The 55,700-nt window shown below is 71.3% G+C and carries 52 protein-coding genes and 1 pseudogene (2 of these 53 cut by a window edge); 23 read left to right on the plus strand and 30 right to left on the minus strand.

Going from position 1 to position 55,700, the window contains the following annotated elements; all coding sequences use genetic code 11:
• Positions 1-742, minus strand: the 5' portion of a protein-coding gene (locus ACYVLJ_RS43765; RefSeq protein ID WP_451975942.1) for a hydantoinase/oxoprolinase family protein. It extends 1,361 nt beyond the left edge of the window; only the first 742 of its 2,103 coding nucleotides appear in the window; the start codon lies at positions 740-742; its stop codon lies beyond the left edge, outside the window.
• A gap of 42 nt (positions 743-784) precedes the next feature.
• Positions 785-1,450: a GntR family transcriptional regulator gene (locus ACYVLJ_RS43770; protein WP_451975943.1), complete on the minus strand. Its 666-nt coding sequence runs from the start codon at positions 1,448-1,450 to the stop codon at positions 785-787.
• Positions 1,451-1,658: 208 nt separating this feature from the next.
• Between ACYVLJ_RS43770 and ACYVLJ_RS43775 the strand changes: the two genes are divergently transcribed.
• Genes ACYVLJ_RS43775 through ACYVLJ_RS43785 form a run of 3 tightly spaced genes read left to right on the plus strand, consistent with a single transcriptional unit; the run spans position 1,659 to position 4,239 of the window.
• Positions 1,659-3,122, plus strand: coding sequence for an aldehyde dehydrogenase family protein (locus ACYVLJ_RS43775; RefSeq protein WP_460443129.1), 1,464 nt, complete (start codon positions 1,659-1,661; stop codon positions 3,120-3,122).
• Positions 3,123-3,130: 8 nt separating this feature from the next.
• Complete coding sequence (locus ACYVLJ_RS43780) at positions 3,131-3,880, plus strand: SDR family NAD(P)-dependent oxidoreductase (RefSeq protein ID WP_451975947.1); 750 nt, start codon at positions 3,131-3,133, stop codon at positions 3,878-3,880.
• 11 nt (positions 3,881-3,891) lie between these two features.
• Positions 3,892-4,239 (plus strand): TraR/DksA family transcriptional regulator, encoded by a 348-nt coding sequence (locus ACYVLJ_RS43785; RefSeq protein ID WP_451975949.1) that lies wholly within the window; start codon positions 3,892-3,894, stop codon positions 4,237-4,239.
• 10 nt (positions 4,240-4,249) lie between these two features.
• On the opposite strand, the gene ACYVLJ_RS43790 is transcribed toward ACYVLJ_RS43785, so the two are convergent.
• Complete coding sequence (locus ACYVLJ_RS43790; protein ID WP_460443130.1) at positions 4,250-5,893, minus strand: phospholipase D-like domain-containing protein; 1,644 nt, start codon at positions 5,891-5,893, stop codon at positions 4,250-4,252.
• A 278-nt stretch (positions 5,894-6,171) separates the two neighbouring features.
• Between ACYVLJ_RS43790 and ACYVLJ_RS43795 the strand changes: the two genes are divergently transcribed.
• The gene (locus ACYVLJ_RS43795) at positions 6,172-6,723 is read left to right on the plus strand and encodes a zinc ribbon domain-containing protein (protein WP_460443131.1); all 552 of its coding nucleotides are present in this window, start codon (positions 6,172-6,174) and stop codon (positions 6,721-6,723) included.
• Here ACYVLJ_RS43795 and ACYVLJ_RS43800 read toward each other — a convergent pair.
• Together ACYVLJ_RS43800 and ACYVLJ_RS43805 are read right to left on the minus strand one after the other, a co-directional pair.
• Positions 6,720-7,052 (minus strand): hypothetical protein, encoded by a 333-nt coding sequence (locus ACYVLJ_RS43800; protein WP_460443132.1) that lies wholly within the window; start codon positions 7,050-7,052, stop codon positions 6,720-6,722. The genes ACYVLJ_RS43795 and ACYVLJ_RS43800 overlap by 4 nt on opposite strands.
• Positions 7,045-8,790 (minus strand): hypothetical protein, encoded by a 1,746-nt coding sequence (locus ACYVLJ_RS43805; protein WP_460443133.1) that lies wholly within the window; start codon positions 8,788-8,790, stop codon positions 7,045-7,047. The genes ACYVLJ_RS43800 and ACYVLJ_RS43805 overlap by 8 nt, the downstream gene beginning before the upstream one ends.
• Before the next feature lie 217 nt (positions 8,791-9,007).
• On the opposite strand from ACYVLJ_RS43805, the gene ACYVLJ_RS43810 reads away from it, so the two are divergent.
• The 3 genes from ACYVLJ_RS43810 to ACYVLJ_RS43820 are packed head-to-tail and all read left to right on the plus strand — an operon-like array spanning position 9,008 to position 12,056.
• Entirely contained in the window at positions 9,008-9,760 is a 753-nt protein-coding gene (locus ACYVLJ_RS43810) for an SDR family oxidoreductase (RefSeq protein ID WP_460443134.1), read from the plus strand.
• Complete coding sequence (locus ACYVLJ_RS43815) at positions 9,757-10,527, plus strand: SDR family NAD(P)-dependent oxidoreductase (RefSeq protein ID WP_460443135.1); 771 nt, start codon at positions 9,757-9,759, stop codon at positions 10,525-10,527. Before ACYVLJ_RS43810 ends, ACYVLJ_RS43815 begins: the two co-directional genes overlap by 4 nt.
• Positions 10,524-12,056, plus strand: a complete 1,533-nt coding sequence (locus tag ACYVLJ_RS43820) for an acyl-CoA carboxylase subunit beta (protein ID WP_460443136.1) — start codon at positions 10,524-10,526, stop codon at positions 12,054-12,056. The genes ACYVLJ_RS43815 and ACYVLJ_RS43820 overlap by 4 nt, the downstream gene beginning before the upstream one ends.
• On the opposite strand, the gene ACYVLJ_RS43825 is transcribed toward ACYVLJ_RS43820, so the two are convergent.
• Positions 12,053-12,565, minus strand: coding sequence for a dihydrofolate reductase family protein (locus tag ACYVLJ_RS43825; protein ID WP_460443137.1), 513 nt, complete (start codon positions 12,563-12,565; stop codon positions 12,053-12,055). The two genes, ACYVLJ_RS43820 and ACYVLJ_RS43825, sit on opposite strands and share 4 nt — an antisense overlap.
• A 189-nt stretch (positions 12,566-12,754) precedes the next feature.
• On the opposite strand from ACYVLJ_RS43825, the gene ACYVLJ_RS43830 reads away from it, so the two are divergent.
• The gene (locus ACYVLJ_RS43830) at positions 12,755-15,412 is read left to right on the plus strand and encodes a lectin (RefSeq protein ID WP_460443138.1); all 2,658 of its coding nucleotides are present in this window, start codon (positions 12,755-12,757) and stop codon (positions 15,410-15,412) included.
• A 64-nt stretch (positions 15,413-15,476) separates the two neighbouring features.
• Here ACYVLJ_RS43830 and ACYVLJ_RS43835 read toward each other — a convergent pair whose 3' ends face one another.
• The 4 genes from ACYVLJ_RS43835 to ACYVLJ_RS43850 form a co-directional block, all read right to left on the minus strand.
• Entirely contained in the window at positions 15,477-16,271 is a 795-nt protein-coding gene (locus ACYVLJ_RS43835; RefSeq protein ID WP_451975977.1) for an enoyl-CoA hydratase-related protein, read from the minus strand.
• 23 nt (positions 16,272-16,294) lie between these two features.
• A complete protein-coding gene (locus ACYVLJ_RS43840) occupies positions 16,295-17,092 on the minus strand; it encodes a family 1 encapsulin nanocompartment shell protein (protein WP_460443139.1) in 798 nt (265 codons plus the stop codon).
• Positions 17,089-18,111, minus strand: coding sequence for a Dyp-type peroxidase (locus ACYVLJ_RS43845; RefSeq protein ID WP_460443140.1), 1,023 nt, complete (start codon positions 18,109-18,111; stop codon positions 17,089-17,091). The genes ACYVLJ_RS43840 and ACYVLJ_RS43845 overlap by 4 nt, the downstream gene beginning before the upstream one ends.
• Before the next feature lie 175 nt (positions 18,112-18,286).
• Positions 18,287-19,048 (minus strand): hypothetical protein, encoded by a 762-nt coding sequence (locus ACYVLJ_RS43850; RefSeq protein ID WP_460443141.1) that lies wholly within the window; start codon positions 19,046-19,048, stop codon positions 18,287-18,289.
• Positions 19,049-19,335: 287 nt separating this feature from the next.
• Here ACYVLJ_RS43850 and ACYVLJ_RS43855 point away from each other — a divergent pair, with 287 nt between their 5' ends.
• From ACYVLJ_RS43855 to ACYVLJ_RS43870, 4 genes are read left to right on the plus strand one after another with little or no spacing between them, the layout of a single operon-like run.
• Positions 19,336-20,982 carry an acyl-CoA synthetase family protein gene (locus ACYVLJ_RS43855; protein WP_460443142.1) on the plus strand — a complete coding sequence of 549 codons (1,647 nt, stop codon included), beginning with the start codon at positions 19,336-19,338 and terminating at the stop codon, positions 20,980-20,982.
• 4 nt (positions 20,983-20,986) lie between these two features.
• Positions 20,987-21,955, plus strand: a complete 969-nt coding sequence (locus ACYVLJ_RS43860) for a phosphotriesterase family protein (protein WP_460443143.1) — start codon at positions 20,987-20,989, stop codon at positions 21,953-21,955.
• A 44-nt stretch (positions 21,956-21,999) separates the two neighbouring features.
• Positions 22,000-22,623, plus strand: coding sequence for a TetR/AcrR family transcriptional regulator (locus ACYVLJ_RS43865; protein ID WP_451975994.1), 624 nt, complete (start codon positions 22,000-22,002; stop codon positions 22,621-22,623).
• Between the two features lie 48 nt (positions 22,624-22,671).
• Positions 22,672-23,619, plus strand: coding sequence for a GNAT family N-acetyltransferase (locus ACYVLJ_RS43870; protein ID WP_460443144.1), 948 nt, complete (start codon positions 22,672-22,674; stop codon positions 23,617-23,619).
• Here ACYVLJ_RS43870 and ACYVLJ_RS43875 read toward each other — a convergent pair.
• The 8 genes from ACYVLJ_RS43875 to ACYVLJ_RS43910 form a co-directional block, all read right to left on the minus strand.
• Positions 23,616-24,494: an alpha/beta fold hydrolase gene (locus ACYVLJ_RS43875; RefSeq protein WP_451976000.1), complete on the minus strand. Its 879-nt coding sequence runs from the start codon at positions 24,492-24,494 to the stop codon at positions 23,616-23,618. The two genes, ACYVLJ_RS43870 and ACYVLJ_RS43875, sit on opposite strands and share 4 nt — an antisense overlap.
• A 195-nt stretch (positions 24,495-24,689) precedes the next feature.
• Complete coding sequence (locus ACYVLJ_RS43880) at positions 24,690-25,781, minus strand: acyl-CoA dehydrogenase family protein (RefSeq protein ID WP_460443145.1); 1,092 nt, start codon at positions 25,779-25,781, stop codon at positions 24,690-24,692.
• A complete protein-coding gene (locus ACYVLJ_RS43885) occupies positions 25,778-26,962 on the minus strand; it encodes an acyl-CoA dehydrogenase family protein (protein ID WP_460443146.1) in 1,185 nt (394 codons plus the stop codon). Before ACYVLJ_RS43885 ends, ACYVLJ_RS43880 begins: the two co-directional genes overlap by 4 nt.
• Complete coding sequence (locus ACYVLJ_RS43890; RefSeq protein WP_460443147.1) at positions 26,959-28,182, minus strand: acyl-CoA dehydrogenase family protein; 1,224 nt, start codon at positions 28,180-28,182, stop codon at positions 26,959-26,961. The genes ACYVLJ_RS43885 and ACYVLJ_RS43890 overlap by 4 nt, the downstream gene beginning before the upstream one ends.
• Positions 28,183-29,199 (minus strand): phosphotransferase family protein, encoded by a 1,017-nt coding sequence (locus ACYVLJ_RS43895; RefSeq protein WP_451976012.1) that lies wholly within the window; start codon positions 29,197-29,199, stop codon positions 28,183-28,185. It abuts the gene before it with no gap.
• Between the two features lie 109 nt (positions 29,200-29,308).
• Positions 29,309-29,761 (minus strand): MaoC family dehydratase, encoded by a 453-nt coding sequence (locus tag ACYVLJ_RS43900; protein WP_451976014.1) that lies wholly within the window; start codon positions 29,759-29,761, stop codon positions 29,309-29,311.
• Positions 29,762-29,766: 5 nt separating this feature from the next.
• Entirely contained in the window at positions 29,767-30,528 is a 762-nt protein-coding gene (gene fabG / locus ACYVLJ_RS43905; protein WP_460443148.1) for a Rossmann-fold NAD(P)-binding domain-containing protein, read from the minus strand.
• 255 nt (positions 30,529-30,783) lie between these two features.
• Positions 30,784-31,344: an HAD family hydrolase gene (locus ACYVLJ_RS43910; RefSeq protein WP_460443149.1), complete on the minus strand. Its 561-nt coding sequence runs from the start codon at positions 31,342-31,344 to the stop codon at positions 30,784-30,786.
• Positions 31,345-31,499: 155 nt separating this feature from the next.
• Here ACYVLJ_RS43910 and ACYVLJ_RS43915 point away from each other — a divergent pair, with 155 nt between their 5' ends.
• A complete protein-coding gene (locus ACYVLJ_RS43915) occupies positions 31,500-32,402 on the plus strand; it encodes a hypothetical protein (RefSeq protein ID WP_460443150.1) in 903 nt (300 codons plus the stop codon).
• A gap of 19 nt (positions 32,403-32,421) precedes the next feature.
• Here ACYVLJ_RS43915 and ACYVLJ_RS43920 read toward each other — a convergent pair whose 3' ends face one another.
• Positions 32,422-33,105, minus strand: a complete 684-nt coding sequence (locus ACYVLJ_RS43920; protein ID WP_451976026.1) for a glycoside hydrolase family 75 protein — start codon at positions 33,103-33,105, stop codon at positions 32,422-32,424.
• A gap of 389 nt (positions 33,106-33,494) precedes the next feature.
• Positions 33,495-34,328, minus strand: a complete 834-nt coding sequence (locus ACYVLJ_RS43925) for a MarR family winged helix-turn-helix transcriptional regulator (RefSeq protein WP_460443151.1) — start codon at positions 34,326-34,328, stop codon at positions 33,495-33,497.
• Positions 34,329-34,595: 267 nt separating this feature from the next.
• Here ACYVLJ_RS43925 and ACYVLJ_RS43930 point away from each other — a divergent pair, with 267 nt between their 5' ends.
• Positions 34,596-36,020, plus strand: coding sequence for an amidase (locus tag ACYVLJ_RS43930; protein WP_460443152.1), 1,425 nt, complete (start codon positions 34,596-34,598; stop codon positions 36,018-36,020).
• 261 nt (positions 36,021-36,281) lie between these two features.
• Positions 36,282-36,860 carry a DUF3558 domain-containing protein gene (locus ACYVLJ_RS43935; RefSeq protein ID WP_460443153.1) on the plus strand — a complete coding sequence of 193 codons (579 nt, stop codon included), beginning with the start codon at positions 36,282-36,284 and terminating at the stop codon, positions 36,858-36,860.
• Positions 36,861-36,887: 27 nt separating this feature from the next.
• On the opposite strand, the gene ACYVLJ_RS43940 is transcribed toward ACYVLJ_RS43935, so the two are convergent.
• The 3 genes from ACYVLJ_RS43940 to ACYVLJ_RS43950 are packed head-to-tail and all read right to left on the minus strand — an operon-like array spanning position 36,888 to position 38,814.
• The gene (locus tag ACYVLJ_RS43940) at positions 36,888-37,589 is read right to left on the minus strand and encodes a VOC family protein (RefSeq protein WP_460443154.1); all 702 of its coding nucleotides are present in this window, start codon (positions 37,587-37,589) and stop codon (positions 36,888-36,890) included.
• A complete protein-coding gene (locus ACYVLJ_RS43945; RefSeq protein ID WP_460443155.1) occupies positions 37,589-38,161 on the minus strand; it encodes a hypothetical protein in 573 nt (190 codons plus the stop codon). The genes ACYVLJ_RS43940 and ACYVLJ_RS43945 overlap by 1 nt, the downstream gene beginning before the upstream one ends.
• A 32-nt stretch (positions 38,162-38,193) precedes the next feature.
• Positions 38,194-38,814: a class I SAM-dependent methyltransferase gene (locus ACYVLJ_RS43950; protein ID WP_460443156.1), complete on the minus strand. Its 621-nt coding sequence runs from the start codon at positions 38,812-38,814 to the stop codon at positions 38,194-38,196.
• A gap of 94 nt (positions 38,815-38,908) precedes the next feature.
• On the opposite strand from ACYVLJ_RS43950, the gene ACYVLJ_RS43955 reads away from it, so the two are divergent.
• Both ACYVLJ_RS43955 and ACYVLJ_RS43960 read left to right on the plus strand, forming a co-directional pair.
• Positions 38,909-39,328, plus strand: a complete 420-nt coding sequence (locus ACYVLJ_RS43955) for a MarR family winged helix-turn-helix transcriptional regulator (protein ID WP_451976056.1) — start codon at positions 38,909-38,911, stop codon at positions 39,326-39,328.
• A 75-nt stretch (positions 39,329-39,403) separates the two neighbouring features.
• Complete coding sequence (locus ACYVLJ_RS43960; protein ID WP_460443157.1) at positions 39,404-43,072, plus strand: S8/S53 family peptidase; 3,669 nt, start codon at positions 39,404-39,406, stop codon at positions 43,070-43,072.
• Here the strand turns inward: ACYVLJ_RS43960 and ACYVLJ_RS43965 are convergent.
• Positions 43,065-44,093, minus strand: coding sequence for a LuxR C-terminal-related transcriptional regulator (locus tag ACYVLJ_RS43965; RefSeq protein ID WP_460443158.1), 1,029 nt, complete (start codon positions 44,091-44,093; stop codon positions 43,065-43,067). The two genes, ACYVLJ_RS43960 and ACYVLJ_RS43965, sit on opposite strands and share 8 nt — an antisense overlap.
• Positions 44,094-44,296: 203 nt before the next feature.
• On the opposite strand from ACYVLJ_RS43965, the gene ACYVLJ_RS43970 reads away from it, so the two are divergent.
• Together ACYVLJ_RS43970 and ACYVLJ_RS43975 are read left to right on the plus strand one after the other, a co-directional pair.
• Complete coding sequence (locus ACYVLJ_RS43970) at positions 44,297-46,744, plus strand: glycoside hydrolase family 3 protein (RefSeq protein WP_460443159.1); 2,448 nt, start codon at positions 44,297-44,299, stop codon at positions 46,742-46,744.
• A 118-nt stretch (positions 46,745-46,862) separates the two neighbouring features.
• The gene (locus tag ACYVLJ_RS43975) at positions 46,863-47,411 is read left to right on the plus strand and encodes a phosphoribosyltransferase family protein (protein WP_460443160.1); all 549 of its coding nucleotides are present in this window, start codon (positions 46,863-46,865) and stop codon (positions 47,409-47,411) included.
• An 8-nt stretch (positions 47,412-47,419) separates the two neighbouring features.
• Here ACYVLJ_RS43975 and ACYVLJ_RS43980 read toward each other — a convergent pair whose 3' ends face one another.
• Positions 47,420-48,727, minus strand: coding sequence for a GNAT family N-acetyltransferase (locus tag ACYVLJ_RS43980; protein ID WP_460443161.1), 1,308 nt, complete (start codon positions 48,725-48,727; stop codon positions 47,420-47,422).
• Positions 48,724-50,217: a hypothetical protein gene (locus ACYVLJ_RS43985; protein WP_460443162.1), complete on the minus strand. Its 1,494-nt coding sequence runs from the start codon at positions 50,215-50,217 to the stop codon at positions 48,724-48,726. The genes ACYVLJ_RS43980 and ACYVLJ_RS43985 overlap by 4 nt, the downstream gene beginning before the upstream one ends.
• 251 nt (positions 50,218-50,468) lie before the next feature.
• Between ACYVLJ_RS43985 and ACYVLJ_RS43990 the strand changes: the two genes are divergently transcribed.
• Positions 50,469-51,059, plus strand: coding sequence for a hypothetical protein (locus ACYVLJ_RS43990; RefSeq protein WP_460443163.1), 591 nt, complete (start codon positions 50,469-50,471; stop codon positions 51,057-51,059).
• On the opposite strand, the gene ACYVLJ_RS43995 is transcribed toward ACYVLJ_RS43990, so the two are convergent.
• Positions 51,043-51,399: a bleomycin resistance protein gene (locus ACYVLJ_RS43995; protein WP_086674295.1), complete on the minus strand. Its 357-nt coding sequence runs from the start codon at positions 51,397-51,399 to the stop codon at positions 51,043-51,045. The genes ACYVLJ_RS43990 and ACYVLJ_RS43995 overlap by 17 nt on opposite strands.
• A 76-nt stretch (positions 51,400-51,475) precedes the next feature.
• Between ACYVLJ_RS43995 and ACYVLJ_RS44000 the strand changes: the two are divergent.
• Positions 51,476-51,679: pseudogene (locus tag ACYVLJ_RS44000) on the plus strand (IS1634 family transposase); the annotation flags it as partial.
• 116 nt (positions 51,680-51,795) lie between these two features.
• Here ACYVLJ_RS44000 and ACYVLJ_RS44005 read toward each other — a convergent pair.
• Positions 51,796-52,470 carry a hypothetical protein gene (locus tag ACYVLJ_RS44005; protein ID WP_460443164.1) on the minus strand — a complete coding sequence of 225 codons (675 nt, stop codon included), beginning with the start codon at positions 52,468-52,470 and terminating at the stop codon, positions 51,796-51,798.
• A gap of 157 nt (positions 52,471-52,627) precedes the next feature.
• Complete coding sequence (locus ACYVLJ_RS44010) at positions 52,628-53,293, minus strand: Rossmann-fold NAD(P)-binding domain-containing protein (protein ID WP_460443165.1); 666 nt, start codon at positions 53,291-53,293, stop codon at positions 52,628-52,630.
• A gap of 101 nt (positions 53,294-53,394) precedes the next feature.
• On the opposite strand from ACYVLJ_RS44010, the gene ACYVLJ_RS44015 reads away from it, so the two are divergent.
• Positions 53,395-54,006, plus strand: a complete 612-nt coding sequence (locus ACYVLJ_RS44015) for a TetR/AcrR family transcriptional regulator (protein ID WP_460443166.1) — start codon at positions 53,395-53,397, stop codon at positions 54,004-54,006.
• 56 nt (positions 54,007-54,062) lie between these two features.
• Positions 54,063-55,601, plus strand: a complete 1,539-nt coding sequence (locus ACYVLJ_RS44020; protein WP_460443167.1) for an MFS transporter — start codon at positions 54,063-54,065, stop codon at positions 55,599-55,601.
• A gap of 19 nt (positions 55,602-55,620) precedes the next feature.
• Here ACYVLJ_RS44020 and ACYVLJ_RS44025 read toward each other — a convergent pair whose 3' ends face one another.
• Positions 55,621-55,700, minus strand: partial view of a helix-turn-helix domain-containing protein gene (locus tag ACYVLJ_RS44025; protein ID WP_460443168.1) — the 3' end only. Its footprint extends 772 nt past the window's final position; the window shows 80 of its 852 coding nt (coding positions 773-852); the start codon falls outside the window, past its right edge; the stop codon is at positions 55,621-55,623.

Here is a 55,700-nt window from a genome sequence, read left to right on the forward strand (position 1 = left end):
GCCCGGACTTCAGGCCCGCCTTGGTCAACGTGTTCTCGAACGAGTCCAGCGACGTCTTGAGGACCGGCCGCAGGCTGGCGTTGACCGCGGTGGTCAGGGTCCGTTCGTACTCCCCGATGCGCGGCAGGAACTCCGACGACAGCGTCACCGAAGCACCAGGGACGACCTCCTCGATCAGCTCCGCGACGCGCCGCTCGTGGGTGTCGTTGGCGAACGACCACAGCAGGGACACGGCGAACACCTCGGCCCCGGCGTCCCGAAGCTCCGCGACCGCGCGCCGGACGTCGTCCTCGTCGAGCGGGCACACCACCCGGCCCGCGTAGTCGACGCGCTCGGTGACCTCGGCGGTCAGCTGCCGCGGCACCGCCGCCGGCTGCTTGACCAGCGTCCGGAAGCGCTTGATGGCTTCTTCCTCGAGCCCGATGCCCTTGAAGCCGCGCATCACGGTCAGGGTGTCGCCGAAGCCGCGGGTCTGGATCAGCCCGACCCGCCGGTTCCGGCCTTCGAGCATCGCGTTGGTGGCGACGGTCGTGCCGTGCGCGAACACCTCGACGCCGGCGAGGAAGTCCGCCAGCGGGGTGCCGCGTTCTTCGGCGGCGAGGACCAGCGTGTCCAGCACGCCCTGGGCGGGGTTGTCCGGGACGGTCGAGGACTTGTACCGGCCGACCGAGCCCGCGGAGTCGATGACGACCGTGTCGGTGAAGGTGCCTCCGATGTCGGAAGCGACGTAGTAGGGGGACATGGCGGCGGATCACTCCTTTGTGTCGCGGCTTCGGGTGCCCGGTCAGGACACGCCTTCGCCCTTCGCCTGCTTCGCGTTCTCCTTCAGCTGGCGGATGGTGGCTTCGATGTGGGCGCGCGCCAGGCGTTCGGCGCCGGGCCCGTCGCCGGCTTCGATGGCGTCGGTGATCGCCGTGTGCTCGGTGATCGCCCGCAGCGCGCTGTCCGGGCGGATCAGCGCCACGGGCGCGAACACCTGCGCGGTCATCCGGAGGATCGGCAGCTGCCCGATGACGAAGTCGTTGCCGGACAGGTGGGTGATCTCCTCGTGGAAGTCCACATTGGACTGGCTGTAGTCGCGGGCGGCCCAGGGAGCGACGGCCGCTCGCTGGACGTCGATCGCCCGCCGCAGGGACCGCACGCGTTCGCCGGGGGAGCGCTCCGCGGCGAGCCGCGCGGCCAGGCCGTCGACGACCGCGCGCAGCTCGTACGCGGCCAGCAGCGTCTCGACGTCGCCGGTGACGACCCGCGCGCCCCGTCCGGCGACGACCTGGACCAGGCCCTCCTGTTCGAGGACCCGCAGGGCTTCGCGCAGCGGGGTCCGGCTGACGCCGAGCTCCGCGGACAGCTGCTCCTGCCGCAGCCACGCCCCGGGCGGGTAGCGCTGCGCGTAGATGCGCTCCCGGAGCATCGCGGTCACCTCGTCGACGAGGGGGATGCGTGCCGCCATCCGACATCCCTTCTCGGGTTTTCGCGGATTGGATACAGGGCACCTTGACGCACTTTGTGACCTGCGTCAAGTGGTCGCACTTGACCGATGTCGCTGGTAGAGGCATCCTGACCCTGGTCAGAGCTGGTCGGACCAGCAGACGCCGGAGCACCCTTGCGGCGCCGCTGGCCGTACCCAGGACACCGTCGTCGTGGAGGAGAAGTCGCTGATGGGATCGCATCCGGCGTTCGCCGTTCCCGCGTTCCGGGCCGGCCTGCCGATCGGGCCGGGCTGGGTCACCGGCACCGGGACGGAACCGGTCGTGTTCCCCTACGACGGCTCGGTCGTCGCCGAGGCGCCGGTGGGCACCGCCGAGCACGCGCGAGCCGCACTCGACGCCGGAGCGGCCGTCGTGAAGGCGGTCGGGAAGCTCTCGTCGGCCGTGCGGCGGGCCGTCCTGCTCGACGTCGAGGCGAGCCTGCGCGCGCACCGCGAGCAGTTCGTCGAGCTGCTGATCGCCGAGACCGGCAAGACCCGCACGGACTGCACGGTGGAGTTCGACCGCACCCTGTTCACCTGGTCGGCGTCGGCCGAGCAGGTCGCGCAGCTGCACGGGGAGACCGTGCCGCTGGACGTCCAGGAGTCCGGCGCCGGACTGATCGGGTTCTGGACGCGCAAGCCGATCGGGCTCGTCGTCGGCGTGGCCGGCTTCAACGGCCCGCTCCTGCTGGCCTCGCACAAGATCGCCCCGACCATCGCGGCCGGCTGCCCGGTGATCTGCAAGCCCGCGCCCGCCACGCCGCTCGCCACCCTGTGGCTCGCCGACCTCGTCCGCCAGGCCGCCGAGCGGCACGGCGCCCCGCCGGAGATCGTGCAGGTGGTGACCGGCGACGCCGAGGTCGGCCGGCTCCTGGTCACCGACCCGCGGGTGGCCGCGGTGTCCTTCACCGGCTCGGCCGCCGTCGGGCACCGGATCGCGCGGGACGCGGCGCCGCGGAAGGTGGTGCTGGAGCTGGGGTCCAACGCCGCCCTCGTGGTCGACACCGACGCCGACCTCGACAAGGCCGCCGACGCCGTCCTGCGCGGCGGCTTCTACTTCAACGGCCAGGCGTGCATCGCGGTGCAGCGGGTCATCGTGTGCGAGCCGGTGCGCGAGGAGTTCGTCGGGAGGCTGACGGCACGGATCGGCGAGCTCACGGTCGGCGATCCGCGTTCGGCCGGGACGCGCGTCGCGCCGCTGATCAACGAAGCGTCGACCCGCCGGGTCCTCGACTGGATCGGGAAGGCCGAAGCCGCCGGGGCGAAGCTCCTGCACGGTGGCCGCGTCGTCGACCGCACGATCGAGCCGACCCTGCTGCTCGACGTGCCGGAGACGGCCGAGGCGTGGTGCGAGGAGATCTTCGCCCCGGTCGTGGCCATCCGCTCGGTCCCGGACCTGCCGGCGGCCCTGGACATGGTGAACCGCTCGCGCTACGGCCTGCACGCCAGCGTCTACACGAAGTCGCTCGCCACCGCGTTCCGCGCGATCGAGGAGCTCGAGGTGGGCGGGGTCGTGATCAACGAGGTGCCGGGGTTCCGGTCGGACATCATGCCCTACGGCGGCGTGAAGGACTCCGGCATCGGCCGGGAGGGCCCGCGGTTCGCGATCGAGGAACTGACCGTCACCCGCATGGCCGTCATCCGGCCGGAATGAGCGATCCCATGACCTACGAGAAGCTGTTCCGGCTCGACGGCAAGCGCGCGCTGGTCATCGGCGCGGGCGGCATCGGCCGCGAATCGGCCCGGGCGCTCTCGGCCCACGGCGCGCAGGTGCTGTGCGCGGACAAGGACGCCGAGGCCGCGAAAGCCACCGCCGACGACGCCCTGGAGCTCGACATCACCGACGCCGACGCGGTCGCGCGCGCCGCGGAGAGCGCCGGCCCGGTCGACGTCCTGGTGCTGACGGCGGCGACGAACGTCCGCAAGCGGCTGCTGGACTACACTGGAGAGGAGTTCGACCGGGTCGTCGCGCTGAACCTGAAGGCGACTTTCACGGTCCTGCAGGCGTTCGGACGCCGGATGGTCGCGCGGGGGAGCGGGAGCATCGTGGTGTTCTCGTCGGTCCGGGCCCAGGTCGTGGAACCGGGCCAGTCGGTCTACGCCGCGACGAAGGCAGGGGTGATCCAGCTGGTGAAGACGGCGGCGGCCGAGTTCGGCCCGGCCGGGGTGCGGATCAACGCGATCGCGCCGGGCGTGGTGGAAACCCCGCTGACGAGCCAGATCAAGGCGAACCCGGACTGGTACGAGGCCTACGCGGCGAAGAGCGCCCTCGGCCGGTGGTCCCGGCCGTCGGAACTGGCCGGCGCGGTGGTCTACCTGGCTTCGGAGGCGGCCAGCTTCGTCACGGGGTCGACGATGATGGTCGACGGGGGCTGGACCGCCGTCGACGGCCGCTTCACCCCGCCGGCCTGAACGGAACGGACATGGACGAACGCAGCGCGACCGAGCTGATCGAGAACGCCCGGGCCGAAACCACGCGGCTGGCCACGGCGCTGGCCCGGCAACGGGCCGAGATCGTGGCGGCGTCGGAGTTCAGCAGCGCCGACGACGAGCACGACCCGGAAGGCGCCACCATCGCCTTCGAACGGGAGCAGGTCCAGGCCCTGCTGCGGCAGGCCCAGGACGAGCTGGCAGCCCTCGCGAAGGCCGCCGAGCGGGTGCGCGCCGGCGTCTACGAGGTCTGCGAACGCTGCGGCGGCCCGATCGCCGAAGACCGGCTCACCGCCCTCCCGGCGACGCGGATCTGCATCGCCTGCGCCAATCGAAGGTGAGTCCCGCGGCTCAGCGGAACAGCAGCCGCTGCCGGAAGCTGGGCGTGGCCGGGTCGTAGTAGCGGTGGACCCACGAGTCGTCCGGGACCAGGTAGACGGTCTTGTCGTCGTCCGCACTCCGCAGCTTCTGGTGGAGGTAGCGGAAGTAGAAGTGGTTGAACAGCCGCATGAACTCGCCGAGGTAGATGTCCGCGACGCGGGTGTCCCCCTGGATCATCAGCATGTTCTCGTCGTTTTCGTGCACCGAGGCGTCGCTGAAGTTGCCGGACCCGGTGATGACCAGCGGGGTGTCGCCCAGCGGGTCGACGAGCATGAACTTCGTGTGGGTGTAGCGGACGTTGACGTTGAGCCCGGTCAGCTGCTCCTTCGTCCAGCGGTCGAGGATGTCCGAGCTCAGCAGCGAACCGACGGCGACCTTGACGTCGTGGTCGCGGGTGAACGCGACGTCGCCGCTGTCGGGCGGCTGCTCGAGGACGAGGTAGCGCAGGACGTCCGACTCCGTCCCGATCGCCTCGGCGATCCGGTCGTGGACGCCGAACGCGGCGGTCATGAAGAACGACCGCTGCGCGCTCTTGGCCTGCGCGGCGTACCAGTCGATCAGGTCGAGCGTGGTGCGCGGGCTGAACACGGGGGAGATGCCGGCCGGCGGCGGGCTGCTCGGCGTCGGCGTGGCGTCGGTGTTGCCGGGGCGGATCCGCGCGTAGTCCGGGTCGGCGGCCAGGCGGGTCCAGAAGTCGAGGTACCGGGCGGCGATGGCCGGGTCGCGGACGAGGTGCCCGACGTTGGACTGGCCGAACAGCCCGCCCCAGGTGATGTTCGTCGACCCGGTCCACACGGCCTGCGGCTCGTCTTCGTGCAGCAGGACGAGGAACTTGTTGTGCGAGATGGCGCTGTTGGTCGTGCGGGGGATCATGTTCGGTCCGAGGCCGGCGGCCTCGATGGCCGGTTCGGACTCCTGCCAGACCTGGCGGCGGTTCGGGTCCGTGCTCGCCTTCCCGCGCCGGTCGTAGACGATCTTCACGTCGACGCCGCGGTCCGCGGCGGCCTTCAGCGCGGCGAGGACCAGCGGGTAGGAGAACTCGTAGACCGACCCGCGCAGCGCGAACCCGGGCCCGGTGGCGGAGCCGATGAACGTCAGCAGCGCCCGGTCGAGCCCGCGGGCCAGCCAGTCGTAGGCGGGGTCGCTGCGGTCGTCCTTGCGCGGGGGGCGGCCGAACCGCTGCGCGTAGGCCTGGCTGGCGGCCACGCCGCGGTTGAAGTGGACGGCGTGGGTGCCGGTGTCGACCGGTTCCGTCGTCACGGTGGTGGTCACCTCGTGGCGGACCTCGAGGTTCTTCGGTTCTCCGTAGAGGGCCACGACGCGGTAGGTGTACTCGTGGCCGGGCTCGGTGGTGTAGTCGCCCCACTGGAACGACTGCAGCGGGTGGTCGCGCAGGCTGACCGACCGGCCCGGCGGGATGCCGTGCGAGGTCTCTTCGAAGACCTTCATGCCGCGCAGCCAGTGGTGTTCGTTCTTCGCCGGGTCGGACCGTTCGATCGCGAACCCCAGGAGGCCCGGCGTGGCCTCCTGGGCGAGGTCGATGCCGAGCAGCACGGCGTAGGAACCGGCGATGGCGTGGACCTGCAGGTCGTCGGCCGAGTCGCGAGTGCGCATGGGAATCCTCCGGCGGGCCCGGGAGCCAGACACCCGATGGGTCGCGGCAACCACCGAAACCGTTACCGCCGCGCGGTTTTCCGCGGCGGGCGGTGTAACACCTCGTGGCCGCGCGGGGACTACGGGGCATGAAACCCTGCTCGACGTGCGGCCGGGAACTCGGTCCCCAGGCCAGGTTCTGCGGCTCGTGCGGCACTCCGGTCGCCGGGCCCGCCCCCGCACCGAGAGCGGAACGCCACGCCGCGGCGCGGCCGAGACCGCGGCCCACGGCGACCATCGTGGTGGCCGCCACGGCCGTGGTCGTGGTCGCCGGCGGCGCGACGATCTTCGCCCTGACCCGCGGGACGGACGCCGCGCAGCCGGCCACCGTCGTCCCGGCCACCGTCCCCGCGACCGTCGCCACGACCACGGCGCGGTCGTCGCCGAGCGCGCCGGCCGGAGCGGTCGCGGCACCGGCCACCGAGGCGGACCTCCGCCGGCAGACCGCCGAAGACCACGCGGTGGCCGAAAGCCTTGTCGGGCAGTGGGTTCCGCAGCTTTCCTCGAAGCGTCCCGGTCTCGTCGTCGGCACCGTGACCTACGACTACCCGGCGATCGTGGCCGACTTCCAGAGCCTGCGCGCCCGCTTCCCCGGCGCCGTCCTGGTCAATTCGAGCGACTACGCGAACTTTTCGAAGAAGGACTTCTGGGTCACCCTGGCGGCGACCGCCTTCCCGACGGCCGACGCGGCCAACACCTGGTGCGACGAACAGAACTTCGCCCGCGAGGACTGCCACGCGAGCCGCCTGACTCACACCGGCGGCCCCGTGGGCAACTCCAAGCCCCGCTAGCCGAACAGCCTGGCCACCAGGTCGGCGACCTTGACCGCGGGTTCGGTCAGCGTGCCGAGCAGGGTGGTGACCGTCTTCCAGCGGGAGCTGACGACCGCGCCGCGCGGGGTGTCGCTCCGCAGTTCCGCTTCGATTCTCCCGAGTGCTTCGAGCACTTCCGCGCGGTCGGGTTCGGGAGCCGACTCGGCGATCGCCTCCCGCGAGCGCGTGAGCGCCGCGATCAGGTCCGGCACCGACGCGGCCGCCGCGGAGTCGTTGTGGACGGTGGCGCCCGTGCCGAAGGCGCTGCCGGAGATGGTCGCGTCCCGGAGGTCGAACCGGTCACCCATGGGTCTGCTTTCCCTTCGCCGTACCGGAGTTCGTCACCTTGCTGTTCGTGCCGACCGCGGAGTCGACGAACGTGCTGCCGCGCATGTCGTAGCTGTTGACGACCGGGTCGGCCAGTTTCATGAACTCGACCACGGAGTAGCCGCGGTCCTGCAGGTACTGCCCGACCGCGCGGAACAGCGTCGCGTCCAGGATCTTCACGTACCGTTCGGCGTCGACGTCCTGGAAGTAGCTCTGCACCCGGTCCGCCTGGGCCAGCTCGCGCAGGCTGCGGTCGGCGCCGTACTTGGCCGGGACGACCTCGTCGTGGTCCTGGCGCAGCGGTTTGAACGGCCGGACCACGGAGGCCGCGCGGTGGCACATCGTCGCCGGCAGGAGCCACAGGTCCACCAGGGTGTGGCCCAGCAGCCGCGCCGTCGACGGGTGCCGGTCGATCGCGCGGAACTCCGGGTCGATCGGCAGCAGCGCGAGGAACTGCCACTCCAGGTACAGCATCCGCTGGTCGGTCCCGGCGTGCAGGTAGCACGACGTGGTCAGGTCGCGGTCCCAGGACTCGACGCGGTAGCACCGGTAGTAGCGCGCCCATTCCACCACGCTGTCGGCCAGGGCCCGCGCGCGCTCGAGCGGCAGCCGGCGGGCCGGTGGCCGGTCGAGGCCGGCGAGGACCTCGGGCACCGACCGGTGGTCGACGACGAGCCGGTCCGCGGGCACCAGGACCTGTTCGCGGTGGGTCAGGTGCTCCAAGCGGCGGCCGGGCCCCAGCGACGACGTTTCCTTGAGCTGCTCGATCGCCGCGCCGACGTGCTGCTGCAGCTCCGTGACGCTGATGCCCCGCGGCACGGCGCCGTCGTCCGACGAGTCGAGCGGCAGCGTGATCACCTGCCGGTGCACCGGAATCCCCGCGCCCACGAACGGCGAGAACCCGCGGTGCACCACGACGTCCGCGCTGTCCTCGTGACCCGCGCCGCCCTCCTCGGCCGCCACCACCCGCTCCAGCGGCTGGTCGAAGGCGTCGAGCCCCAGCCCGCGCAGCCGCCGTTCCCATTCGGAGGCACTGGCGCGCCCGTCCGCGACGAAGGTGCCGCGGCGGAACCGCCCGAACACCAGGAACCGCACGACCAGCCGGTCGGCGAGCAGGACGCCGGCGATGAGCACGGCCAGCAGGATCGTGAGCACCACGGTGCGGACGACACTGTCCTCGGCCGCGGGCGGGGAAATCGAGTACGGCAGGCCCGAAGCACTCCCGGACAGCTCCCCGAAGCCGCTGGCGACGTCGGCGCCCATGACGACCGCGGCGGCGGCCAGCAACCCGACCGCGACGACGTAGTCACCGGCCCGGCGCACCCGGAACCGCCACGGCAGCACGGCCAGCACGACGGCGGCGACCACCCAGAACACCAGGAGCGACGGGTCGACGAACAGGAACACCAGCACGAGCACCAGCAGCGCGGCGTCGCGGATGCGCCGCCGCGCCCGCGACGCGACCGCCTCCCGCAGCACCGAGGCGTTGTCCACCCCGGGAGCGGGTGGAATCGAGCGCAGGGGTTCGACGAGGAATTCCCGCATCGCGGCGTTCGCGTAGTCTTCGCTGATCTGCGCGGCGGCGCACAGGTAGCGCGTCGTGTTGTCCCGGGTCACCAGCGAAGCACCGCACCGCTGGCAAAACCCGTCGCCCGGCAGGTTGATCTCCCGGCACCGCCAGCAGTTCTGGTTCCGCCTCGTGCCGGCACCGACCGTCATGGTGTTCCTCCTGACCGAGTCTTCCGGCCCAGGAGTCGTCGGCCACGCGGTGACGCGTTACAGCGCGGCGGTCTGGCGCTGCGTGACCGCCGAACACGCTGGGTCGCCGGGCGGTGTGATGAGCGTCGGCTTGAGAGGATGGCGGCATCGCGCATAATGGGCACCTGACCGACCGCTTGGTATGTGCCGGGCACCACAGCGAAGGAGACACACTGCCGTGAACTCGTTCAAGGATCGCGTCGCGATCGTCACGGGGGCCAGCCGGGGCATCGGCCTCGGGATCGCGAAGACGCTCGTCGAGCGCGGGGCCAAGGTGTGCATCACCGCGCGCAAGCCCGAGGCCCTCGAAGCGGCCGTCAACGAGCTCGGCGGGCCCGACGTCGCCCTGTTCGTGCCCGGCAAGTCCGACGACACCGACCACCAGGACGAGGCGATCGCGAAGACGATCGAAACCTTCGGCCGGCTCGACTACCTGGTCAACAACACCGGCATCAACCCGGTCTACGGGCCCACCCTCGACATCGACCCCGCCGCCGCGGCGAAGATCCTCGGCGTCAACGTCCTCGCGCCGCTCGGCTGGACCAAGCGCGCCCGCGACGCGTGGATGGGCGAGTACGGCGGCGCCGTCGTCAACGTCGCCTCCGTCGCCGGCCTCGGCGCGTCGCCCGGCATCGGTATGTACGGCGTCAGCAAGGCCGCGCTGATCCGCCTCACCGTCGAGCTCGGCGCCGAGCTGGGGCCGAAGATCCGCGTCAACGCCGTCGCGCCCGCCGTCGTCAAGACGAAGTTCGCCACCGCGCTCTACGAAGGCCGCGAAGAAGAGGTCTCGGCGGCCTACCCGATGAAGCGCCTCGGCGTGCCGGCCGACATCGCCGGCGCCGTCGCGTTCCTGCTGTCCGACGACGCGGGCTGGATCACCGGCCAGACCATGGTCCTCGACGGCGGCGTCACCCTCGGCGGTGGCCTGTGACCGGGGTCGTCGTCACGGGCGGTGGCGGCGGGATCGGCGCCGCGCTGGCCCGCCGCTTCGCCGCCGACGGTGCCCAGGTGCTCGTCGCCGACCTCGACGGCGGCAAGGCCGCCGAGGTCGCGGCCGAGGTCAAGGGCACGGCGTTCGCCGGCGACGTCGCGAGCCCCGAAGGCGTCGCGAAGCTGGTCGAGAGCGCCCGCGAGACCCTCGGCGAGATCGACGTCTTCTGCGCGAACGCCGGCATCGCGCCGTTCGGCGGCCCGGAGAGCCCCGAGGACGTCTGGGCGCGCACCTGGGAAGTCAACGTCATGGCGCACGTCCGCGCCGCCAACCTGCTGCTGCCCGCGTGGCTCGAGCGCGGCAAGGGCCACTTCATCGCGACGGTCTCCGCGGCCGGCCTCCTGACCAGCCTCGGCTCGGCGCCGTATTCGGTGACCAAGCACGGCGCGCTGGCGTTCGCCGAGTACCTCTCGGCGACCTACCGCCACCGCGGCATCACCGTGCAGGCCATCTGCCCGCAGGGCGTGCGCACGGCGATGCTGGAGAGCACCGGCACCGCGGGCCGGCTGCTGATGGGCGCGTCGGCGATCGAGCCCGAGCAGGTCGCGGACGCGCTGTTCACGGCCATCGAGGAGAACCGGTTCCTGGTGCTGCCGCACCCCGAGGTCGCGGGCTACTACGCGGCACGGGCGACCGAGACCGACCGGTGGCTCGGCGGGATGAACAAGCTGCAGCGCAAGGTCGAAGCGGCGCTCGAGGCCGAATGAGCTGGCAGCCGGAGGTCGACGAGATCGCGCGGCGGCGCGAGCTGGCCGAGCGGATGGGCGGGCCGGAGAAGGTGGCCCGCCAGCACGCGGCCGGGCGCTCGACCGTCCGCGAGCGCATCGCCGCGCTCGCCGACCCCGGCAGCTTCGACGAAATCGGCGCGCTCGCCGGCACCACCGTGGACGGCGCGTTCACCCCGGCCAACTTCGTGCTCGGCACCGCGAAGCTCGACGGTCGCCGGGTGGCGATCGGCGGCGACGACTTCACCGTCCGGGGTGGCGCCGCCGACGCCGCCATCATGGAGAAGCAGGTCTACGCCGAGCGGCTCGCGAACGAGCTGGGCCTGCCGCTGGTGCGGCTGATCGAAGGCACCGGGGGCGGCGGCAGCGTCAAGATGCTGGAGCAGCACGGGTTCACCTACGTCCCGGTCAACCCGGGCTGGGACCTCGTGGTGGACAACCTCTCGACGGTGCCGGTGGTGGCGCTCTGCCTGGGCCCGGTCGCCGGGCTCGGCGCCGCGCGGGCGGTGATGTCGCACCTGAACGTCCTGGTCGAGGGCGCCGGGCAGCTGTTCGTCGCCGGGCCGCCGGTGGTCGAGCACGCGACGGGGGAGGACCTCACCAAGGAAGAACTCGGCGGCGCGGCGGTCCACCGCCGCAGCGGCGCCATCGACCGGATCGTGGCGTCCGAGGCCGAAGCTTTCGCCGTCACCAAGCGGTTCCTGTCGTACCTGCCGTCCTCTGTGGACGCACTACCGCCGGTCGGGTCCACCGCGGATCCGGTGGACCGCCGCGACGAAGCGTTGCTGTCCCTGGTGCCGCGCAACCGTCGGCACCCGTACCGGCTGCGGCCCCTGCTCGACGGCGTCTTCGACGAAGGCTCGGTGTTCGACTACGCCGTGTCGGGCGGCCCGGCCTACGCGGGACTCGCGCGGCTGAACGGGCACCCGGTCGGCGTCCTCGCCACCGACCCGTACCGCGGCGCGACGCTGACGCCCGAAGGTGCCGACGTCATGACGCGGTTCGCCGACCTCTGCGAGACGTTCCACCTGCCGCTGGTGTCGCTGACCGACCAGGCGGGCATGGTGATCGGCGCGGCCGCCGAACGCGCGGGCGCGATCCGGCACGGCGCCCGCGCGGTGACGGCGGTCTACCAGGCGCGGGTCCCGATGGCCGAAGTGATCGTCCGGCGCGTGTTCGGCGTCGGCGGCGCCGGCCAGGTCAACCGGCACCGCCTGGTCCGCCGCTGGGCCTGGCCCTCGGGCGACTGGGGTTCCCTCCCGGTCGAAGGCGGCATCGAGGCGGCGTACCGCGCGGAGCTGGACGCGGCCGACGACCGGGAGGCGCGGATCGAGGAGATCCGCGCCCGCCTGGACGCCGTGCGCTCGCCGTTCCGGACCGCCGAGCGGTTTTCGGTCGAGGACGTCATCGACCCGCGCGAAACCCGCGCACGGCTGTGCGACTGGGTGCCGGACGCCTACGCGGTGCTGCCGAAGCTGCTGGGCCGCCCGTCCTTCGGGATGCGCCCCTAGACCACGCGGTACCAGTTCGGCCGCAGCGGCTCGAGCCCGACGGGCTTGCCGCCGGGGCGGTCGAACATCCGCACGCCGTCCCCGAGGAGCACCGGGACGGGCATCGCCAGGATCTCGTCGAGCACGCCGGCGTCGAAGCACTGCCGCGCGACGTCGGCGCCGAGGACGTTGACGTACTTCTCGCCCGCTGCCTCCTTGGCCGCGGCGACCGCGCCGACAAGGTTGTCGACGAAGGTGACGCCGGGCGCGGGCGCGGCGGGCCGGTGGGTGAGCACGAACTGCGGTCCCTCCCAGCCGCCGCCGAACGCCTTGCCCTCGCCTTCGGTGCCCCGGTGCGGATCGTCGCCGCCGTAGGTCCGGCGGCCGACGAGCAGCGCGCCGATCTCCGGGATCAGCTCGTCGACCAGCGGATCCGGGCCGAGGTACGGCGTCAGCCAGGACATGTCGCCGCCCGGGCCGGCGATGAAGCCGTCGACCGAGCAGCTGAAGCCGTAGAGCAGTTTCGCCATGATGTCTCCTTTGAGCCGGTTCGCGGACTTCAGTACTGACGGCGGCGGCCGGAAAAAGTCATCGGTTTCACCCGGCCGTGTCCGGAACGCGACAGGATCACCACGGACCGTTGACAACGGTGTCACCGCGCGAGGACCGTTCCGATTCGCATCGGCTGAACTTGTGCTCAACGGCGAAGGACAAGTGACATGGTCTTGCGTACCCTCGTGCGGCTTTCCGCCGCCACCGCCTTGGCTCTGGCCGGGCTGATCCCCGTCCCCGCGTCCGCGGCGCAGCTGGTCACCGATCCGGCGTCGCTGGTCAACCCCTTCATCGGCACGTCCAACGCCGCCGACGACTTCCCCGGCGCGGACGTCCCGTTCGGCATGGTCCAGTGGAGCCCCGACACCCCGAGCCGCCCCGACGGCGGCGGCTACGAGTACAACGACTCGTCCATCACCGGCTTCAGCCTGACGCACCTTTCGGGGCCGGGCTGCGGTGCCGACGGCGACGTCCCGATCCTGCCGACCGTCGGCGCGGTCAACACCGGCGCGAGCGTGTCCTTCAGCCACAGCAACGAATCCGCGAGCCCGGGCGCCTACTCGGTGAACCTCGCGAACGGTGTGAACACCGAGCTGACCACCGCGCTGCGGTCCGGCATCGGCCGCTTCACGTTCCCCTCGACGTCGCAGGCCAACCTGCAGTTCAAGCTCAACGGCAGCCAGAACGGCACGTCGAACCAGACGTGGACGGTGGTCAGCCCGACCGAGGTGTCCGGTTCGGTCACCTCGGGGCACTTCTGCGGCGCGGGGTTCACCTACACGCTGTACTTCGACGTGGTCTTCGACCGGGCGTTCAGCTCCAGCGGGACCGCCGCCGCGGCCGCCGTCACCCCGAAGGCGTCGCCCGGGAAGCTGCACGGCACCGCCACGGCCAAGGCCGCCACCCCGGACGCGGGCCCGGGCAGCGCGTACGTCCGGTTCGACACGACGAGCAACCCGACCGTGCAGGCGAAGGTCGGCATCTCCTACGTCTCGGTGGCGAACGCGGTCGCCAACCGCGCGGCCGACATCCCGGCGTTCGACTTCGCCGCGACCAAGCAGGCCGCCCACGACAGCTGGAACGCCCTGCTCGGCCGGATCCAGGTCGCGGGCGGGACTTCCGCGCAGCAGCACGTCTTCTACACCGCGCTGTACCATTCGCTGTTGCACCCCAACGTGTTCTCCGACCGCAACGGCCAGTACATCGGGTTCGACAACCAGGTGCACACCGTCGCGAGTGGACACTCGGCGCACTACGCCAACTTCTCCGGCTGGGACATCTACCGGACGCAGGCGCAGCTGTCCGCGTTGCTCGCGCCGGCGCAGACGAGCGACATCGCGCAGTCGATGATCGCCGACTACGCCCAGGGCGGCACCCTGCCGAAGTGGTCGCAGAACAACGGCGAGACGTACGTGATGGTCGGCGACCCCGGCACCGCGATCCTCGCGAGCTACTACGCCTTCGGAGCCCGGAACTTCGACACGGCGGCGGCCCTGCAAGCGATGCTGAAGGAAGCGAGCACGCCCAACAACGTCCGGCCGGGTCTCAACGCGACGAACGCACCGGGCTACCTCCCGGCCAACGGCACCTACCAGTGCTGCAACTTCTACGGCCCGGTCTCGACGCAGCTGGAGTACGACACGGCGGACTTCGCGCTCTCGGCGTTCGCCGGGGCGCTGGGCGACACCGCGAACCAGGCGTTCTACGCCGGCCGCGCGCAGAACTGGAAGAACACCTTCAACAGCGCCAGCGGGTTCATGCAGCCTCGCGACGCCGGTGGCGGCTGGACCGGCGGCTTCTCCCCGGCGAGCGGCTCGAACTTCGTCGAGGGCACGTCGTGGCAGTACACCGGCATGGTGCCGTTCAACGTCGCGGGCCTCGCCGCGGCCCGCGGCGGCAACGCGTCGCTGGTGAGCTACCTCGACAGCGTCCTGGCCGGGTTCCACGGCAGCGGCGGCACGCAGGCCGACCTCGGCAACGAGCCGAGCCTGGAACTGCCGTGGGAGTACGACTACGTCGGCCAGCCGTACAAGACGCAGAAGGTCGTGCGGCAGGTGCAGGACCAGATCTGGACGGACGCCCCGGGCGGCCTGGCCGGCAACGACGACCTCGGCGCGATGAGCGCGTGGTACGTGTTCTCGGCGCTGGGCTTCTACCCGATGACGCCGGGCACGGCGGACCTGGCGCTGGGCAGCCCGCTGTTCACCCAGGCGGTGGTGACGCTCCCGAGCGGCGCCACGCTGACGGTGAACGCCCCGGCGGCGGCGGACAACGCCCCGTACGTCCAGAGCGCGTCGTGGAACGGCTCGGCGTGGAACAACGCCTACGCGCCGACTTCGGCCCTGACCTCGGGCGGCACCCTGGCGTACGCCTTGGGCACCTCGGCCAACACGTCGTGGGCGGCGTCGAACCCGCCACCGTCGTACGACGGGACCCTGCCGCACCTGGGCGCCTTGACGTCGGGCATCGCGGGCAAGTGCGCGGACGTCGCACAGAGCGGCACCGGCAACGGCACGCACGTCCAGCTGTACACGTGCAATTCGACGGGCGCCCAGAAGTGGTTCGCGGCCGCGGACGGCTCCCTGCAGGCCCAGGGCGGCTGCCTGGACGTGAGCAACAGCGGCACGGCGAACGGCACGAAGGTCCAGCTGTGGCAGTGCAACACGACGGGCGCCCAGAAATGGCAGCCCGCCACGGGCGGCGCGCTGGTCAACCCCCAGTCGGGCAAGTGCCTGGACGACCCGGGCAGCACCACCACGGACGGAACCCAGCTGCAGATCTACGACTGCAACCAGAGCGCGGCCCAGAAGTGGACCCTCGGCTGACGCTGTCGTGAATGGTCAGGGCGGTTCCCGCCGCCCTGACCATTCACGACCACTGCGGCAGACCCTAGGCCGGATAGGGCGGGAACTTCGGCTCGCGGCGCTCGTTCCAGCTGGCCAGGCCCTCGGCCAGCTCCGGACGGCCGAACGACTCGATCATCAACGCCGTCGCCTCGCGGGCCGCGTCCGCCAGGGGGAGCAGCGGTTCGCGGAGGAACTGCGCCTTCATCACGGCCATCGAGCGCGGGGCGCTGTAGGTCGCCAGCTCGGTCGCGTACGCGTGGGTGCGCAGCGGAAGTTCCTCCGCCGGGACCACTTCCTGGACCAGGCCGTAGTCGAACGCCTGCTCCGCGGTGAACGTCCGGCCCGAGAGCAGCAGGTCGCGCGCCCGGCCCTCGCCGATCAGCGACGGCAGCAGCTTCGCGACGCCGTACTCCGCGATCAGCCCGCGCCGGGCGAACGCCGTCGTGAACTTCGCGCCCGCTGCCGCGAACCGGACGTCCGCCGAGCACGCGATCACGAACCCCAGGCCCGCGCAGCCGCCGTTGATCGCCGCCACCACCGGGACGCCCACCGACGACGCCGCCAGCACGTCGCGGAAGTTCTCGTGCCCGCCGCCGCCCGCCGGGGGAGCGGTCGCGATGTCGTCCAGCAACCCCAGGTCGGCGCCCGGGCAGAACGCCTTCCCCGCGCCCGTGACGACCACCGCGCGCACGTCCGGGTCCGCGTCGGCCTGGCGCAGGAGACTGCCGTAGCGGGCCTGCATCGGCACGTCCATCGCGTTGCTGCGCTCGGGCTTGTCGAACGTCAGGGTCGCGACCGCGCCGTCCGCCGCGTACCGCACACCGTCCACTGTGGACATGACGTCTCCTCGGGGTTGCGGGCTCAGGACGTCAGGCCGACCGCGGCTTCGGCCGTGTTGACCAGGAAGGTCAGCGTCTCGTAGAAGTACAGCTCCACAGTGGACGCATCGTGGCCGGCGTAGCCGATCGACAGGTCCTGTCCGAAGTGGAGCTCGTAGTCACCGCCCCGGGTGGACAGCACGCAGGCGCCGTCGATCGCGGGCGCGCGCACCAGGTCGTCGACGAGCTCCTTGACGTGGTCGAGCACCGGGTAGCCGTGGTCGGCCGTCTCGACCATGGCGTCGTACGTGGCGTCGCTGAACAGCACGGCGTACGGGCCGCCGACCCCGGCCGCGCGCAACGCCGCCACCGCGTCGCCGATCGCCTTCGGGAAGTTCCGCGCCTCGCCCGGCAGGGACAACGCGGTCAGCGACGAACCCGGGCGGATCCCCTGGATGCCGGCGTTCGCGAACCCGTCGACCACGATCCGGTCTTCGGCGAGCGAGATCCGCCGCGCGGCGTCCTTGACCGGCTGCCAGTCGGCGTCCCGGGCACCCCGCTCCACGGAGTCGACGTCCTCCCGCGACACCGTGAACGGCACCCGCAGCTCGACGATCCGCTGGGCCGTGCGCAGGCTCGCCGAGACGCCGTCGGCCGGGCCGTCGACCGCGTCGCGGTGGCCGGTGCCGATCGCGGCGAGCGCCGGGTCCCCGGCGACCACGACGTCGACGACCCGCCGCGCGGCGGAGTACTCGCTGAACGTGCGCTTGGCCTCCGCTTCCAGGTCCGCCCACGCGGCGGCCGAGATCGGGGCGAGTTCGCGATGCAGGTTGTTCGTCACCGAGTGCTCCTTCGAAGGCTGCCGATACCCAACGACGGCGAATCCGGCACGGTCGCCGCAGGCCCCGGCGCGGCCGGGAAGTCCGGTGGATCCTCGAGGAAGTCCACCGTGGGAACGTAGAACAACGCGCCGGTCAGCGCGGTCGAGAAGTCGAGGATGCGGTCGTGGTTGCCGGGCGGGGAACCGACGAACATGTTCTCGAGCATCCGTTCGATCACGGCCGGCGTCCTGCAGTAGCCGATGAAGAGGGTGCCGAACTCGTCGTGGCCCGGCCGGCCGAACGGCATGTTCTCCCGCAGGATCTCAAGCTCGTCGCCGTTTTCGTCGGTGATCACGTTCAGCGCGATGTGCGCGTTCGACGGCTTCTCGTCGTCGGAAAGTTCGAGGTCGGAGAGCTTGCGCCGGCCGATGGCCAGCTCCTGCTGCTCGGTGCTCAGCGCGTTCCAGGCCGCCATGTCGTGCAGGTACTTCTGGACGACCACGTAGCTGCCGCCGTCGAACGCGGGGTCGTCGTCGACGAACACGGCCGCGGCGGCGCCCCGGCCGGTGGGGTTCTCGGTGCCGTCCACGAAGCCGAGCACGTCACGGGCGTCGAAGTAGCGGAAGCCGTGCACCTCGTCGACGACGGTGACCGCGCCGCGCAGCCGGTCCATGATCAGCGTCTCGAGCTCGAAGCACAGGTCCATCCGCTCGGCGCGCAGGTGGAACAGCACGTCGGCGTCGGTCGTGACGCTGGTGTGGCGGGCGCCTTCGAACACCGGCAGCTCGTGCAGCAGGGCGGGCCGCGGCCCGCCGTAGAGCCGGTCCCACGCCGCGGAGCCGATCCCGGCCACGCAGGTCAGCCCGCCGTCCTGGGCGCGGAACCCGACGGTGCGGCACAACCCGGACAGGTCGGCGAGCAGGTCCTTCGCGGCCTGCTCGCCGCCGGGTCCGATCCGGACCAGCAGGAAGACCGCGGTCCGGGTCAGCGGCGCGACGACGCTCTGCGGCTCCGGCGCGGACCCACCCTCGTGCGCCACATGCCCTCCCGCTCCCGTGATCGTCGACTGCATCGTAACCACGGAACGCCCCGCGCACCCGGCGGACTCGCGGTTCGAAACCACCGAACCCGCCGGCCGGCCGGAAAACCTTGTGCGATAGGGCTTTCCGGCCGCGCTCGGCCGGCCGGGGTTGGATTTCCCGCGGATCAGCGCGCTAACGGCTGCAGGGCGCGAGCGCGTCCAGGCCCCGGGGCTTGGCCGCGGTGCGGCCGATGGCGGTGGCGATCCGGTCGATCGTCGCGACGCGCTTGTCTTCCAGCGGGCCGAGGATGGCGTTCTGCACGAAGTTCGGCCCGCCCTCGCCCGCGCTGGTGACGAGCCGGTTGTCGGCTTCGGCGATCTGCGTCTTCAGCAGGTCGAGGTTGCGCTGGACCTCGGCCTGCGCGGACGCCGGGATGGCGGGCAGCCGCGAGGCGACGTCGGGGCAGGTGATCCGCCCGGCCGCGGCGGCGCCCGTGCTCGAAGCGGGGGTGGTGGCCGAAGGGGCCTGGCCGCCCAGCGAGCACGTCGCCAGGCCGCCGAGGTTCTGCGGCTTCGTGCCCTGACGGCCGATGGCGATCGCGATGCGGTCGATCGTCGAGGCGCGCTTGTCCTTCAACGGCCCCAGGATCGCGTTCTGCACGAAGTTCGGCCCACCCTGCCCGGCACTGGTCGCGAGCCGGTTGTCGGCCTCCGTGACCTGCGTGTCGAGCAGGGCGAGGTTGCGCTGCACCTCGGCCTGCGCGGACGCCGGGATGGCGGGCAGTTGCGAGGCGACGTCCGGGCAGCTGATCCGGCCGCCCGAGGCAGCGCTCGCCGCGCCGGGCCGGCCGACCGTCGTCGCGATCACCAGTGCTCCTGCCGCGAGGGCGAGGCCGAGGGCCGCCGTCGCGATCTTCGTCCGCCGCGTGAGGCGGTGCCGTCCGGTACCAGGCATGAATCACTCCAAGTTAGCGTGAACACAAGGGTGCCACCCGGGCAGCGCGCGGTTTTTCCGAATGGTGCGGCCGAGCCGGCCGCGGACGTCATCGTGGCCGCTCGACCAGGGCGTTGTCCAGCGGAATGCGACGAGCGGCGCGCGGCTGAACCATTTCGAACCGGGCGCCGTATTGTCCGGTGAAGCGCAATTCCTGGCCACGCGGGGAACCCGGGTCTTGACGTGGACCACCACGGCCTCCTAGCGTCGCCATACCGACCGGTCGGTGTCCAAGGGAGGTCACTGGAGTGAGCTGGTACGACGCGAAGCCCTGGCTCGCGAGCTACGACGAACGGGTCCGGGCCGCGGAACCGGCGAAGCCGACGACCCTGCCGGAGACGTTCCGCCGCGCCGCGGACCACGTGCCCGACCGGGCGGCGATCGCCTACTTCGACGCGAGCCTGACCTACCGCGAGCTCGACGAGCTCTCCGACGGCGTCGCCCGCTACCTCACCGGGCACGGGTTCGAGCGCGGTGACCGGCTCGCCCTGGTGCTGCAGAACATCCCGCAGTTCGTCATCGCGCTGCTCGGCACGTGGAAGGCCGGCGGGATCGTCGTCCCGGTCAACCCGATGTACCGCGAGCGCGAGCTCACCCACGTCTTCACCGACGCCGGCGTCAAGGCGATCGTCTGCTCGCAGCGCGGCTGGAACGCCTACATCGGCGAAACGGCCGCGGGCCTGGACATCAAGCTCACCACCAGCGAGCTGGAGTTCCAGACCCGGAACGACGAACGCGTGCTGGGCAAGGTCACCCGCGAAGAAACGCCGGGTGCCACCGAACTCCTCGAAGCCGCCGCCACCCCCGGCCCCAAGCCGCCGGAACCGGCGTTCGCGCTCGACGACACCGCGCTGATCAGCTACACCTCCGGCACCAGCGGCACGCCGAAGGGCGCGACCAACACCCACGGCAACCTCGGCACCAACGCCGCGGGGCTCGGTTCGTTCAGCGGCCTGCCCGCCGGCTCGACGCTCTTCGGGCTCGCGCCGCTGTTCCACATCACCGGCATGGTCTGCGAAGTCGGCTCCGCGATCGACATCGAGGGCACGCTCGCCCTGGCCTACCGCTTCGACGCCGGGGTCGTGCTCGACGCCTTCCTCGAGCACCGGCCGTCCTACACGGTCGGGCCGTCGACCGCCTACATGGCGCTGATGGCCCACCCGGACTTCGGCCGCGACCACTTCTCGTCGTTCCACCTGCTCTACTCCGGCGGCGCCGCGCTGCCGCCCGCGGTCGTCGAGGCCTTCCGCGCGAAGACCGGGCACTACATCCACAACGGTTACGGCCTCACCGAGACGACCGCCGGCTGCGTCGTCGTCCCGGGGCACCTCGAGGCGCCGATCGACCCGGAGTCGGGCACGATCTCGATCGGCCTGCCGGTGCCGGACACGATCGTCCGGATCCTCGGCGAGAACGGCGAAGAGCTGCCGTTCGGGCAGGCGGGCGAAATCGCCGTCGAGGGCCCGATGGTCGTCTCCGGTTACTGGAACCGGCCGGACGCGACGGCCGAGGCGCTGCCCGGCGGGCGGCTGCTCACCGGCGACATCGGGTTCATGGACGAGCGCGGCTGGGTCTACGTCGTCGACCGCAAGAAGGACATGATCAACGCGTCGGGCTTCAAGGTCTGGCCGCGCGAGGTCGAGGACGTCCTGTACACGCACCCGGCGGTCCGCGAGGCCGCCGTCGTCGGGGTCGCCGACGAGTACCGCGGCGAGACGGTCAAGGCGTACGTGAGCCCGGCGCCCGGCGCGAACGCCGATCCCGCGGAGCTGGTGGCCTGGTGCAAGGAGCGGCTCGCCGCCTACAAGTACCCGCGCACCATCGAAGTCCTCGACGAGCTGCCGAAGACCACCAGCGGCAAGATCCTGCGCCGCGAACTGCGGGCCCGGGGGTAGCGGCGTGGTCGAGACCGTCCGCGGCGCGATCGCGCCGGAAGCACTGGGCAAGGTCCTGATGCACGAGCACCTCTTCGTGCTCAGCCCCGAATTCGCCGAGAACTACCCGGAACACGAAGGGTTCCGCGAGGAGGAGCACGTCCCCGAAGCGATCCGGCGGCTCAGGGAGCTGAAGGACGCCGGGATCGACACGATCGTCGACCCGACGGTGATCGGCTTGGGCCGCTACATCCCGCGCGTGCAGCGGGTCGCCGCCGAGGTCGAGGTCAACATCGTCGTCGCGACCGGGCTCTACACCTACCACGATGTGCCGCACTACCTGCACTTCCGCGGGCCGGGCACGATGCTGCAGGGCGAGGACCCGCTCGTCGGGATGTTCGTCGGCGACATCCGCGAGGGCATCGCCGGGACCGGCGTCAAGGCCGGGCTCCTCAAGTGCGCCACCGACGAACCCGGGGTGACGCCCGGGGTCGAGCGTGTGCTGCGCGCGGTCGCCAAGGCGCACAACGAGACCGGCGCGCCGATCATGACCCACACGCACGCCGGCACCCGGCGCGGGCTGGAGCAGCAGAACGTCTTCGAGGACGAGGGCGTCGACCTCGGCCGCGTGCTGCTCGGGCACTCCGGCGACTCGACCGACCTCGGCTACCTGACCGAGCTGGCGGACCGCGGGTCGCTGCTCGGCATGGACCGGTTCGGCCTCGACCTGCTGCTGCCGTTCGAGCAGCGGGTGAACACGGTCGCGGCGATGTGCGAGCGCGGCTACGCGGGCAGCATGGTGCTCTCGCACGACGCGTCCTGCTACATCGACTGGCTGCCCGCCGAGCAGCTGCCGGTGCTGACGCCGAACTGGCACTACCTGCACATCACCCGCGACGTGCTGCCCGCGCTGCGGGAGCGCGGGGTGTCCGAACCGGACATCACGACGATGCTCGTGGACAATCCGCGGCGCTTCCTGTCGTGGCGCGGCTGAGCCGTTATCCTGGTGCGTCTTGACGCGGAGAGGGGGTTCTTGCGGTGACCCGAGCAAGCACCCGTAAGCCCGGCGAAGCGGGCGACGACCAGGCCGCCGTGCCGCGGCGGCTGCTGGAGCACGCCACGAAGCTGTTCGCCAAGAAGGGCTTCGACCGCACGTCCGTCCAGGAGATCGTCGAGGCCGCGGGCGTCACCAAGGGCGCGATGTACCACTACTTCGGCTCGAAGGACGACCTGCTCTACGAGATCTACGCGCGCGTCCTGCGCGAGCAGACCCGGCAGCTGGAGAGCGTCGCCTCGTCGGACGCCCCGCTGCGGGAGCGGCTCGGAGCCGCGGCGTCGGACGTCGTGGTGTCCAGCATCGACAACCTCGACGACAACACGATCTTCCTGCAGTCGATGCACCAGCTGTCCCCGGACAAGCAGAAGGACGTGCGCGCCGAGCGCCGCAAGTACCACGAGCGCTTCCGCGGCCTGATCGAGGAAGGCCAGGCGTCGGGGGAGTTCCGCACGGACAAGCCGGCCGACGTGGTCGTCGACTTCTTCTTCGGCTCGGTCCACCACCTCGGTTCCTGGTACCGCCGCGGCGGCACCCTGACGGCGCGCCAGGTCGGTGACCACTACGCGGACCTGCTGCTGGACGCCCTGAGGCCGCCGGTCGCCTAGCCCGGAAATCGGTTCGACGGCCGCGCGGAGTGCTGGCACAGTCGCGCCATGGCCGACGACGACCTCCTGACCGCCGCGGACGTCCAGCTCATGCAGGACCTCGCGCAGCGGGTCACCGCCACGCGCCCCGATCTGGTGAACAGCGACGCGTCGTACGGCGAGCTGGCCTGGAACTTCGGCAGGGGCCAGGCGACCCTCGGTGCGAGCTGGCGGCGCCGGCTGTGGTTCTCCGGGGCCGAGCTGGTCGCCTGGGGCTGGGCGCAGCTGCCGCACCGGGTGCGGCGGACCGACGGGTCCGTCAAGGACGTCAGGGGTGCCTATCTGGCGTACCAGGTGCACCCCGGTGCGGCCGAGCTGGCCGACGAGGTGATCGGCTGGTTCGACGCCACGGCCGGGGCCGTGGAGCGGACCGTGCTGCCGGGCGCCGCCGACGAGCACGGCCTCGCGCGGTGGGCCGCGCACGGCTACGGGCCGGACCCGGACGGGCAGGGCGACACCGGTTCGTGGACCCTGCTCAACGAGCGCGACCTCACCGACGTCGAAACGCCCGTCCTGGCGGACGGCTACCGCTTCCGCACCGCCGGCGAAACGAGCCCGGAGGCCGTGGTCCAGGCCCACCGCAGCGCCTGGCCCGCCTCGACGTACGACGTCGTCGCGTACGCGGGCGTCCGCGCCACGCCGGCCTACCGCGGTGACCTGCACGTCCTCGTCGAAGCACCGGACGGGACGATGGCGGCTTCGGCGGTCCTCTGGCTCGACGAGGTCACCAAGACCGTCGAGTTCGAGCCGGTCGGGACGCACCCGGGCCACCGGCGGCTCGGGCTGGGCCGGGCGCTGCTGCTGCACGGGATGCGGCTGGCGCGGGACGCCGGGGCGAACCACGCGATCGTCGCGTGCCTGGGCGCGCCGGGGCACTCCGCCGCGCGCGGGCTCTACCACGGCGTCGGGTTCCGGGAGCTGTCGCGGGACGTGCCGCTGCTCAAGCCGGCCGGTTAGTGCTGCCGGAGGTGGTCGAGCAGGAGGGCGATCACCTCGTCGGGCGCCTCCATCGCCATCCACTGGCTCGCGCCCTCGATGATCTGGAAGCGGTACTCCGCGTCGATGTGGTGGACCGTGAGCTCGGCCGCGCTCTGGCCGAGGTACGGGTCCTCGCTGCCCCACAGGTAGAGCGTCGGCACCGTGATGCGGCCCGCCGGGACGTCGAATGCGTCGTTCGTGGCGCCGCGGTACCAATTCAGCGTCGCGGTGAGCGCGCCCGGCTCGGAAAGGCGATCGACGGTCCGTTCGACGATTTCGACCGGAATCCGCCGGTTGTAGACAGCGCGTAATTGCGCGGCTTCGTCGCGTAAGAGGAATTTCTCGGCTTTGCCGACGCCGCGGCGGAAGAAGCGGATGTAGCCGAGGTCGTGGAACTGCCCGTCGTCGGTGGCGACGGCGTGCTGCAGGGCCTTCGGGTGCGGTGTCGAAAGCACGCTCAGCGAGCGCAGCCGTTCGGGGTGCGTGGTCGCGACGACCCAGGCGAGCATGCCGCCCCAGTCGCGTGCGACCAGGTGGAACCGGTCGGCGCCCTGGCTGTCGGCGAAGGCGAGGACGTCGCCGGCCAGCTGTTCGATCGAGTAGTGCTCGACGCCGTCCGGGCGCGCCCCGCGGGCGTAACCGCGCTGGTCGACGGCCAGCGCGCGGTAGCCGGCCTCGCCGAGGGCGTGCAGCTGCTCGGTCCAGGAGTCGGCGAATTCGGGCCAGCCGTGCAGCAGCAGGACGAGCTCGCCCGTCTCGGGGCCGGCCGCGAGCGCGCTGTGGTGCCGGCCGCCGGCGACGACGGTCAATTCTTCCAGCGTCCCGGCTTCCGTCGGCGCGACGGCGAATTCCATGGCGCCCAGGCTAGATCCCGGCGGCAGGGGAGAACCATGGGAAGAAGGGCACTTTTGCCACCCTTTTGCCGACCGGGTGGCCTGGCTCACAGAATTTTCGCTCATCTGAGCGAAAATACGAAAGAAGCCGAAGAGGATTCACAAATCGTCCGTGAAAGCCACCTCGGGTGAGCCGAGGTGGCCTTCACGGACGGGTCAGGCCGGGAGGTTGACGAGGTCGGCCAGGCGGGCCCGGTGGCGGCCCGGGGTGCCGAGGGCGAGCTCGTCCGCCTTCGCCCGCTTCAGGTACAGGTGGGCCGGGTGCTCCCACGTCATGCCGATGCCGCCGTGCAGCTGGATGGCCTCCTCGGCCGCCTTGACCGCGATCGGTGCGTTGCGGGCTTGCGCGACCGCCACCGCGATCGGGACGTCGGTGCCCGTGGCCAGCGCGTCGGCCGCGTTGCGGGCCGCCGCGCGGGCGAGGACCAGGTCCGTGTAGAGGTTCGCCAGCCGGTGCTTCAGGGACTGGAACCCGCCCACCGGCCGGCCGAACTGGTAGCGGCCCTTCAGGTACGAGACCGTCTCGGTCAGGGCCCACTCGGCGACGCCGGTCTGCTCCGAGGCCAGGATGCCCGCCCCGAACAGCAGCGCCTCTTCCAGGGCCGAAGCCGCGTCCGGGCCCGAAGCGGCGAGCACCGCCGGGGCGTCCGAAAGCGCCACGTCGGCCACCCGGCGCGTCAGGTCGAACGACACCAGCTCGGTCACCGTCGCGGCCGCCGCCTCGACCACGTACAGCTCCGGCCCGTCCGGACCCGCGGCCGGCACGACCAGGAGGTCGGCCACCGACGCGTCGGCCACCGTGCCCACCCGGCCGCTGAGCCGGCCGCCGGAAACGGTCACCGAGGACGGGAAGCCCGCGCCCGGCGCCGTCGACAGCGGAACGGCCAGCGCGCCGATCGCCTGGCCCTCGGCGAGCTTGCGGACGAACTCGGCCGCACCCGCGCGGACCAGGGCCGTCGTCGCCAGCACGACGCTGCCCAGGAACGGCACCGGCGCCACGCTGCGGCCCAGCTCCTCGGCGACCACGGCCACCTCGCGGGCCGAAGCGCCGTGCCCGCCCAGGTCTTCGGGCACGGCCAGCCCGGCGACGCCGACCTCGTCGGCCAGCGTGCGCCACAGCTTCAGGTCGTAGCCCTCGGCCGTCTCGACGCGCGCCAGCAGCGCCTCCGGAGTGGCCTTCGCCTTCAGCAGGTCCCGGACCGAAGCCCGCAGGTCCTCCTCGACGTCGGAATAGAGCAGGTCGGTCATCGGGGGAGGTCCTTCCAGGCGACGTCCTTGTCGACGCGCGGCTCCGAGGGCAGCCCCAGCACGCGCTCGGCGATGATGTTGCGCAGGACCTCCGAGGTGCCGCCCTCGATGGAGTTCCCCTTCGCGCGCAGGTAGCGGTAGCCGGCTTCGCGGCCGGTGAAGTCGACGATCGCCGGGCGCCGGAACGTCCAGTCGTCGTAGGCCAGGCCTTCTTCGCCGAGCAGCTCGACCTCCAGGCCGGTGAGCGCCTGGTTCAGCTCCGAGAACGCGACCTTCATCGCCGACCCCTCGGGCCCGGGCGCCCCGGCGGTCAGCTGCTGACGCAGCCGGGTGCCGGCCAGCCGCAGCGTCTCGGCCTCGACCCAGCGCTGGACCAGGCGGTCACGCAGCTCCGGCGTCCGCAGCTCGGGGCGTTCGCGCCAGGTCCTGGCGACGATGCCGATCAGTCCGCCTTCGCGCGGCTGGACGTGCCCGCCGATCGCGACGCGTTCGTTCATCAACGTCGTCTGCGCGACCTTCCAGCCCTCGCCGACCGCGCCGAGGCGCTGGCTGTCGGGGATCCGGACGTCGGTCAGGAAGACCTCGTTGAACTCGGCCTCGCCGGTGATCTGGCGCAGCGGCCGGACCTCGACGCCGGGCGCGGTCATGTCGCACAGGAAGTACGTCATGCCCTGGTGCTTCGGCACGTCCGGGTCGGTGCGGGTGACCAGGATCGCCCACTGCGACTCGTGCGCGCCCGACGTCCACACCTTCTGGCCGGTGACGATCCAGTCGTCGCCGTCGCGCACGGCCCGGGTGCCCAGCGCGGCCAGGTCGGAGCCGGCGCCCGGCTCGCTGAACAGCTGGCACCACACCTCCTCGCCGGTCCACAGGGGACGCAGGTAGCGCTCGCGCTGCTCCGGCGTGCCGAAGGCGAGGATGGTCGGCGCGGCCATGCCGAGGCCGATGCCGATCCGGCGCGGGTTGTTGTCCGGCGCGCCCGCGTCGGCGAACACACCGTCCACAACGGACTGCAGTGCCCGGGGCGCGTTCTGCCCGCCGAGCCCGGCGGGGAAGTGGATCCAGGCGAGCCCGGCGTCGAACCGGGCCCGCAGGAAGTCCATGCGGTCGGTCGACGCGGGGTCGTGCGTGGCCAGGAACTCCTGCGCCTGGCGCGTCAGATCTTCGGCGGTGACAGTCACTTCGCGCCCTCCGACAGGTACTTCTTCAGTTCACGGCGGGCCAGGGACCGCTTGTGGACCTCGTCCGGCCCGTCGGCCAGGCGCAGCGTGCGGTTGCCCGCCCACATCGCGGCCAGCGGGAAGTCCTGGCTGACACCGCCCGCGCCGTGCACCTGCACGGCCTTGTCCAGGATCCACTCCACGGCGGCCGGCGTCGAGATCTTGATCGCTTGGATCTCGGTGTGCGCGCCCTGGTTGCCGACGGTGTCCATCAGCCACGCGGTCTTGAGCACGAGCAGCCGCTGCTGCTCGATGCGGACGCGGGACTCGGCGATCCAGTCCTGCACCACGCCCTGCTGGGCGATCGGCTTGCCGAACGCCTCGCGCGAGATCGCGCGCCGGCACATGAGCTCCAGGGCCCGCTCGGCCATGCCGATGGCGCGCATGCAGTGGTGGATGCGACCGGGGCCCAGCCGCGCCTGGGCGATCGCGAAGCCGTCGCCCTCGCCGGCGATGAGGTTCTCGGCCGGCACGCGGACGTCCTCGAACAGCACCTCGGCGTGGCCGCCGTGGTCGCTGTCGTCGTAGCCGAAGACGTGCATGCCGCGCTTGACCGTCAGGCCCGGGGTGTCGCGGGGGACCAGGATCATGCTCTGCTGCTTGTGGGGCGGACCGTCCGGGTCGGTCTTGCCCATGACGATGAAGATCTTGCACGCGGGGTTCATCGCGCCGGAGATGTACCACTTGCGGCCGTTGATGACGTACTCGTCGCCGTCACGCCGGATCGCGGTCTCGATGTTGCGGGCGTCGGAGGAGGCGACGTCCGGTTCGGTCATCGCGAACGCGGACCGGATTTCGCCTTCCAGCAACGGTTCCAGCCACTGCTTCTTTTGCTCGTCGCTGCCGAACATGGCCAGCACTTCCATGTTCCCGGTGTCCGGGGCCGCGCAGTTGAGCGCGGTCGGCGCGAGCCGGATGCTGCGCCCGGTGATCTCCGCCAGCGGCGCGTACTGCAGGTTCGTCAGGCCCGCGCCGTGCTCGCCGGGGAGGAAGAAGTTCCACAGGCCGCGCTTGCGCGCCTCGGCCTTCAGCTCGTCCATGACCGGCGGGATCGCCCACGGGTCGTCGCGCTCGGCCAGCTGCTGCTCGAACACGGGCTCGGCGGGGTGGATGTGCGAGTCCATGAACTCGAGGAGCTTCCCGCGCAGCTCCTCGGTCTTCTCGTCGAACGCGAAGTCCATTTACTTCTCCTCTTTGAGAATCTCGTTGCCGTGCGAGATGAGCAGCGGGACACCGGCCCCGACGCCTTCGAAACCCGCGCCGACCGTCTTCCCCTGCTGGTAGCGGTAGTGGATGCCTTCCAGGATCACGGCCAGCTTGAAGAACGCGAAGCTGACGTACCAGTTGAGCTGCGAGACGTCGCGCCCCGAGCGTTCGGCGTAGCGGGCGACGACCTGGTCGGTCGTCGGGTAGCCGGGCGCCGAGCTGGCGTTCGAGACGAACTGCAGCGACACCTTGTCGCGCTCGGCGTAGGCCACCAGCAGCGCGAGGTCGGTCAGCGGGTCGCCGAGGGTCGACATCTCCCAGTCGAGCACCGCGGAGATCTCGTCGCCGGCGTCGACCAGCACGTTGTCCAGGCGGTAGTCGCCGTGGACGATCGACGGCTGCCCGGACACCGGCACCGCCGCGGCGAGCCGGTCGTGCAGCGTCTCGATGCCCGGCAGGTCCCGGCTGCGGGAGCCGTCCAGCTGCTTCTTCCAGCGCCGCAGCTGCCGCTCCAGGAAGCCCTCCGGCCGGCCGAAGTCCCCGAGCCCGACGGCCGCCGGGTCCACGGCGTGCAGGTCGACCAGCGTGTCGACGAGCGCGTCGGCGATCACCCGCGTGCGGGTCTCGCCGAGTTCCGCGAGCTCTTCGGCGGTGCGGTAGGGCGTGCCCTCGACGAAGCTCATGACGTAGAACCGGGCGCCGAGGACGTCCGGGTCTTCGCAGAGCAGCAGCGCCTCGGGCACCGGCACGGCGGTGTCGTGCAGGCCGGAGATCACCCGGAACTCGCGGGACATGTCGTGCGCGGTCGGCAGCACGTGCCCGAGCGGCGGGCGGCGCACCACCCAGCGCGAGCGGCCGTCGCCCACGACGTAGGTGAGGTTCGACCGGCCGCCCTGCACGACGTCCGCGGTCAGCTCCCCGGCGACCATCCCGGGCCGGTGCGCGTCCAGGTGGGCGCGCAGGCGGACCAGGTCGAGTCCTGGCGGGTTCATGCAGCCTCCTCAAGCTTCGTCCGGGCGAGCATACCGACTAGTCGGTATGACGTACAGAGACGCCCGGGAAGCGTCACTTTCCCGGGAAAGTGACGCTTCCCGGGAGGTGTCACGCGAGGAAGCGGGTGACCCATTCGGCGACGCAGGCCGGCTTGGCCGCGTCCTCGATCTCGACGGTCCACCGCGACACCGCCTGCTTCCCGCCCTCGATGTCGGTGATCTCGACGAGCTCGGCCCCGGCACGCACCTTCGAGCCGACCTTCACCGGCTGCGGGAAGCGGACCTTGTTGAGGCCGTAGTTGATGCCCATCTTGATGCCGTTGACCTTGTAGATCTTCGGGCCGAACGCCGAGAGCAGCGACAGCGTCAGGAAGCCGTGGGCGATGGTGCCGCCGAACGGGCCCGCCGCCGCCATCGGCTCGTCGACGTGGATCCACTGGTGGTCGTCGGTGGCGTCGGCGAACTGGTTCACCCGGTCCTGGGTGATCGTGTACCAGTCGCTGTAGCCGAGGTGCTCGCCGACCGCCGCGGCGAAGGCGTCCAGGTTCTCGAACTCGCGCATCGTGATCAGTCCTTCGGTCCGCCGGCGGCGTAGATGACCTGGCCGGAGATGAACCCGGCACCCTCGCTGACCAGGAACGACGCCAGGTTCGCGATGTCCTCGGGCGTGCCGACGCGCTGCACCGGGATCTGCGACGCGGCCGCGGCCTTGAAGTCCTCGAAGCCCATGCCCAGGCGCTCGGCCGTCGCGGCGGTCATGTCGGTGGCGATGAAGCCCGGTGCGATCGCGTTGGCCGTGACGTTGAACTTGCCCAGCTCGATGGCGAGGGTCTTGGTGAAGCCCTGCATGCCGGCCTTGGCGGCGGAGTAGTTGACCTGGCCGCGGTTGCCCAGCGCGGACGTGCTGGACAGGTTGACGATCCGGCCGTACTTCTCCTGCGTCATGTACTTCTGCACCGCGCGGGTCATCAGGAACGAGCCCTTGAGGTGCACGCCGAGCACGGAGTCCCAGTCCTGTTCGGTCATCTTGAAGATCAGGTTGTCGCGGGTGATGCCGGCGTTGTTGATCAGCACGACGGGCGGGCCGAGCTCGCCGGCGACCCGGGTGACGGCCGCTTCGACCTGCTCGGCGTCACTGACGTCCAGCGCGACGCCGACGGCCTTGCCGCCCTTCGCGACGATCGCCTCGGCGCCCTGCTTGACGCCGGCCTCGTCCAGGTCCAGCAGCGCGACGGCGAAGCCGTCATCGGCCAGCCGCGCGGCGACGGCGGCACCGATGCCGCGGCCGGCACCGGTGACCACGGCGACACGGGAAGGGGAATCGGTCACGGGGACCTCCTCGTCGTTGAGAAGCGGGCTCGTGCCCGCGAGCCTACTAAGCGGTTGGTCACCCGCACAGTACGCGTGATCGCCCCCGGAGTCGTGTGACCTTGCGCAGGATCATAGCCATGGCCGGAGACCGGAACCCGGAATGCTCCACTCGGGGGAACCGCTTCGGGTACTCCGGTGCGCGGAACCCTTGACTTGCCGGCTCGTGGTGCGGTATCGGCGGGCCCGCCGGAGGGTGCTCCCGGCTCGGGTGGGTCAGGGCAGCTGCTCGTCGTAGTCGGGCAGTTTGAAGCCCTTTTCGTAGTTTCCGCCGGTGAAGTCGCCGGGGCGGTTGCCGACGTTGGCGATGATCGTGTAGCCCGCGGCCGCGTACTCCTTGCGGCAGCGCTGTTTCGTGTCGGTGGCGTGCTGCTCGCCGCTCCGGCGGACGCACACCTTGTCAACGGGGTAGCCGACGCTCGTCAGAGCCTCCTTCGCGTCCGATGCGTCGCTGCGGAAGCTGGCGACGAGCACGCTGACACCGAGGCTTTCGGCGTGCCGGGCGAAGTCGAGGACGTCCGGCGTGGCGTGGCCGGGCCGGTAGTGGGTTTCGAGGGCGGTGTTGTCGATGTCGGTCACGATGGCGAGCTTCGAACCGCCGTGGGAGACCCGGGTGTCGAGGTAGCCGGTACCGCCGGTCATGGCCTGGTGGACGTCGGCGAGCCAGGTCTCGAAGCTCGGCAGCCCGCTCGCCGAGGCGGGCGCGGCGGTTCCCGCGGCGAGCACGGCGCAGGCGAGGGCGCGGGCCGCGACGCGGGTGACAGCAGTTTTCCGCATGGGTGTGGTCCTTCGTGGTCGGCGGCGAATCCTTGTGCCGCAGCGGTTTCGACGTCCACGAGGGTGACCACTCCCGTCTCGGCGGGGTACCCGGCGAAAGTCGTTAACAGTATTCGGGGCTCGTGCTCCGCGGCGAAAGCGAGGATCATCGGCACATGCCCGAGACGTCGTTCGCCTGCGCGCTCAGCGCCGCCATCGGCCGCGCGGGGCTCAGCTTGCGCGGGCTCCAGCGCGCCCTGGAAGTGCGCGGCACGCGGGTCAGCGTCGCGACTCTGAGCTACTGGAGCAGCGGTCGCAGCCGGCCCGAGCGCGACGTGGCCACGACCCTGGCCACGTTGGAGGAGGTCCTGCACCTGCGCGGTGGCGAACTGTCCGCGGTGCTCGGTGCCCGTCGCGGCCGGGGCCCGGCCGTCCGGTCCACACAGGACGTGCACCGGATGGCGAACGCCTGGGGCGCCCCGGTCTCCCTGCGCGACGCGCTGGCCGACTGCACCGTGCCGCCGGTGCGCACGGTCGCCCGGTGCGACACGCTGTACCTCGACCACGAGGGCGTGAACCAGCGGCTGGTCGCCGCCGTGACGCTGGTCGCCACCGGGACGGCCCGCAGTGCCGTCGTGCTGGTGCGCGGTGCTTCCCGGGACCGGATCCCCGTGCTCGGCCGGACCCGCGGCTGCGTCCTGCGCCGCCGCCGGGTCGTCGCCGGGCAGGGGCTCGCCCTGCTGGAACTGGACCTGGACCGGCCGCTGTTCGCGTCCGAAGCCGGCCGGATCGAGTACGAAGTGCTGTTCGACGACGACGTCCGCAACGACCACTGGTTCCACCGGACCCACCGCACGGTGCGGGATCTGCGGCTGACCGCGGTGTTCACGCCGCCGATGACGCCGGCCGCGGTCGCCGTCGTGGCACCCGGCCCGCACGGGGGCGTCCGGCGGACCGCGACGGGGTTCACGGCCGCGGCGGGCAACGTCCGCCCCGGGTGTTTCGGGCTTCGCTGGAACTGGCCCGAGGACGCCGCGGTGAACCCGGCCCGGAGCCGGCCGTCCGAAAGGGACCGCTGACTCCGGGCCGGGGACCGGGCTAGAGACCCATGCTCGCGCCGAGGGTGTTCAGCGCTTTGTCGACCAGGGCCTGGGCGTTGCCGTTCAGGGTGGCGTTGGTGCCGTTCACGACCCAGGACGAGCCGGAGAAGATCACGACCGTCACGCCGTTGTCGACGCCGCCCGTGGTGCCGCTGCTGGGAATGCCCAGCAGCGAGGCCGACTTCACCGACGCCTCGCCCAGTTCGCGGGAGTCGTTGTCCGAGGTGGTCTGGTTGTTGCCGGTCTGCGTGTCACCGAAGATCGCGCCGATCACCTTGCTCTTGTAGAACATCAGCGCGAACTGCCTGCCCTTGATGTTGTGTTCCTTGTAGAAGAAGTGCGGGCAGGGGGACTTGCGGTCGTAGCAGTCGTCGCCCAGGACGTAGAACGGCACGTGGTGCGCGGCCAGCTGCTTGCCGTTGCTGTCCTGGAAGGTCGTCTCGCCCTGGTGGTCGGGATCGGGGTCGGGGTCGCTGCCGTCGTCGTCCACGGCCAAGCTCGAGCTGTAGGCGTAGACGCCCTTCGTCACCTGGTAGACGTTCACGTTCTGGGACCGCGTCATGGTGTTGATGTGGGGCTTGGAGTTGACCTTGTTCGCGGTCGTGCTGTTCTTCTTGACCCCGGCCAGGACCTGCGCGGCCGTGTAGGTCGCGCTGTCCGGGGTGGCGGTGGTGGTGGTCATCGTGGCGGCGTCGGCGGAGTGGAGGGCGAAGGGCGTGGCGAGCGTAAGAACCGTCGTGGCCGCCAGAGCGAAGCGCTTACGGGATGACATGGCTGGGGGTGTCTCCCTTCAATCGTTAGGAACCTTTCCTAACTGAGGGGACCACCGGCGACCTCGGTGACGGAAGGACTTTTACCAAGATTTTGGGGAAATGTCCCGGTGTCCGGAGCACGGCGGCGGCGGGGTCGTCGAAACCGGTCTCACGGGAGCCGGTCACGCCGCGGCTGGAGGCACTCGCGCACCCGGTCCCGCTGCGCACCCTGGCCGGCACGCCACCGGCGAGCCGGCCCGCGCCTGGGAGCTTTCGCCGCCCGAGGTGTCCCCGCCACCTCGCCGTGCTGCGCCGGCCACTACAGCGGGAAGACCTTCCGGAAGGCGGCGGAGAGCGGTTCGAGGTCGGCGACCAGGCGGTCGAACTCGTCCGCGCTCAGCGCGCGGTACGGCGCCTCCGCGAGCCGGTCGGTCATGGCCTCGACCCGGTCCTTCGCGGCCCGGCCGGCGGCGGTCAGCCAGCCGTCGGTCCCGATCAAGCCGCGTTCACGCATGCCGTCGATGACCGCCGTGAGCCGCGCGGCGGGGAGGTGACCGACCCGGCCGAACTCCTTCGCGGGCATGCCGGCGGACAGGGCGTGGAGCACGTGGGCCTCCGTGCCGCCGATGCCCTCGGCGAGCAAGGCGACGACGTGGCCGTCGCCGCGGTGCTCGCGCAGCAGCGTGGCCGCGTGCCACAGCCGGGCCACGGGTTCCTGCGGTGCCGGAAGCGCGCGGAGGGCGGCGAAGAGGGCGCGTCCCTCGACGGGGGCGCTGGTCGCGGCCTTCAGCAGGAGATCGCCGGCGCGCGCGACGGCGGGGTCGCCGGCGAGGTCGCCGAGGATGCGCCGCATGCCCGCGGCGCAGCCCTGCTCGCGGGCGGCCAGTGCGGCCTCGGGCGTGGTGAGGTCCCAGACGCGCGGGAGGTGGCGCGCCACTTCGCCGGGCGCGAAGTTGTAGAAGATCGCGTGGACCAGCTCGGCAGGCACCCCGCGGCCGAGCGGCGCGGCGCGTCCGGCGAAGTAGGCGTCCCACGGGTTGCGCAGGCCCAGGGCCATCAGGGCGGCGTCCGGCTCGTCGGCGAAGTAGGGGACCAGGCCGATGGGCTCGACCAGGTCGAACATGCGGCGGGCTACGGGTTCCGGGTGTGCCATCTCGTCTCCTGTGGTCCTGGCGGTGCGCTCGTCGTGGCCCGCTCACCTGCTCCACGAACGGCCGGCACCGGATCCGACAACGGCCCCGGAAATTGAGACGTCCATCCTGTTGCCCGCCGGGGCGGCTCGTGGCTCCTGCGCGTTCAACCGGCCACTTTCGGGGCTCTGACCTGCGGCGGGGCACCTTCGACGGGGGAGCGCCGCCTTCCGGCCGTTGCGTGAACGGAAATTTCGTGGCTGCTCCGGCCGGTGGCTAGCTTCGGCGCCATGGAGTGGAGCTTTCAGACGGCCGAAGAACTCGTCGCCGCGATGCGCGCCGGTGCGGTGACGTCGGTGGAACTGACCGAAGAGGCCATCGCGCGGATCGAGCGCGAAGACAAGGCGATCAACGCGATCTGCGTACCGGACTTCGCCCGTGCACGCGCCACCGCGCGCCGGGCCGACCAGGCCCGCGCTCGGGGCGAGGACCGGCCGCTGCTCGGCGTCCCGGTGACGGTCAAGGAGTCGTACGACATCGCCGGGCTGCCGACGACCTGGGGCATGCCGCCGCACCGCGACCACGTGCCGGCCGAGGACGCGGTCCAGGTGTCGCGGCTCAAGGCCGCGGGCGCGGTGGTGCTCGGCAAGACCAATGTGCCGCTGGGGCTGCAGGACATCCAGAGCTTCAACGAGATCTACGGCACCACGAACAACCCGTGGGACCACGGCCGCACGTCGGGCGGGTCCTCGGGCGGGTCGGCGGCGGCCCTGGCGTCCGGGTTCGGCGCGTTGTCCCTCGGTTCCGACCTCGCCGGTTCGCTGCGCACCCCCGCGCACTTCTGCGGCGTCTACGCGCACAAGCCGACACTCGGCCTGGCGGCGTACCGCGGCATGGTCCCGCCGTCCGAGCCGGCCCTGCCGGTCGACCTGGACCTCGCCGTCGTGGGCCCGATGGCGCGTGCGGCCCGCGACCTCACGCTCCTGCTGGACGTCATGGCCGGACCGGACCCCCTGACGCACGGCGTGGCGTACCGCCTGGAGCTGCCGCCGGCCCGCCACGAGCACCTCCGCGACTTCCGGGTCCTGGTCCTCGACGAGCACCCGCTGATCCCGACCGGCGCCGCGGTCCGGGCAGCCGTCAACGGCGTGGCGGCCGCGCTTGTCGACGGCGGCGCCCGCGTCGAACGCCACAGCCCGCTGCTGCCGGACCTGACCGAAGCCGCGACGCTCTACATGCAACTGCTGATTTCGGGCTCGGTGGCGCGTTTCCCCTTGGACCCGCACGAGTTGCCGGACGACGGGAGCCTCGACGCAGTGCGGCGCCGCGCCCTGTCGTTCAGCCACCACGACTGGCTGGCGGCGAACACCCGCCGAGACCACCACCGCCAAGCCTGGCGACGGTTGTTCAAGGAGTTCGACGCGGTGGTGTGCCCGATCACGCCGACCCCGGCGTTCCCGCACGACCACCACCCGAACCCGCTGGAACGGCGAATCGACATCGACGGAACCGACTACCCGTACTTCGACCAGCTGGTCTGGGCGGGGGTGGCGACCATGCCCGGCCTGCCGGCAACGGCCATCCCGGCGGGCAGGTCCCCGGAGGGCCTGCCGGTGGGCGTCCAGCTCATCGGGCCGATGTTCGAAGACCGCACCCCGCTGCGGTTGGCCGAGTTGGTGGAGCAGAAGATCGGCGGCTTTCAGGCACCGAGGTAGTGGGCCCGGACCCGAACTGCGCGCGGGGTGCGGCGGTGCACGAGGAGGACGGTCGCGCGGCGGGCCGCTGGCTACACTGCGTCGGAGCGTGGGGAGGCGATGCCGACGTGGTGTTCAACGCGGACGTGACGTGGCGCCAAGGCGCCAAGGCGCCGAGCTGGACGAGGAACTCGGGCACATCCGGTTCACCGGGCGTTCTGGTGACGGCGCAGTGATCGACGACCCTGTCCGCTGGCACGTCAAGCCGGGAGCCAGCCACCCATGACCCGCCGCGCCTCCGCCGTTGTCCTCGCGCTCGTCCTCACCACCAGCTGCTCGCCCGGCCCGCCGCCCGGTCCGGCCGAGCCGTCGGTGTCCGTCCCGCCGATCCCTGGAACCGGGCTCGCCGGCGCCGCCCGCTTCCGCGCCGACCCCTGCGCCGCGGTCACCGTCGAACAGCTCAACGGCCTCGGCTTCACCGGCGGCCACCGCACCACGGACGGAAACCGGTGCGTCACCAGGTTCGGCCCGGTCGCCGGCGTCGACACCGTCAACCGCGGCAACAGCCTCCACACGCTCTACCTCGAGCACGCCCGCGGCCACGACACCGGCAACCACTGGGAACCCGTCACCATCGACACGACCTACCCGGCGGTCATCGTCGCCATCGACGACAACGTGCCCGGCAAGCAAGCCGACGGTCCACTCGGCTGCACCCTGGCCCTCGCCGCCGACGAAACCACCCTCGTCTACATCACCGCCGCCACCTATGACAAACCGGAAACCGGTCCCTGGCACCACGACCCCTGCGGCGCCGCCCGGAAAATCGCCGAACTCACCGTCCACAACCTCACATCGTGAGCCGAGCTTTCTCGGCGACGGCGGCTGTCACCCCGGCTGAGGTGATCGCACGCAGAACTCGGTGCCGTCCGGATCCGCCAGTACGACACTGCCGTCGTCGCGAGCCACGAGGCGCGTAGCACCGAGGGAGATCAGCGCGTCGACCGCTGCCGGCTGGTTGCCGTCCGTTGGGAGTAGCTCGAAGCGCTGCCGGTCCTGTGACGCGGGCGGGCCGTCCCACGTGTCCCAGGCGATTTTCGTTCCGCCGTGTGGTGATTGGATCGCGGTCTGCTCGCCGCGGTCCCACACCAGGGGCCAGTCCAGGGCCTTGCTCCAGAACAGGCCGGTCTCGCGGCTGCCGGCGCAGGTGAGTTCGCCGAGCGGGCCGCACCCGGCGAGATAGGCGTTGCCGGGCTCGATCACGCAGAACTCGTAGCCCGCCGGATCGGCCAGGACGACGTGCGTCTCTTCGGGCCGCTGCCCGACGTCGACGTGGCGGCCGCCGAGCTGGACCGCCGTGGCTACCGTGTGCCGCTGGTCGGCGCCGATCAGGTGCAGGTGCATCCGGTTCGCGCCGAGCCGGCCGGCGCGGCCTGGCACGAACCGCAGGCCGAGCTGGGTGTCCCCGCCGGGCAGCAGCACGCCGCCGTTGTCCTCGACGACCTCCCGGCCGAGCAGGGCGGCCCAGAAGCGTGCCGCTTCAGCCGGGTTGTCCGCCTCGAACGTCACCGCCAGCAGTCGCAAAGGCATCACCGGACCGTAGACACCGCCCCGGGAGGCGGCAACTGATGCCCGTGAGCGGGCTGGGTCGCGGGAAGAGTCGAACGCAATCGTCGCGCGAGTGCTTGCACGACACGCGCGGGCAGCCCCAAAGTCGGCATCGATTGCAGCTCTGCCTCGAATTCGAGATCGACCTCTCCGCAGCCGCAATCCAGATATTCCTCCGCGGCGAAGCACCGGTTCGCCAGGTCCGAGTCGAAGTCCGGGGACGCGAACCGGGCCAGGAGGCGAATCATCGGCGCACTGACCTCAGCCGGCCGGGCGCGGAGGTCGTCCGCCATCAACCGGGCGACGAGATCCGTCGTCTCGTCTTCACCGGGGACCAGGATTTCGTGCCGCGCGCACACGGCGTCCGCCAACGGGGCGGTGTCCCACCCGTTCGCCCGACGGTTCAACCCGGCCAGTTCGGCGATCTCGGGATCTTCGTTGCCTTCCAGCAGCAGGCTGACCGCGACATCCGGCCAGTCGCCCGGCTGCAGGCAACCGCGGGATTCGGCCGCCCTCGCCACCAAGAGCGCGGTTCGCGTCGAAGCGTCGTCCACCCCGCGACTCTAGCTTCCGCTCGTCGGCGTGGTCAGGACAAATGCGCCGACAACAGCCACGCCGGGGCCGACTTGCGGCCGTTGCCCTCCTCCCGGACGTCGCTGCCGGCGAACGCCGCGAAGTCCGGGAAGTTCTCGGCGACGTTGGCGTGGATGCGGGCCGGCCGGATGTCGTCGATCGTCCAGTACGCGCCCACCACCTCCCGCAGTTCCGCCGCGGAGACCGGGTTGACCTTGTCCGAGGGCACGGTCGCGCTGTCGAAGACCAGCACGAAGTAGGACGCGCCGGGCGCCGCCGCGCGCACGATCGATTCCTGGTACCCCCGGCGCAGTCCGACCGGCATCGAGTGGAACAACGTGCTGTCCACAATGGTGCCGAACCGGCCGTCGTAGCCGGTGAACGTGCTGATGTCGGCGACCGCGAACGCGGCGTTGGGCAAGCCGCGGCGGGTGGCTTCCGCGCGGGCCAGCTCGATCGCCGTCGGCGACTGGTCCAGACCGACCGTCGTGAAGCCCAGCTCGGCGAGGCGGAGCGACGTCGCGCCCTCGCCGCAGCCGGCGTCGAGGACCTCGCCGTGGAACGCGTCGATGAGCGCGGCGATCTCGGGTTGCGGTTCGCCGATGCTCCAGGGCGGACGGAAGCCCACCCCCATCTCGGGAGCTTGGCCACGGTAGGCGGATTCGAACAACGGTGAGTTCATGCACCCCAGAGTGTCAACTGGGTTGATATATGTCAACATGGTTGACATGGACAGCTTCCGGGACGAGCCGCTCGGCTACCTGCTGCACCGCGTCACCGCGGCCCTGCGCGCCGAGGTGGCCGCCACCGTGCTCGGGCCCGCGGACCTGGCGGCGCCCGCGTACCTCTGCCTGCGGATGCTGGCGCGGTCGCCCAAGTCCAACGCCGAGCTGGCCCGCGAAGCCCAGGTGTCACCGCAGGCGATGAACAAGGTGGTGCGCGAGCTGCAGGACCGCGGCCTGGTGACGCGCCCCGCCACGGTGCCGTCCGGGAGGGCGTTGCCCGCCACGCTGACGCGCGAGGGCATGACCGTGCTCGCGCGCCTCGATCCCGAGGTCGCCGAGGCCGAGGACCGGGTCCTCGCCGGGCTCGACGACCACGGCCGGCACGAGCTCCGGCGGCTCCTCGTGGCGGCGTTCCCCCGCTGACGAAGATGCGACGTGTCGTGATTCGGACGCGCCGGCCCTAGTGACGGCCGACGGCGCCGGCGCGAGCCTGGTGCGATGCACTGGAGATCATCTGTTCTGGTCCTGGCCTGCGTCGGCACCCTCGCCGCGGGCACCACCGGGGTCGCGGACGCGGCCCCGAAAGCCGCACCCGCGGGCGTCGAACGGCACTCGGTCACCCTGCTCACCGGCGACGTCGTCCAGGTCGAACGGCAGCCCGGCGGCAAGCAGGCCGCCACCGTCCAGCCCGCGCCGGGCCGGGAGAAGATCCGGTTCCACCAGCAGGAGGTCGACGGCCACCTCAGCGTCTTCCCCGAGGACGTCACCCCGCGGCTGGGCGCGAAGCAGGTCGACAAGACCCTCTTCGACGTCACCGAGCTGATCGCCGAGGGCTACGCCGACGAGCAGTCGGCGACCCTCCCGCTGATCCTCACCTACCGCCAGGGCACGGACCTCCGGAAAACCACCGCCCAAGCCGACCTCGGTGCGACGCTGACCAGCGTCAACGGCCGCTCGGCACGGGCCAGCAAGGCGAACGCCGCCGCGTTCTGGGCCTCGTCGGGGAACGTCGAGCGGATCTCCCTGGACCGCAGGGTCCGCGTCTCCCTCGACCGCAGTGTCCCGCAGATCGGCGCCCCCGAGGCGTGGGCCGCGGGCTTCGACGGCACCGGCACCACGGTCGCCGTGCTCGACACCGGCTACGACCCCACCCACCCCGACCTGGCCGGGCGGGTGAGCGAGGCGGTCAACTTCACGACCAGTCCCGACACGACCGACCACTTCGGCCACGGCACGCACGTCGCCTCGACGATCGCGGGCTCCGGCGCCGCCTCGGGCGGGCGGCTCAAGGGCGCGGCGCCGGGCGCGAGACTGCTCGTCGGCAAGGTGCTCGACGACGACGGCTTCGGGTACGAGTCCTGGGTCCTCGCCGGGATGGAATGGGCGGCGCACTCCGGCGCCAAGGCGGTCAACATGAGCCTCGGCGGCGGCCCGACCGACGGCACCGACGCACTCAGCGTCGGCCTCGACGCACTGAGCGAACAGACCGGCACGCTCTTCGTCGTGGCCGCGGGCAACGACGGCGAACAGGGCGCCTACACGGTCGGCTCGCCGGGCACCGCCGCCGCCGCGCTGACCGTCGGCGCGGTCGGCCGGGACGAGAGCCTGGCGTCGTTCTCCAGCCGCGGCCCGCGGCTGGGCGACAACGCCGTCAAGCCCGACATCACCGCGCCCGGCGTCGGCATCGTCGCCGCCCGCGCGGCGGGAACCGCCATGGGCGACGTCGTCGACGACCACTACACCGCCGCCTCCGGCACCTCGATGGCGACACCGCACGTCGCGGGCGCGGTGGCGATCCTCGCCCAGCAGCACCCGGACTGGAAAGGCAGCCAGCTCAAGGACGCACTCGCGAGCACTTCCCTGACAGCCAACGGGCTTTCGGTGTTCGAGCAGGGTGGCGGCCGGGTCGACGTGGCGCGCGCGGTGAAGCAGAAGGTCTTCGGCACCGGCATGCTCGACCTCGGCGCGGTCGAGAACGCCAAGGCGCCGGTGACCAAAGAGGTCACCTACACCAACATCGGCACCACGCCGGTCTCGCTGAAGCTCGTGCTGGACGCCAGGTCCCTCGGCGGTGTCCCCGCCGGGGACGGGATCCGGCTCGACAAGTCCACTGTGGACGTTCCGGCCGGTGGCCGGGCGAGCGTCACGATCACCGGCGACCCGGCGAAGCTGGCCGCGGGCACCTACAGCGGACGGCTCACCGCGACGGCCGAGGGGGTGGTGGTGCACACCGCGCTCGGCGCGGACAAGACCGCGCCCAAGCACAAGGTCACCCTCACCGCCCTCGACCTGCAGGGCAAGCCGACCACGGCGCCGTGGTTGCTGATGTACGGCGAGGACTACCGCTACGACGTCAACACCTGGCTGGGCGGTGGCAGCCTGACCGTCGAGGTCGGCGACGGCGTGTACTACCTGACCGCCCAGGTCGACGGCACCGAGGACGGGCTCACCGCCTTCCAGGTCGTCCTGCCCGAAATCCGGGTCACCGGCGACACGACCGTCGTGCTGGACGCCCGCAAGGCGGTCAAGGTGGACATCCAGACCCCGCAGCCGTCCGAACAGGCCGGGATCTGGAGCTATTACACCTACCGGGAGCTCGGCCCGCGCCGGATCGCGAACTACGCCATGCAGTTCGACTACACCCGGGAACTCCGCGTCACCCCGACGCCGAAGGTGACCACCGGGGCCTTCGAGTTCGGCTCCCGCTGGTCGAGGATCGCGCCGCCGTTGACGGTGAACGTCCTGGGCAGCCGGGACCCGCTCACGAACCGCTACCTCGCCGGGTCGCCCAAGCTCGACGGCTGGCGGCTGCTGCAGGCCGTCTCCGCGGGGCAGGGCAAACCGGCGGACTTCAAGAACGTGCGCGGAAAGGCCGCGATCGTCGACCCGGACCCGGCCGACTACAACCGCGACGACGTCTCCCGCGCCGCCGCGGCCGCCGGGGCGGCGATCGTCTTCATCGTCGTGCCGGACGGCTGGGGCACCGCCTCGGTGCCGTCGATCAGCGCGGCGCCGTTCCTGACGATCCCGACCGTCCAGCTCGACCGGGACGAAGGGCTCGCCCTGCTCGCCAAGATCAAGCGGTTCCCGACGTTCCTGAGCCTGCAGGGGGTCGCGGTCAGCCCGTACCTCTACGACGTGGTGCAGACCGAGCGCGACCGGATCCCGGACAAGCCCGTCCACAAGGTCACCGCGGCGAACACCGCGACCGTCACCACGCACTACCGCCAGACCGGCAGCGGCGGCGAGGCGAAGGAGCAGCGGTTCGCCTGGAAGCCGTGGCAGGACTTCGCCGTCAACGAGTACCAGCGGTACGTGACGACGCCGTCGACCCGGCAGGAGTACGTCAGCTCCGGGGACACCCTGTGGCAGCACCGGGTCAAGCACGGCCTGATCTGGGACGAGATGTCCCCGCTCCAGGGCGGCATGACCGCGGCGCCGCGCACCTACACGGGCAAGGAGAACGTCACCGAGGACTGGTTCGCGCCGGTCGTCCGGCCGGCCGTCCCGCGGGGCGTGCCGGGCATGGACTCGACCCGTGAGGGCGACAACCTCCAGATCAGGATCCCGGAGTTCGTCGACAGCCAGGCCGGGCACTACGGCTTCAACGAAGGCGACGACCAGGCCGGGCCGGCCGTCACGGCGGCGAAACTGTTCCGCGACGGCAAGCTCGTGTCGGAACAGCCGTACGCGTTCGGCACCTTCCCGGCCGGCGCGGACCCGGCGACCTACCGGCTCGACCTGTCGGTGCGGCGGGATTCGCCGGAGTGGCTGTTCGGCACCAGCACGCAGACGTCGTGGACGTTCCACTCGGCACGGTCGGCGGCCCCGGCGCTGCTCCCGTTGCTGCAGCTGGACTACGCGGTCGACGCGGACGCCGGGAACCGGCTCCCGGCCGGCCGCCGGGCCAAGATCGGCCTGACCACCCGGTTCCAGGACGGCATGGCCACACCGGACGTGCGTTCGGTGCAGGCCTGGGCGTCCTACGACGACGGCAAGACCTGGCGCGCGGCCGGCGTCAAGCGCACCGGGAAGTCCTACGAGGCCACGATCGACCACCCGGCGCTCGAGGCCACGAACTCCTACGTCGCGTTGCGGGTGCAGGCCACCGACACCGCGGGCAACGCCGTCGACCAGACGGTGCTGCGGGCGTACGGGCTCAGCTAGCGTCGCGGACGGGCTCCGGGCGCCTCCCGCCGTCACGCGGCAGGAGGTGCCCGGGGCTCGGCTCGTCCAGCCAGCCGAGCTTGCTGGCCTGCCAGGCCAGCTGCATCCGGGTGCGGGCGTCGACCCGGCGCATCAGGTCCTGCAGGCGCCGCTGGACGGTCCGGTAGCTGACGTTGAGCTGGGTCGCGATCGACTTGTCGCTGACCCCGCCGATGAGCAGGGACAACAGCCGCCGCTCGTCGGGGTCGAGGTGGGGAGTGGGCGCGGTGTCGCCGATCCGCAGCGGCGACGCGCGTTCCCAGTAGACCTCGAACAACGCGACCAAGGCGGACAGCAGGCTGCTCTCCCGGACGAGCGCGGCGGTGGGCTCGCCCGTGCTGTCGTGGCTGACCAGCGGGCACAGCGCCACCTTGCGGTCGGAGATGGCCAGGCGCACCGGCAGCTTCGCGATCGAGCGGGCGATCTCGCCGCCCTCGATCCCCTCCAGGACGTTGACGATCCGGCCGGGCTCCTCGAGCAGGCCGGTCTCGTAGATCACGCGGTACTGCACGCCGCGGGCCTGCGCCAGCGCCTCTTCGACGTTCTCCGACGCCGCCATCGCGACGTTGCCCTCCAGGCAGAACCACAGGGACTCTTCGCGCGCGCCGCGCTGGATGGCGAGGGCCTGCCGCCGGATCGCATCCACCCCGGTGATGACCTCGACGAGCTGCGCGGAGTCCCGGCGCCGCGCGCTGCCGCGGTACTCCTCGGCGAGCTGGGACACCGCGGCCCGCGCGGCCTCCAGCTTCTCCTGGCCGTGCACCAGCAGCGGCCCGAGGGAGACATCCGGCGGCGCGGACACGTAGTGCCCCTCGGTCCGGTTGACGAGCCCCTTGGCCAGCAGGACGTCGAGGATCGGTTCCACCTCGCCGAGGCCCACGCCGATCTTGCCCGCGATCTCGTCGGGCGCGGTCCGGTACCCGCCGACGACCACGCGGTAGACGCGTTCTTCCTCGGGAGTCATGCCCAGTGCTTCCAGCACCCTGCCTCCTAGCCACGCGGCCAAAGTTCTCCATCGGCGTCGACGGCTCGTCGACAACGTACAACGGGGACGACTCTTACTTAAAGGTGTGGACAAATGGACGCCAGGCCGCCGTTCGGCGCTTTACAGCCCGGCGGAAGGTGCCTACGGTGCGCTCGCATCCACGCGGCCGGTCCGTGCCGACCACGGCTGAAGGAGGTCTGGTGTTCCGCAGAAACAGACGCAGTACCCGCGCCACCGTCACGGTGCTCGCGGCAGCGATCTCACTCACGGTATCCGCGTTCACCGCCAGTAGCAGCGCCGCCATCGACCCGGGCGCCACGCCCTGGCTGGACACCCATCGCCCGGTGCCGGCGAGGGTGGAGGCGCTGCTGCACGCGATGACGCTGCCCGAGAAAGTCGGCCAGATGGACCAGCAGCTGGTCACCACGCTGACCGACCCGAACGGCACGACGTGCGGGAACAACGGATTCAACCTCCCGAATCCCGACTGCATGCGCAAAATCCTGGTCGACGCCAACGTCGGTTCGATTCTCGCGGGCGGCACCGAGAACCCGGTCGACACCACGGGCAAGGGCGGCGTCGGCAACACCGGCTACGACTGGGCCACCGAGTACAACATCATCCAGCAGTACGCGATCAAGAACTCGCGCCTGCACCTGCCGGTGGTGTTCGGCGTCGACGCGGTGCACGGCTTCGGCCACCCGTGGCAGGCACCGCTGTTCCCGCAGTCCCTCGGCATGGGCGCGACCTGGGACCCCGCGCTCGCCCAGGCCGGCGGCAAGGCGACCGCGGACGCGCTGCGCGCCACCGGCTGGAACTGGGACTTCGCCCCGGTCCAGGACCTCGCGCGCGACAACCGGTGGGGCCGCACCTACGAGACGTGGGCCGAGCAACCGGCCCTGGCGGGCGCGATGGGGGCCGCGAACATCAAGGGCATGCAGACGCCCGGCAAGCGGGGTGAACTGAACGTCAGCGCGACGGTCAAGCACTTCGCCGGCTACTCGCAGTCGGTCAACGGCCACGACCGGGTCGAGGCGCTGCTCCCCATGAACTACCTCCAGACGACGATCCTGCCGTCCTACGCGGCCGGGGTCGACGCGGGCGCCGGGACCGTCATGGTCGACTCCGGTTCGATCAACGGCGTGCCCGCCACCGCGTCGCACTACCTGCTGACCGACGTCCTGCGCGACCAACTGCACTTCCCGGGTGTCGTGATCAGCGACTACCAGGACGTCACCGCGTTGCAGACCGCCTACCACATCGCGGCGGACCTCCCGGGGGCCATCGCCGCCGCCGTGAACGCGGGCGTCGACATGAGCATGCAGGTCTTCGACGCGGCCGGGTGGCAGACCGCCATCCTGCAGGACGTGGACACGGGCAAGATCTCGCGCGCGCGGATCGACCAGGCCGTGCGCCGCATCCTGACGCTGAAGTTCCAGCTCGGCCTGTTCGACCAGCCGTGCGTGGCCGACCCGGCGAAACCGTGCGTCGACCCGAACGCCGCCAACGCCGCTGTCACCGCAGGCCGCGACCAGACGCTGAAGGCCGCGCGGGAGTCGGTCACGTTGCTGCGCAACGAGAACAACGCGCTGCCGTTGCCGGCGGGCGCGAAGGTCGTGGTGACCGGCCCGAGCGCGGACTCGATGACCAACCAGCTCGGCGGCTGGAGCGTCAGCTGGCAGGGCGTCGCGGGTGCCGGGCACGTGTGCTGCATGGGCCCGGACAACCAGATTCCGCCGGGCACCACCGTGCTGGGCGGCATCCGGGCCGCGAACCCGGCCGCGGTCTACGCGCCGGACCAGGCCAGCGCCGTCGCGGCCGCGGCGGACACCAGCGCCTACGTGGCGGTGGTGGGGGAGAAGGCCTACGCGGAAGGGCTGGGCGACAACCCGGCGCCCGCGCTGGCGCCCGACCAGCAGGCCCTCATCTCGGCACTGGAGGCGACCGGCAAACCGGTGATCGTCGTGGTCGTCGCGGGCCGGCCGGTCGGGCTGGGCCCGGCGGAGAAGGCGAACGCGGTGCTGATGGCCTACCAGGGCAGCACGGAAGCCGGCACGGCCGTGGCGGACGTGCTGTTCGGCAAGACGAACCCGGCGGGCAAGCTGCCGATCAGCTGGCCGTCCGACGCGCCGGCGGTCGGCGGTGACTTCGCCGGGACGGCCCCGTCCCCGCTGGGGGACCAGCCGAAGTTCTTCGACCAGCTGCCGGGCACGGCGTCCGGGGCGGGCAACGCGTACAACCCGCAGTTCCCGTTCGGGTACGGCCTGTCGTACACGACGTTCACCCACACGAATCTGGCGGTGACACCGAAGATCGCGCGCGACGGCACAGCCACGGCGACGTTCACGGTCACCAACACCGGAACCCGGGCCGGCACCGACATCGTGCCGGTGTACGTGGCCCAGCCGGTGAGCCCGGTGGTCGTCCCACCACAACGGCTGGTCGGCTTCGCACGGGTGACGCTCGACCCGGGCCGCTCCCAGGTCGTGCGCGTGTCCTTCCCGGCGGCGACGCTGGCGGAAAGCGCACCGGACATCAACGCGTCCGGCCCGCCCGCCGTGGTGCCGGGCAGTTATGTGCTGCAGCTGGACAAGAACGGCACGACACCGTACGCGGTGGACGTGTCGGCGCCGTTCCTGATCCAGTAGCACCGGGCCGGGTGCGGGGCGGCGCCGGTGCGTCGCCCCGCACCACCGGCTCGGGCTCGTTCCGGCCGGTAGGCCAAACCCGATTGCCTCCAGAGTCCGTCGCCGCGATCATGGACCGGTGCAGCGGGAAGAGGTGAAGTCCGGACTTCGTGCCGCGTTCGCGTGGCGGGGCGATCGCCCGGATCGGCATCGCTATGCCGACGTCACGGGGTGGTGGCGCCGGCCCGATCTGCTCAGGTGCCTCGGTCCCGCACTGGCGCAGCTGTTCGCGGGTGAGCGGCCCACGGTCGTCCTCGGGCCGGAATCTCGTGGTTGTCTCCTGGGGCCGCTGGTCGCCCTGAGCCTCGACGTCGGGTTCGTCGAGGTTCGCAAGGACCGCACGGGGTCGAGCGACAGTGATGCCTGGTTGCGGCGAACCACGCCACCGGACTACCGAGACCGTCACCTCACTCTCGGTTTCCGCAAGAGCCTGGTCGACAGCGGCGATCGAGTGCTGTTCGTCGACGACTGGATGGAGACGGGCGGGCAGGCCTCCGGCGCTCACCTGCTGACCCAGGACGCCGGTGCCACCTGGCTCGGTGCCGCGACGGTGGTAGACGCGCTGACCGGCAACCGGCTCCGACGACACCTGAACGTCCGGTCCCTGCTGCACGTCCGAGAGCTCTGACCGCTCCTTCAGGGCCGATGAACCGATTCGCCCGGGTGAATTCCGTAGACGACTTCCCTGATCTCCCGAACAGCGACCTCCACTTCGGACTCCGCCGGGAGCGTCGGTGGATAGTGCCGGCCGATCGGCTTGTACATCAGCGTGGCGGGCAGTTCGTCGCCGGTTCGGGACGGGACGGTGTACCGGACCGGAAGCTCGACGAAGCCGACGGCCCGGAGCGGGGCCCGGTCGGTCTTCGGCGCCGCTTCGACGTACCAGCCCCGGGTGGCCGGGCGGTCGGCGAGCAGCTGGAGCTCCACCTGGGCGATCATCGGGCGCAGGGCGCCGATGCCGCGCAGGTCGCCGGTGAACAGCCCGTAGCCGCCGAAGCCGGCGGTGGTCAGGGTGAAGAACGTGACCAGGCCGGCGACCGCTGAACCGGGTGTGCGGCGCAGTGCCCAGAAATGCCGGGGGACCGGGTATTTTCTGGTGAACTCCGACTCGGGGATGCCGTATTCCGTGGTGCCGAAGGCACCGCGGTAGAGGTCCATGGTGGCGGCCCAGTCGGGGTCCGCCGGCGCGGTCAGCGGCCGCGCGTGCGGGATCGGACGTCCCACGTAGCGCGCGAGGGAGAACGTTCCGACGGACGCGAGCGTGGCCAGGTGGGCCGCGAGCGCCTTGAACTCCGGGCAGTGCTCCGGGTCCGCCACGCGCATGGCCCAGCGGAGGTAGTCGGCCACGGCCGAGCACACGGTCCGCGGCGTGCAGGGCTTGCCGAACGTCTTGCAGATGAGCAGCAGGTTGGTGACCGGTTCCTGGGTTTCGGACAGGGCCGGCTGGACGTAGGGCAGGTCCAGACCGCGGAAGCCCCACCGGTCCCAGATCAGCGCGCGGTCGGCCGGGGCGAGGTTGTCCGGCGTCCCGGTCGGGACGAAGGGGTCGTTGATCTCGGCGAACACTTGGGCGAGCGGGGTGCCGGTCGCCGACACGGCATCCGCGTCGAGGACGCGTTCGGTCTCGGCGAGGAGGGCCCGTCCCACGCCCGCGTTGCGGATCGTGGGGACCACCATCAGGAATTCGATCATGCCCGCGTTGGGCCCGGCGAAGTAGTCCAGGACCGAGCAGCCGACCGTGACACCGTTCCTCGACGCGAGAATGATGTGGTAGTTGTTGTGCCCGTACCAACCCCGCTCGCGCAGCCGCAGGTACTCGATCATGTTGGCCAGCGATTCCCGCTCGTCGGGGTCGGGGAACTCGGCGGCGTAGTGGTCCCGGTAGAACGCCGTGAGCGTCGCGATGTCCGCGTCGGTGGCGGTGAGGTCGTGGAAGTGGATCACCCGACCAGCACCTCCGGGTGCCGCCGGTCGGTCGGGTCGGGTTTCGTGCTGCTTTGGTCCTTCTGGTAGCCGGCCACGGTGTTCGGGAGCTTGCAGGCCGCGTGCGCGACGCGGGCCTTGCCGCTGAGCGCGGTGCGCATCCGGTCGCGCCGGCCCTCGGCGTCCAGCCGCGTCAGCCAGGACTCGGTGAACAGCAGCTCGCGCATGGATTCACCGGGCGGGGCCGGGTACCTGATCGGCTCACCACAGCCGCATTCGTCGATCGCGCAGGCAAAGCTCAGGACCAGCTCGGGATGATCGCGCAGGATCGACTCCAGGGAGGTTTGCACCTTGGTGGCCAGCTGCCGCTTGAGCATCAGGTAGGTGGCGTCGTCGGCCACGTTGCCGTGCTCGAAGAACGTCAACATGTTCTTCCACGGTTCGCTGTGCCTCGGTCGCCCATCGGTGTCGCAGAGGACGACGATCACCCAGATATAGGCCGAGTAGTAGATGCTGTCCGCCTCACTCGGTGCGCTGATCGGGCCGCTCGCCTCCAGCACGAGCTGGTTGTGTCCGGCGCGCAGCACCTCGGTCTGAGCGCTGCACAGCTTCAGGTGGTCGACCGCGGCCGCCGTCTTGATCACTCCGGTCACCTGCCAGCCTTCGGCGAGGACCACGTGCCCGCCGCGGGCCGACCGAGGCGGAGGAGGTTCGTCGGCGCTTTGCACCGCGAGCGCAATGGAGTTGCTCTCGTCTCCGTAGCCGAGTTGCATGAGTTTGTGCCCGCCCCAGCGCCGGCACGTACCGAACGGGATGCTCGGACCCCAGGTCAGCCAGCACGTGAACAGAAAAGCCTGGAATCTGGGGAGGTCGCCGAGACTGTCGTCCAGTTCGTCGACGGTCGCGCGGTGGCCTTCGATGAGCCGGGGCCAATCTTCGTCGTACTTTCCCAGTAGCCCGGACAGCAACTGCAAGGGCGCCACGAAGGCCTCCAGCACGTGCACCTCGGCCACGAAGACTTCCGGGTTGGGGTCGATCTTCGCGTTTTCCGCGAGCCGGACCCGAAAATAGCCCAGAATTTCGTCCTGAACGTCCGAAATGGCAAAGCAGGTATCCACGACTATCTTGTTCTTGTCGGACTTCTTCATCAGGTTGTCGGCCAGCAAACCGATCTTGCGACGCCACTCTCGGAGCGATTTGCGGTAGGCCTGCACGTCCAGCCGGAAATCGGACCGGTGCCGGTACTCCCAGCGGTCCGGTCGTAGTGGTCGAGGGTGCAGCAATTCGGCCTCGACGCGCATGCACGCCGCCCGGTAGAGCTCCGTGCGTGATCGGCCGTAACTGAGGAATGTCAGCACCATCCAGGTCGCCCGGACCAGCCGGGTGAGCTTGAACCTTCGGTGGATCGTGCGGTTGAGCAGCCGGATCGTGGGTTTGAGGTAGGCCAGGAAGACGAACAGACCCGCGAGTGTGGGCAACCCGACCTCGTACAGCGTTTTGACGATCTCCATTTGTTCTCCACAACCTACGAGCCTGCTCGGTGCGCGCGTGCGGCGGGCAGGCCGGGTTTGGTCTGCTCACGCCGAGGCATCGTGATGACTATGCCTGCCGTTACAAATGCGCGAACGGATAACAGGGCATTAACGCGGTTCGGGAAATGGTGACCCTGCGGGCAGGTGGCGTTACGCGGTTCCTGACTTGGCTCAAGATCGCTGTTCTTGGGTAGGGGATCGAGCGGATATCCGACGCGTGGTGCGAGCTGATGGCCCGGCTCGGCTACCGGCGGTTCGGCGCCCAGGGCAGCGACTGGGGCACCAGCATCGGTCAACGGCAACCCGATCGGGTTGCCGGCATCCATCTCATGCCGCCGCTCGCACCGCCCGATCCGGCCACGTTGGACGACCTCGCCGGTGCCGAGCGGGCGGCGCTCGCGGCTTTGCGGGAGGGCTCCGGATACTCGGCGCAGCAGTCGACCCGGCCGCAGACGGTCGGCTACGGGCTGGTCGACTCGCCGGCCGCCCTCTGCGCCTGGATCGTCGAGAAGTTCTGGTCGTGGACCGACTCCGGTGGCGACCTGCATCGGGTCATTACCCGGGATGAGCTGCTCGACAACCTGATGCTCTACTGGCTGCCCGGCACCGGTGCCTCATCCGCCCGGCTGTACTGGGAAAGCCTCCGGCAGGTCAACGAATGGATCTCCGGGTCGGCCGGCGCGCCGGTTCCCGAACATCCGGTACTGGAACGAGCCCGGCAAGGGCGGCCAGTTCGCGGCGTTCGAGCAGCCGGCGTTGTTCGCCGACGAGGTCCGGTCACTCTTCCGGCTGGTCCGCTGATGGTCACCCGTTCTCGGTAAGCGGCTGGCTGAAGATCAACAAGTGCCCATCGGGTGTCCGTACGGTGAAGTCGCGCATCCCGTAGGGCCGGTCAGCCAGTGGCTCGACGATGTCGGCGCCGCGGGCGCGCAGCTCGTCGTGGCAGGAATCGACGTCGTCGACGATAACCGTCACCCTGGCCGGGCCGACGCTGCTTTCGGCGTACAGGTGGAACTCGGCGGTGTCGCGGATCACGGCCGCGTAGCTAGGTGGGGTCTCCCAGGTGAATATGGTGTCGAATCCGAGCGCGTCCGTGAAGTACGACCGCGCTGCCTGCACATCTCGGCACGGCAGCACGGGAATCGCCACCCGCATGACCATTCCGTCACCTTACCTGGCTTTGGCTCAAGATCGCTGATCTTGGGTAGGGTGCTGGCTGTTGAGCTGCGGTTTCGTCGTGTGCACGGTGAAGACGGCGTCGGGGGCCAGGGCGGTGCAGATCGTGCACTCCTCGCGTCGCGGGTCGCGGGACATCGAGCACATCGGCTCGGCGCATGACGATGCGGCGTTGGAGGCGCTCAAGGCGGTGGCGAGGCAGCGGCCGGCGAGCACATCCTCACCGCCGTCGACCCGCTACCCGACGACCTCCGCGATGCTCTCACCCGCATCCACGACCGCGGTGCACACTAATTTGAGCCAAGTCTGGTTACCAATGCGCGAACGGATAACAGGGCATTGACGCGGTTCGGGAAATGGTGACCCTGCGGGCAGGTGGCGTTACGCAGTTGACGGAGGGACGGTGATTTCGGCGTCGAGCACGGTCGTGCCGGTGGGGTCGGTCGCCAGCAGGGTCAGCCGTCCGAAGTCCGCCGGGGGTGCCGGAAACCAGTGCATTCGCTGCCGGTCGAGGTGGTCGCCCGATTCGGCCGAGCCGCCGGTTCGGCGGTATGCGGTACCCGGCGCGTCGCGTAGTTCCCAGGTGAGGTCGGCCAAGGGCGAGCCGGCGGGCGCCCGGGCCGGTCGTCCGCCGGCCTGCCCGCGGCGTTGGCGTTTCACCCACTCCAGGTGCTCGCGCGCGGCCTGCGCCCGTCTGTCGCGGTGTTCCGGGCCGGGGTTCGTGTAGAGGTCGACCACGATCCGGTCGCTCCACAGCTCCGCCGAGATCAGCGTGACGGGCCGGCCGTCGAGTCGTCCGAGTTGCCGCGGTCCCGCGAGTACGCCCTGCAACGTCGGTGGGGCGGGCGGCTTGACCGGCGCCGCGCCTGCCCGCACGGCCGCGAAGGCGCCCGTGGACGCCGAAGACGATGCCGAGGCCGACATCGACCGGACTTCCGGCCTGATCCCTGCTTTCTCCAGAGCGGCGAGCGCGGCTCGTTCCTGCTCGTCGGTGAGCACCCCGGTGTCGCCGAGCGCCTCGACCTGCGCCGCGAGCCGGCTTCCCAGCAGGCGCAACGGATCCACGGAAACGGTGCCGACGGGCTGAGCACGGCTCACCCCGGCCACGGCCGGGCGAAAGACCCGCGCCAACCACTCTTCCCCGGACAGCATCACGGACCCATTTTATCCGGCGCGCTCGGGTGTCGCTGCTGCCTGCAAGGTCGGGCGGCCGCTACCAGGGCACGGTTTCGCCGTTCCGGTCGAGGAACTGCAGGCCGGGTGCACCGGCCTGGGCTTCGAGGACGTCGACGACGGCCGGGATGCTCTCTTCGGGGGCCAGCGGCGCGTCGAGGCCGCCCAGCTGGGTGCGGTTGTGGCCGGGGTCGATGAGCAGCTTGGTGTGCCCGTCGCCGGCGTGCCGGGTCGCGTAGCTGCGCATCAGCTGGTTGAGCGCGGCCTTGCTGGCCTTGTAGAGCTCGAAACCGTCTTCGGTGTTCCGGGTGATGCTGCCCTGCTCGGACGACATGACCGCGACGGTCCCGCCGGGCACCACGAGGTCGCGCAGTGCCTCGAGGACGCGCAGCGGGCTCAGCGCGTTGGTGACCATCACCTCGGTGAACATCGCGGTCGGGACGTCGCCGATCGGCAGGTTCCCGCGGTCGATCGCGGCGTTGACGAACAGCAGGTCGAGCCGGCGGCCGGCGAGACGCTCGCGGAGCGCGGCCCGTTCGTCCTGGCTCGTCATCTCGAGGGTCTCGACCTCCACGGTGCCGGTCAGCTCTTCGCCGGGACGTCGGGTCGTGGCGATGACGTGCCAGTCGCGCTTCGCGAGTTCGCCGGCGAGGACGAGCCCGAGGCCGCGGGAAGCACCGATGACGAGGGCTTGACGGTGGGACACGGTGACTCCTTCGTGGTCGACGACCGCGAGATTAGACGAGACGTTGCGTCTAGACAAGACGGTGCGTCTCGGCAAATGCCGCGCCGGGTATCGTGACGCGCATGCCCGACAGCTCTCCGCCGCCCCGGACGCGCTCCGGCAACCGGCGTGACGAAGCCGCGCGCCTGGCCGTGCTGCACGCCGCGGACGACCTGCTCGCCGAACACGGCTTCGCCGCGCTGACCGTCGAAGCGATCGCGCGCGGCGCCGGCGTCGCCAAGCAGACGATCTACCGCTGGTGGCCGTCCAAGGTCGAGATCCTCCTCGACACGCTCATCGAAGACAGCGCCAAGCAGGTGCCCGTCCCGGTGGACAAGCTCACGGCGGACGGCCTCCGCGGCTACCTGAGGGCGTTCGCGCGCTTCCTCACCCGCGACCCGGCGGGCCAGGTCTACCTGGCGCTCCTCGCGCAGGCGCAGCACGATCCCGCCGCCGCGAAGAGCTTTCAGGAGCGTTACCTCGGGCCGCGCCGCGAGCAGGAACGCGCCCTGCTCGCCGCCGCGATCGACGCCGGGGAGGTCTCGCCGCGCCTCGGCCTCGACGCGACGCTGGACGCGCTCGTCGGCCCGATCGTCTACGCGGTCCTGACCGGCGCGGGCGTTCCCCGGGGCATGGTGAGCGCCCTGGTCGAGGACGTGCTCAAGCCGGGGAACCGAGACAGGCCCCGCCGGTGAGTCTCGGTATCCGAACGTAGCGTCGGAGGGGAGACCTGCGACGAGGAGCGAGGTGCATGCGGGCAGACCTCGAACCCGCCGGCGTGGCCGTGCCGACCCCGGGCCGCCGCGCGTGGACGGTGGGCGTGATGTGCACGGCCGTCGGCCTGGTGATCGCCATGGTGACGATCGTGAACGCGGCCCTGCCCGCGCTGGCCGGCGACACCGGCGCGAGCCAGGCCGAGCAGACCTGGATCGTCGACGTCTACACGCTGGTGCTGGCGGCCCTGGTGCTGCCGGCCGGCGCGCTGGGGGACCGGTTCGGCCGCCGCGGAGTGCTCGTCGCCGGGCTGCTGGTGTTCGCGCTCGGCTGCGCCGCGCCGGTGTTCCTCGAGACGTCCGCGTGGCTGGTCGTGGCCCGGGCCGTCACCGGGCTCGGCGCCGCGATGATCATGCCCGCGACGCTGTCGATCATCAACGCGAGCTTCCCGCCGGAACGGCGTGGCCGCGCCATCGGCATCTGGGCGGCGGTGGCCGGCATCGGCGGACTGGGCGGGCTCGTGCTCGCCGGGGTGCTGCTGCAGCACTTTTCGTGGCATTCGGTGTTCCTCGGGCCCGCGGTGTTCTCGGTGGTTCTCGTCGTCGCGAGCCTGACCGTGCCGACGTCGCGGGACCCGAGTCCCCCGCGGTTCGACGTCGTGGGAGCGGTGCTCGGCGCCCTGGCGATCGGCGGGGTGGTGTTCGGGATCCTGCGCGTCGCCGACCGCGGCTGGGGCGACGGCGTCGTGCTCGGGTCCATCGCGGCCGGGCTCGTGCTGAGTGTGCTGTTCGTCGGGTACGAGCTGCGGCGCGCGGCCCCGCTGCTGGACGTGCGGCTGTTCGGCAACGCGGCTTTCGCGGCCGGTTCGGTGTCGGTGACCGTGCAGTTCACCGCGGCGTTCGGGATGTTCTACGCGCTGGCGCAGTACCTGCAGCTGGTGCAGGGGTATTCGGCGCTGAAGTCCGGGCTGGCGTTGTGGCCGGTCGCGGTTTCGCTGTTCCCGCTGGCGCTGGCCTCGGCGCCGCTGGTCCGCCGGTTCGGCCTGCGGGCGGTGACGTGCGGCGGGCTCGCGGTGATCGGCGCCGGGATGATCCTCATCGGACAGTTGACTGTGGACAGTGGTTATGTCGCTTTGGCGATCGCGGTGTGCGTCCTGGGCGGCGGCATCGGCGTGACGGCCCCGGCGGCGACGAGCGCGATCCTCGACAACGTGACGCCGTCGCAGTACGGCGTGGCGTCGGCGGTCAACGACGCGACCCGCGAAGTCGGTGCGGCGCTGGGGATCGCGCTGGTCGGCAGTGTGCTCTCGGCCGCCTACACGGACTCGGTCCGCTCGGCCGTCTCGGCGCTGCCGCCACCCGCCCGCGACGCGGCGGAAGGGTCGCTGGCGGGCGCGCTGGCCGTCGCCGGCGGGCAGCCGGGCTCACCGCTGGTGGCGTCCGCGCGGGCGGCTTTCGCGCACGGCATGGGGATCGGCATGCTGGCGCTGGCGGCGGTGGTGGCGGCGGGCATCCTCGCGACGGCGGTCCTCGTCCGCCGGCGGAACACGCCGGAACCGGACTCGTCGGCCGGCTGACCGGCCACTCCGGCGGACCTCACCCGGTGACCGGCTCGGCGGTCCACGAAGCCAGGATCCGCAACGCTTCGTGGGCCGGTGAGCCCGGCTCGGCCGTCA

This window comes from Amycolatopsis stemonae (assembly GCF_054781455.1).

What these genes read in the sequence shown, in the direction of transcription:
- ACYVLJ_RS43770 (WP_451975943.1), bottom strand. Translation starts at nt 1,450, where the DNA reads ATGGCGGCACGCATCCCCCTCGTCGACGAGGTGACCGCGATGCTCCGG.
- ACYVLJ_RS43775 (WP_460443129.1), top strand. Translation starts at nt 1,659, where the DNA reads ATGGGATCGCATCCGGCGTTCGCCGTTCCCGCGTTCCGGGCCGGCCTG.
- ACYVLJ_RS43780 (WP_451975947.1), top strand. Translation starts at nt 3,131, where the DNA reads ATGACCTACGAGAAGCTGTTCCGGCTCGACGGCAAGCGCGCGCTGGTC.
- ACYVLJ_RS43785 (WP_451975949.1), top strand. Translation starts at nt 3,892, where the DNA reads ATGGACGAACGCAGCGCGACCGAGCTGATCGAGAACGCCCGGGCCGAA.
- ACYVLJ_RS43790 (WP_460443130.1), bottom strand. Translation starts at nt 5,893, where the DNA reads ATGCGCACTCGCGACTCGGCCGACGACCTGCAGGTCCACGCCATCGCC.
- ACYVLJ_RS43800 (WP_460443132.1), bottom strand. Translation starts at nt 7,052, where the DNA reads ATGGGTGACCGGTTCGACCTCCGGGACGCGACCATCTCCGGCAGCGCC.
- ACYVLJ_RS43805 (WP_460443133.1), bottom strand. Translation starts at nt 8,790, where the DNA reads ATGACGGTCGGTGCCGGCACGAGGCGGAACCAGAACTGCTGGCGGTGC.
- ACYVLJ_RS43820 (WP_460443136.1), top strand. Translation starts at nt 10,524, where the DNA reads ATGAGCTGGCAGCCGGAGGTCGACGAGATCGCGCGGCGGCGCGAGCTG.
- ACYVLJ_RS43825 (WP_460443137.1), bottom strand. Translation starts at nt 12,565, where the DNA reads ATGGCGAAACTGCTCTACGGCTTCAGCTGCTCGGTCGACGGCTTCATC.
- ACYVLJ_RS43830 (WP_460443138.1), top strand. Translation starts at nt 12,755, where the DNA reads ATGGTCTTGCGTACCCTCGTGCGGCTTTCCGCCGCCACCGCCTTGGCT.
- ACYVLJ_RS43835 (WP_451975977.1), bottom strand. Translation starts at nt 16,271, where the DNA reads ATGTCCACAGTGGACGGTGTGCGGTACGCGGCGGACGGCGCGGTCGCG.
- ACYVLJ_RS43850 (WP_460443141.1), bottom strand. Translation starts at nt 19,048, where the DNA reads ATGCCTGGTACCGGACGGCACCGCCTCACGCGGCGGACGAAGATCGCG.
- ACYVLJ_RS43870 (WP_460443144.1), top strand. Translation starts at nt 22,672, where the DNA reads ATGGCCGACGACGACCTCCTGACCGCCGCGGACGTCCAGCTCATGCAG.
- ACYVLJ_RS43875 (WP_451976000.1), bottom strand. Translation starts at nt 24,494, where the DNA reads ATGGAATTCGCCGTCGCGCCGACGGAAGCCGGGACGCTGGAAGAATTG.
- ACYVLJ_RS43880 (WP_460443145.1), bottom strand. Translation starts at nt 25,781, where the DNA reads ATGACCGACCTGCTCTATTCCGACGTCGAGGAGGACCTGCGGGCTTCG.
- ACYVLJ_RS43890 (WP_460443147.1), bottom strand. Translation starts at nt 28,182, where the DNA reads ATGGACTTCGCGTTCGACGAGAAGACCGAGGAGCTGCGCGGGAAGCTC.
- ACYVLJ_RS43895 (WP_451976012.1), bottom strand. Translation starts at nt 29,199, where the DNA reads ATGAACCCGCCAGGACTCGACCTGGTCCGCCTGCGCGCCCACCTGGAC.
- ACYVLJ_RS43900 (WP_451976014.1), bottom strand. Translation starts at nt 29,761, where the DNA reads ATGCGCGAGTTCGAGAACCTGGACGCCTTCGCCGCGGCGGTCGGCGAG.
- ACYVLJ_RS43910 (WP_460443149.1), bottom strand. Translation starts at nt 31,344, where the DNA reads ATGCGGAAAACTGCTGTCACCCGCGTCGCGGCCCGCGCCCTCGCCTGC.
- ACYVLJ_RS43915 (WP_460443150.1), top strand. Translation starts at nt 31,500, where the DNA reads ATGCCCGAGACGTCGTTCGCCTGCGCGCTCAGCGCCGCCATCGGCCGC.
- ACYVLJ_RS43920 (WP_451976026.1), bottom strand. Translation starts at nt 33,105, where the DNA reads ATGACCACCACCACCGCCACCCCGGACAGCGCGACCTACACGGCCGCG.
- ACYVLJ_RS43925 (WP_460443151.1), bottom strand. Translation starts at nt 34,328, where the DNA reads ATGGCACACCCGGAACCCGTAGCCCGCCGCATGTTCGACCTGGTCGAG.
- ACYVLJ_RS43930 (WP_460443152.1), top strand. Translation starts at nt 34,596, where the DNA reads ATGGAGTGGAGCTTTCAGACGGCCGAAGAACTCGTCGCCGCGATGCGC.
- ACYVLJ_RS43935 (WP_460443153.1), top strand. Translation starts at nt 36,282, where the DNA reads ATGACCCGCCGCGCCTCCGCCGTTGTCCTCGCGCTCGTCCTCACCACC.
- ACYVLJ_RS43940 (WP_460443154.1), bottom strand. Translation starts at nt 37,589, where the DNA reads ATGCCTTTGCGACTGCTGGCGGTGACGTTCGAGGCGGACAACCCGGCT.
- ACYVLJ_RS43950 (WP_460443156.1), bottom strand. Translation starts at nt 38,814, where the DNA reads ATGGGGGTGGGCTTCCGTCCGCCCTGGAGCATCGGCGAACCGCAACCC.
- ACYVLJ_RS43955 (WP_451976056.1), top strand. Translation starts at nt 38,909, where the DNA reads ATGGACAGCTTCCGGGACGAGCCGCTCGGCTACCTGCTGCACCGCGTC.
- ACYVLJ_RS43960 (WP_460443157.1), top strand. Translation starts at nt 39,404, where the DNA reads ATGCACTGGAGATCATCTGTTCTGGTCCTGGCCTGCGTCGGCACCCTC.
- ACYVLJ_RS43985 (WP_460443162.1), bottom strand. Translation starts at nt 50,217, where the DNA reads ATGGAGATCGTCAAAACGCTGTACGAGGTCGGGTTGCCCACACTCGCG.
- ACYVLJ_RS43990 (WP_460443163.1), top strand. Translation starts at nt 50,469, where the DNA reads ATGGCCCGGCTCGGCTACCGGCGGTTCGGCGCCCAGGGCAGCGACTGG.
- ACYVLJ_RS43995 (WP_086674295.1), bottom strand. Translation starts at nt 51,399, where the DNA reads ATGGTCATGCGGGTGGCGATTCCCGTGCTGCCGTGCCGAGATGTGCAG.
- ACYVLJ_RS44015 (WP_460443166.1), top strand. Translation starts at nt 53,395, where the DNA reads ATGCCCGACAGCTCTCCGCCGCCCCGGACGCGCTCCGGCAACCGGCGT.
- ACYVLJ_RS44020 (WP_460443167.1), top strand. Translation starts at nt 54,063, where the DNA reads ATGCGGGCAGACCTCGAACCCGCCGGCGTGGCCGTGCCGACCCCGGGC.